The sequence below is a fragment of the Pseudomonas syringae CC1557 genome (assembly GCF_000452705.1).
Taxonomy (GTDB): Bacteria; Pseudomonadota; Gammaproteobacteria; order Pseudomonadales; family Pseudomonadaceae; genus Aquipseudomonas; species Aquipseudomonas syringae_F.
In genome coordinates, this window is record NZ_CP007014.1 from 573,680 (window position 1) to 615,000 (window position 41,321).

Sequence of the window (41,321 nt, forward strand, 5' to 3'; positions counted from 1 at the left end):
TCCATGCCCGGCGTCAACGGCCTTGAAGCCATCCCGCGTATTCGTGCGCTGCCCCATCCCCCTGCGATTCTGGTGTTGTCGATGCACAACGAGGCGCAGATGGCGGCGCGCGCGCTGAAAGTCGGCGCGGCGGGTTATGCCACCAAGGACAGCGACCCGGCGTTGCTGTTGACGGCCATTCGGCGTGTGGCAGCAGGCGGACGTTATATCGACCCTGATCTGGCCGATCGGATGGTGTTCGAGGTCGGCCTCACCGATAACCGTCCTTTGCATTCGTTGTTATCGGAGCGCGAGTTCTCGGTATTCGAACGGCTGGCCCAAGGCGCCAACGTCAACGATATCGCCCAGCAACTGGCCCTGAGCAGCAAGACCATCAGCACCCACAAAGCCCGGCTAATGCAGAAAATGAAACTCAACTCCCTGGCCGACCTGGTCAAATATGCGATGGAACACAAGCTGGTCTGAGTCTGAAAACGACAATCCGGCTGACCCTCGTACCAACCCTTCACGACCCTTGCGACGCAGGGCTTCGCGACCTGCATTCCCACGCTGGAGCGTGCGGAACGAGAGGCGTGCTGAAGAATACGCTAGTGCCCATGCTCCGCGTGGGCATGCCGTTCAGGACGCTCCGCGTCCCTTTGCGATGCAGGGCGGTACAGCATCTGTTCTCAGGTCAGAGAAAGAGAGCTGCTGGCCGACATATCCAATCGCGCCATCGCTGTAGGGCAATCCCTACCCTCTGCCTTCCATCTGGCCTAGGCAATTCTCTCCCGGCCCCCGATTTGCGGGGCATTCGGGCTGCTCTAGTCTTGAGCCCACGCAGACAAAACAAAGGTGTGGGTAATGAGCGACGTCGATACAAGCGCTGGAGCGAGTGATGTTCTGGTCAGCTTTCGTGGTGTGCAGAAGAGCTACGACGGCGAAGCTCTGATCGTCAAAGACCTCAACCTGGACATTCGCAAAGGCGAGTTCCTGACCCTGCTCGGGCCTTCCGGCTCCGGCAAGACCACCAGTCTGATGATGCTGGCCGGTTTCGAAACGCCGACAGCAGGCAAAATCCTCCTCGGTGGCCGCGCCATCAACAACGTGCCGCCGCACAAACGCGATATTGGCATGGTGTTCCAGAACTACGCATTGTTTCCGCACATGACGGTCGCCGAGAACCTCGCATTCCCGCTGACGGTACGCGGCATGAGCAAGACCGACGTCGGCGAAAAGGTCAAAAAGGCGTTGGGTATGGTCCAGCTCGACAGCTTCGCGCATCGCTATCCGGCACAGTTGTCCGGTGGTCAGCAGCAGCGCGTGGCCCTGGCTCGGGCGCTGGTGTTCGAACCGCAACTGGTGCTGATGGACGAGCCGCTTGGCGCACTCGACAAGCAACTGCGCGAGCACATGCAGATGGAGATCAAGCATCTGCACCAGCGCCTCGGTGTGACCGTGGTCTATGTGACCCACGATCAGGGTGAAGCCCTGACCATGTCGGACCGGGTTGCTGTGTTCCATCAGGGCGAAATCCAGCAGATCGCGCCGCCGCGCAGTCTGTACGAAGAGCCGAAGAACACCTTCGTCGCCAACTTCATCGGTGAAAACAACCGTCTCAACGGGCGTCTGGTCAGCCAGGACGGTGATCGTTGTGTCGTCGAGCTGGAACGCGGCGAGAAGGTGCATGCGTTGGCCATCAATGTCGGCCAGTTGGGCGGCCCGGTCACCCTGTCCATTCGCCCTGAGCGTATCAACCTCAATGGCCGCAGCGAGAGTTGTGCCAATCGTTTCTCCGGTCGTGTGGCCGAGTTCATCTACCTGGGCGACCACGTTCGCGTGCGTCTGGAAGTCGCCGGCAAAACCGATTTCTTCGTTAAACAGCCGATTGCCGAACTGGACCCGTCACTGAGCGTGGGTGACGTGGTGCCGATCGGCTGGCAAGTCGAGCACGTTCGCGCGCTCGACCCCTTGCAGGAAGTGCATTGATCTACCGATAAAAGCAATAACAGAGGCGAACCGATCGCCCATCCCAATCGCTTACCAACACTGCTCGTGGAGAAAAGAACACATGTTGAAATCCTTGAAGTTCACCGCTATCACGTTGGGCCTGATGTGCGCGGCGCAAGCCATGGCCGCGACTGATCTGACCGTCATATCGTTCGGCGGCGCCAACAAGGCTGCCCAGGAAAAAGCGTTTTACGCACCGTGGGAAAAGGCTGGCAACGGCAAGATCATCGCCGGTGAGTACAACGGTGAGATGGCCAAGGTCAAAACCATGGTCGATACCAAGAGCGTTTCCTGGGACCTGGTAGAAGTCGAATCGCCGGAGCTGGCGCGTGGCTGCGACGAAGACATGTTCGAAGAGCTTGATCCGAAACTGCTGGGCAATGCCGCCGACTACGTGCCTGGCGCTATCAGCACCTGTGGCGCAGGCTTCTTCGTCTGGTCCACTGTGCTGGCCTATAACGCTGACAAGGTCAGCACCGCGCCGGCTGGCTGGGCCGATTTCTGGGACACCAAAAAATTCCCTGGCAAGCGCGGCCTGCGCAAAGGTGCCAAGTACACCCTGGAATTCGCCTTGATGGCCGACGGCGTAGCGCCGAAAGACGTCTACAAGGTACTGGCCAGCAAAGACGGTCAGGACCGCGCGTTCAAGAAACTCGATGAACTCAAGCCAAACATCCAATGGTGGGAAGCAGGCGCACAGCCGCCGCAGTACCTCGCTTCCGGCGACGTGGTGATGAGCTCCGCCTATAACGGCCGTATCGCTGCCGTGCAGAAAGAAAGCAACCTCAAGGTGGTCTGGACCGGCGGCGTGTATGACTTCGACGCCTGGGCGATTCCAAAGGGTTCGAAAAACGCCGATGCCGCGAAGAAGTTCATCGCCTTCATGCTGAGCCCCGAGCAGCAGAAGACCTACTCGCAGAACATCGCCTACGGCCCGGCCAACACCCAAGCGGTCAAGCTGCTGGACAAGGAAACCTTGCAGAACATGCCGACCACACCTGAAAACATCAAGGATCAGGTGCAGATGGATGTAGCGTTCTGGACCGACAACGGCGAATCGCTGGAGCAGCGTTTCACTGCCTGGGCTGCCAAGTAATCGTTTGCGTTGAGTCAGATCCGGGCGCTCCCTGAGGCAGGGAGCGCCCCCTTGTTGAAAGATTCCGGAGTTCGCTATGGCCATCGCCGTGCCCTTGACTGAAGGCGCCAGCCTCACCTTGAAGCAACGTCTCGCTCGCGCCGAGCGGGTTAACCGCTGGAAGGCTCAGGCACTGATCGCGCCGTTGGTGATTTTCCTGTTGTTGGTGTTTCTGGTGCCCATCGCTGCGCTGCTTTACAAGAGCGTCGGCAACCCCGAAGTCGTGACTGCGCTGCCGACCACCGTGGTCGAAGTACAGAAATGGGACGGTAAAGGGCTGCCGCCCGAGTCGGTCTACAAGGCAATGAGCCTGGACCTTGCTGAAACGCGCAAGAATTCCACACTGGGCGATCTGTCCAAGCGGCTGAACATCGAGCTGGCCGGCTACCGCAGCCTGCTGAGCAAAACCGCTCGCGCGCTGCCGTTCAAGACCGAACCGGCCTCCTATAAGGAAGCACTTGAAGCGCTGGATGAGCGTTGGGGCGACCCTGCCTATTGGCAGGCGGTGCGCCGCAATACCAGCAGCGTCACGCCGTATTACCTGCTGGCAGCCGTTGACCACCGTATTGACGACCTCGGTGAAGTGGCCCCCGCGACCCCGGATCAGGCGATCTATCTGGACATCTTCGCCCGTACCTTCTGGATGGGGCTGGTGATCACCGCCATCTGCCTGGTGCTGGCGTATCCGCTGGCCTACCTGTTGGCCAACCTGCCTGCACGGCAGAGCAACCTGTTGATGATTCTGGTACTGCTGCCGTTCTGGACGTCGATTCTGGTGCGTGTTGCTGCCTGGATCGTGCTGTTGCAGTCGAGCGGTCTGATCAACAGCGCGCTGCTGGCGATGGGCATTATCGACAAACCGTTGGAGCTGGTTTTCAACCGGGTCGGGGTGTACATCTCGATGGTGCACATCATGTTGCCGTTCATGATTCTGCCGATCTACAGCGTCATGAAGAACATCTCCCCGACCTACATGCGCGCTGCGATTTCGCTGGGCTGTCATCCGTTTGCCAGTTTCTGGCGGGTGTACTTTCCGCAGACTTACGCCGGGATCGGTGCTGGCTGCCTGTTGGTATTCATTTTGTCTATCGGCTACTACATCACCCCAGCCTTGCTGGGCAGCCCGAACGATCAGATGGTCAGCTATTTCGTCGCGTTCTACACCAACACCAGCATCAACTGGGGCATGGCAACCGCGCTCGGCGGGCTGCTGCTGTTGGCGACCATCGTGCTGTACCTGATTTATAGCTGGCTGGTCGGCGCCAGCCGTCTGCGTCTGAGCTGAGGAGCGTCATCATGTTGAATCCCTACACGTCGCCGATCGAGCGCATCTGGTATTACGCCCTGCGCATCCTCTGCACCCTGGTGCTGCTGTTTCTGGTGCTGCCGGTGCTGGTCATCGTGCCGCTGTCGTTCAACTCGGGCAGCTTTCTGGTCTATCCGCTGCAAGGTTTCTCGTTGCAGTGGTATCAGGACTTCTTCAACTCCGCCGAGTGGATGCGCGCACTGAAGAACAGCATGATTGTCGCCCCGGCCGCCACCTTGCTGGCGATGGGCTTCGGCACGCTGGCAGCGATTGGCCTGACCCGTGGCAACTTCCCTGGCAAGGCGCTGGTCATGGCTCTGGTGATTTCGCCGATGGTGGTGCCGGTGGTGATCGTCGGTGTTGCCAGCTACCTGTTCTTCGCGCCACTGGGGCTGGGCAACAGCTACACGTCGTTGATTCTGGTCCACGCGGTGCTGGGCGTGCCGTTCGTGATTATTACCGTGTCGGCGACCTTGCAGGGTTTCAACCACAACCTGGTGCGCGCCGCTGCGAGCCTGGGTGCCTCGCCGCTGACCGCGTTCCGGCGCGTGACCCTGCCGTTGATTGCGCCGGGCGTTATTTCCGGCGCATTGTTCGCCTTCGCGACCTCGTTCGACGAAGTCGTCGTGACGCTGTTCCTCGCTGGCCCGGAACAGGCAACCTTGCCTCGGCAGATGTTCAGCGGTATCCGCGAAAACCTCAGCCCGACCATCGCCGCCGCGGCGACCCTGTTGATCGGCTTCTCGGTGGTCTTGCTGCTGGTGTTGGAGTGGTTACGCGGACGCAGTGAAAAACTTCGAACGGCTCAGTAACCGAACACAGCAAGGTTCGAGCTGCCAGCCAGGGCGAATCCATTGGCGTGCAGCTTGAGGCTTACCGCTCCATGCGAAGCTTGGCGTACAATCCGCGCACCGTGATTCTGCTCAAACAGGTGCGTCATGCAGCCCTTCGTTATTGCCCCATCGATCCTTTCCGCTGATTTCGCCCGTCTGGGTGAGGAAGTCGACAATGTGCTGTCCAGCGGCGCTGACTTTGTCCACTTCGATGTCATGGACAACCACTACGTCCCGAACCTGACCATTGGTCCGATGGTGTGCAGCGCGCTGCGCAAGTACGGCGTGACCGCGCCCATCGATGTGCATCTGATGGTCAGCCCGGTGGATCGCATCATTGGCGATTTCATCGAGGCCGGTGCCACGTACATCACCTTTCACCCGGAAGCGACCCAGCACATCGACCGCTCGCTGCAGTTGATCCGCGAAGGCGGTTGCAAGGCCGGTCTGGTGTTCAACCCGGCCACGCCGCTGAACCTGCTGGAGTACGTGATGGACAAGGTCGACATGATCCTGCTCATGAGCGTCAACCCCGGTTTCGGCGGGCAGAAATTCATTCCCGGCACGCTCAACAAGCTGCGTGAGGCGCGGGCACTGATCGAGGCCTCCGGACGCGATATCCGTCTGGAAATCGACGGCGGCGTCAACGTCAACAACATCCGCGAAATTGCGGCGGCAGGGGCTGATACCTTCGTGGCTGGCTCGGCGATCTTCAACGCGCCGGACTATCGCGAAGTGATCGAGAAAATGCGCACAGAGCTGGCGTCAGCCCGCGCATGAGCGGCCTTGAAACGCTGTTCGCAGGCAAGCTGCCAAAGCTGATCATGTTTGATCTGGATGGCACTCTGGTGGATTCGGTTCCTGATCTGGCCGTCGCGGTGGACAAGACGCTGAGCGAGCTTGGGCGTCCCCCCGCCGGTCTTGAGGCGGTCCGCACCTGGATCGGCAATGGTGCGCCGGTGCTGGTACGCCGGGCGCTGGCCAATGATCTCGATCACAGTGGCGTCGATGACGCGCTGGCCGCTCAGGCGCTGGAGATTTTCATGCGCGCCTATGCCGAAAAGCATGAGTTCACGGCGGTCTATCCCGGCGTACGTGACACCCTGAAGTGGTTGCAGAAGATGGGCGTCGAGATGGCGCTCATCACCAACAAGCCGGAGCGTTTCGTGGCGCCTTTGCTTGATGAGATGAAGCTGGGGCGTTTCTTCCGCTGGATCATCGGCGGCGACACCATGCCGCAGAAAAAGCCTGACCCGGCCGCGCTGTTCTTCGTGATGAAAATGGCCGGTATCCCCGCCTCCCAATCGCTGTTTGTCGGCGACTCGCGCAGTGACGTACAAGCCGCCAAAGCGGCCGGTGTGGCCTGCGTGGCGCTGAGTTACGGCTACAACCACGGCAGGCCGATTGCCGAGGAAAACCCGGCGCTGGTGATCGACGATCTGCGCAGGCTGATTCCCGGTTGCCTGGATCGGGACGCTGAGATACTGTTGCCCGACGTCAAACGTCCCTCCTTAAGAGAATCCATCGTGGTGGTCACTCGCAAACTCTGGATGAAAGTCATCAAGGCCCTGGCCCGCTGGCGTTGGCGCGCCTGACTTGATTCTGGCCGGCCTGCCGGCACGTTTGCTCAACTGACCGTTTTATCCTCAAACCACGAGGTTGCTCATGAACCGTGAAGAATTCCTGCGTTTGGCCGCCGACGGCTATAACCGTATCCCGCTTGCCCGCGAAACCCTGGCTGACTTCGATACGCCGCTGTCGATCTATCTCAAACTTGCCGATCAACCGAATTCCTATCTGCTGGAGTCGGTGCAGGGCGGCGAGAAATGGGGTCGTTATTCGATCATCGGTCTGCCATGCCGCACCGTTATGCGTGTGCACGGTCATCACGTCAGCGTGACCCACGATGGCCTCGAAATTGAAAGCCTGGATGTCGACGACCCGCTGGATTTTGTCGAGACCTTCAAGGCGCGTTACAACGTACCGACGATTGCCGGTCTGCCGCGTTTCAATGGCGGGCTGGTGGGCTACTTTGGCTATGACTGTGTGCGTTATGTCGAGAAACGTCTGGCCAACTGCCCGAACCCTGACCCGTTGGGCGTGCCGGATATCCTGCTGATGGTGTCCGATGCGGTGGTGGTATTCGACAACCTGGCGGGCAAGATGCACGCCATTGTGCTGGTTGATCCGGCGCAACAGGATGCCTACGACAGTGGCGTCGCGCTGCTCGATGAACTGATGAACAAACTGCGCCGGCCGATCACGCCGCGTCGCGGTCTGGATCTGGACAGGCCTCCTGCTGCCGACCCGGTGTTTCGCTCCAGCTTCACGCAGGGTGACTATGAAGCCGCGGTCGACACGATCAAGCAGTACATCCTCGCAGGCGACGTGATGCAGGTCGTGCCGTCACAGCGTATGTCCATCGATTTCTCGGCTGCACCTATCGATTTGTACCGGGCATTGCGCTGCTTCAACCCGACGCCTTACATGTACTTCTTCAACTTCGGCGACTTCCATGTCGTCGGCAGTTCGCCGGAAGTGCTGGTGCGGGTCGAGGATAACCTGATCACTGTGCGACCAATCGCCGGTACGCGGCCACGCGGCGCCACTGAAGAGGCAGATCTTGCGCTGGAAGAGGACCTGCTGTCCGATCACAAGGAAATCGCCGAGCACTTGATGCTGATCGATCTGGGGCGTAACGACACGGGTCGGGTGTCCGAGATCGGCACCGTCAAGCTGACCGAGAAGATGGTCATCGAGCGTTATTCCAACGTGATGCACATTGTGTCCAACGTGACTGGCCAGCTGAAAAGCGGGCTGACGGCGATGGACGCGCTGCGCGCGATTCTGCCCGCTGGCACCTTGTCCGGCGCACCGAAAATCCGTGCGATGGAAATCATCGACGAGCTGGAACCGGTCAAACGTGGCGTCTACGGCGGTGCGGTGGGGTACATGGCCTGGAACGGCAACATGGACACCGCGATTGCGATCCGTACTGCGGTGATCAAGAACGGCGAGCTGCACGTACAGGCTGGCGGCGGTATCGTCGCGGACTCGGTGCCAGCACTGGAATGGGAAGAAACCCTGAACAAACGCCGCGCCATGTTCCGCGCCGTAGCCTTGGCCTCGCAGACCGCCGAGGATTAAGTCGGCCTGGTGCTCTGCGTCCGAAAGCGGACGCGGAGCGTCGCACGATGCTGCTCTGGAGCCCCCGTTCTTCCTCACGCTCCAGCGGCCTGTCTAGAAACTCAGGCTCAACGCAACATTCACTCCTTGCTGGGTCATGTCGTCGTTCTTGCGCCAGTTGTAATTGCCGCGCAATGTAAGGTCCTGAGTCAGCTTCTGACTGACGCCCAGCGTGGCCCGGTTCAGGTCGCGTTGCGGCGTGTAGCCTTCCAGTGTGAAACCCACTGACTGGACGCTGTTGAGCGCCATGGTCACGTCCTGCTGATCGGTCTCGAACTCTCTTTCCCGTGCGACTTCTCCCCACACTTGCGTGCTCGGTGTCACCTGGAACTTGCCCTGCACACCAACACCTGCACGCCGGGATTTGCGAGTCTGATCACTGAAGGTCAACGCTGTAGATCGGTCGCCTTTTTCTGAATAGCCATCGACATCGATATGGGCATAGTCGGCGCTGACGAACGGCGACAAGTGCCAGCGACTGGCCGGGCCCGCGATGTCGAAACCGACTCGCCCGCTGACAGCCCACATTTCGCCGTCGGTATCGCCTTTCTCCTGACCTTCGCTGACGCCCAGCGCGAACTTGCGCTCGGCATTTTCGTAGTCCAGCTTGCCGCCCGACACCGCCAGATCACCCCACCAGTGATTGGCCTGATACTGCAGGAACGCAGTGGCGATGTAGCTGTTGAGTGTGTAGTCCGAGTCCCTGGGGCCTGCTTCAAGATTCTGGCGATACGCCCCGGCGACAATCCCTGTGCGCCAGTTTTCGGCAAACCGGTAGCTGCCGCCAATGGTCAGGTTATAGCCTCTTCCGTCAGCATCAGCCGAGCTGTCCTGCGCGTCGAAGTCCATTTTCTGACCGCCAGCCGAAAGCATGCTCTGCCACTGCCCGATGCCTTGCCAGTTACCCCAGTCACTGAGCCATTGCGCACGAATTTCGTCCTGATGCATACGCAACGTGCTGTTGGCCATTTCCGGCAGCAGGGTGATTTCCCACGGTGCCGACAGCAATGAATAAGCATAGTCAGCCAGTAGCCGCTGGCCGGCTTCGGTCGGGTGCACACGGTCATTGAAGAACAGTCGGTTCGGATTCGGCGTGGCGCTGGACTTGCCGTTGGTGGTGCTTTCTCGGCAACTGTCTCCGCTGAAGCAGGTGCTGACCAGATTCTCGTTGGGGTCGAAACCAAAGCGGGCCGGTTCAGCCAGCGTTTCAGAGATCAACAATGGCACATTGAGCGGGATGATCTGCGCATTGATCTGCGCCAGACGGCTGACCAGTTGCTGATTGAAGGCCGCGCTGAGGGCCGAGGTCGCTGACGCCAGCGGTGTGCCGCTCAAGGCTGGCGTTTTACCAATGTCTGGCAGCAGCCAGACCATGATGTAGCGCGCCCCCGCCTGTTGCAGAGCTTGCGCGCTGTCAGCCAATTGGTTGGCCGCTTGGCCTGCGCTGCTGGCACTCAACACGCGACCTTGAAGGAAGTCGTTGCCGCCACCGGTCAGGTAATAGAGTGCGTTGGGGTCGGCACGAAAACTGTTGGCGGGCAGATAGCCGGTGCGGCTGCGCAACAGCGTGCCGCTGTTTGGGTCGACGACCGTGGATTGCGAGTTGATCGAATCAAGAATCTGGTCCGTTCGATAGCCACCGACAGCCCAGTTGTTGCCATCCGCCGCGCCGAGTGCGGCATTCACTGGCGATGTGGACGCCGCCAGATCTCCCGCTGGAGCATGCAGCATGCGGCCGATCAAGGTGGATGAGTTCAGATTGAACACTTCGCCGCTGCCGTCCTGATAGGTCGGGCCTACCCGATTGGTAAAGCGCAACGTGGAGCCCGCCGGCCCCGCAGTGTCCGGAAACTGCCCGGCGTCTGCCAGGCTGTCGCCGAACACCACCATTGTTGAGTAGGGTGCCGCAGCGGCGCTGCCACAGGCCAGCGACAGCAGACAGGCCAGGAATGGCCAGCGCCTTGATGTATTGGTCATGAACGTATCCTGCTTGTTTTTGTTTTGTAGCGGGAACGTAGCAAGATTTCTCATGGCTGCAAAGGTCGCTGAAACCAATAACCGAGCGGCGGTTCTTTTTTGAGCTCACGCTGCCCTGCTGGTCACAATACCGCTCAGGTAATTGGCCAGGTCGTGCAGGTAGACAAACGGGTGGCCCTGCCGAGTTCCGCCTGTGCGGTTGACCTTCAAGTCAATGCGGCCCGCATTGATCTTGCGCAGCAGGTTTCGGTCATTCGACAGGTGCGAAAAATAACGCTCCCTGACGGCGCTCAGCGAAGGGCACGGCGTGGCGAATTCTTTGCGAAGTTGATCCAGTATTTCGTTCATTCCATGACTCCCTATGGTTTGCATGTCGGTACTCCCGAAGTGGGGCCCAGACAAACAATACGATATGTAGTGCAGATTGACAATACAGTTTGTATTTTAACTACGATTTGTATTGTTCTCTTTACAGGGAGTCGATGTACCAGGACACGTGCGCAGTGCCATTTTCAGGGTTACGGCTCACGCTGATGCCCTCGGCTTCGCTAATCTGATCGACGATATGCTCCCAATGGGCCACTGACTCGCCAGGCTCTCTGATCAGCAGCACTTGATGTTCGATCTGGGCCTTGTCACTGGCGATAGCGTCTTGAATACGTTGCGCCAGAGCCAGGTAAGCGTCGTGTTGCGAGTTGCCGGGGGACTGATTAAGCATGCGTTAACTCCTTTTTACTGTATGTGCATACAGTAATTGAGGGGTGTTTCTCACGCAAGCTACAAATTTTTCCTATTTCAACGTAGGACGGCGCCTGAGCAAGGCCTACAAAAAAGCCCCGATTATCGGGGCTTGAGCAGATCATTCGGGCGTCAGAGGCGCATCGTCATTTGCCTGATGACCCCGATCAGCTTGCAGTCTTCGGTGACCGGCAATGTCGGATAGGCGGGGTTCAACGGCTTGAGAAAGTAGCGTCCTGCGTCTTCAACGAGCTTCTTGAACGTAGCTTCGTTGCTCTCGGGAAGCTTGGCGATGACCAGCTTGCCGGGCGTTGGCTCCAGCCCCGTGTCGACCAGGATCAACATGCCTTCGGGAATGCTCTGTCCGGCAGGCGCAGTCATCGAGTCGCCACGCACCAACAGCCAGAAGGCACGGCCCTTGGCTTTATAGTCGCTGATCTCGAAGGTGTCGGAGTAACCGGCAGGGTAAGGCTCGACGGCCTCGTTCCAGCCTCCGGCTTCGACCCAGCTGATGACTGGATAGCGATAGAAACGCGAGGGCTGCACCGCAGGCGCCACGTTATCCAGTGTGGATTCGTGCCATGGAATCGATGTCGCGAGGATCGGCAGGCCCAGCTCGGTCAAAAATCGATTGATCACCTCGATCTTTGGCTCGCGCTTGCCGTTCAGCCAATGCCCCACCGCGCCGGGTGTAACGCCCATACGCTCAGCCATTTCTTCCTGGCTGATTTCCTGGGTTTCCATGACCTGTCTTGCGACTTCATACCATTTTCTGTTCATGCGTCGAATCATACAGGCTGTAGGGTGATCGGCAATATACATATTGTAAAAGCCGGTTGTCTCTAAAAAATACAAATTGTATTGTCTGTCGTTCCAGCTTTGCCGGGTTTATCGCTCGCGAGGCATTTCAGCAGATTGGCACAGGACACAGACAATGATCGAGAAAGTAGAAGTCGTCATGCAGCACTGGGGCGAGCAACGCATGCGTGTGGGGCTGGGCGGTGGGTTGAGCAGCCCGATGGCCGGCATCATGGAGTGGGGCGCCTACATTCCGCGTCGCACACCCGGTTCGCGGGCGCTGATCGGCAATGGCAGCGGCATGGACTATATAAGCAGCGAAGTCGAAGCCGCCATTGCGCAGATGGCACGCAGTCCTGCCAAGAGTCGCGGACCTGAACTGGCTCAGCTGGCGACCCTGCGCTACGTCGAAGCCTTGCCTGTGCGTGAACAGATGCGCCTGGTCGGTATCAACGAAGGCGCAGACCGCACCTATCGCAACTGGATCAACAAGCTTCATCAGCAAGTACTCGCGATCCTGTCTGAGCGCAGCGCTTCCAGAAGCCATAAGGATGACGTTTTCAGGGCTGGATAAGCGCGTATGAAAACGGTCTCCGATACCGTTTATCCGGGGCGATCGCACAGCTGTGGTCGAACTCATGTTGAACTCCGGTCAAACTCGACCCACCCCGAAACTGCCCCTTCCCAGCCTTTCCGGAGGGGGGTAAAAAGGTCCCACGATATGCGATTTGCGCCTCAGGGCTGCAGCCGGATACGGACTTTTCAAGGGCACCAACCGCTCAATCTTGACTCACCTCAAACCCCGCCTCGGCAGGGTTTTTCAGCAAATAATCAAGCACATTTTCTGGCCGCCTCTGTGCGGCTTTTTTTATTCCAGGAGTAATGATGGACCCAACCGACCTAGGCCCAGGCACAGCTACCTGGCTGGGCGGCACGGGCACGATTCTGCTTGGCGGCTTTTTGTGGCTGCGCAAGTTTCTTTCCAGAGATGCAACAGACCGGGCGATGGACAACGCGGACATCGGCACGGTCCGGCGCCTCAATGAACTGCTCGACTCCGAGCGACAGGCTCGCAAGGAGGCTGAAGCGCGGGCTGATCAGTTTGCCAAGGAGCGCAACGAGCTCGCCGCAGCGGTTGGCCGGATGGAAGGCAAGATTGAAGCCCTCACCAGTCACATCGTTCAGCTCACCGACAAGGTCACCACGCAAAGCGCCGAAATCGCCCGGCTGCGATCCCAACTCGGAGGTGCAAACGATGCACAGATGCGCAATTGATTTCATCGCTCGCCATTGGTGGCGGCGCCTGGAGGTATGGCTGATTTCCGTGCTGCTAGTCGCTGGCTGCCTGATGCTCGGCTTTCAGGCAGGGCAGTGGTCGGCGAATGCCGAGCATACGCAGCAACTGGCCGAGGTTCGCGACGCCTACGACGCAGCAATGGGCAAGCGGGATCGCCGCCTGGACAGGCTGGCCGAAACCACGACTCAGGCAGCAGACAAGGTCGAAACCGCTGCATCGATAGCCAGCCAGGCTGCGCATGCGGTCAGTCGCGCGGCGGACAAGGCGGATGAAGTTCTGTGCCAGGCGAACCAGTAGGCATTCCTTACGCCAGATCAACACCTATTAAACGCGGAAACCCTCATGAAGATAACCCCGATAGTTGCCCATTTGCAGGCGACCTGCCCGACTTTTGCCGGTCGGATCAGCGCCGGCATCGACTGGGCTGCGGTTGCCCTTGGCGATCAGCTTGCGCACCCCTCGGCCTATGTCATCGCCAGTGGTGATCTGGCCACGGCCAATGATCTGCAGAACGTCATTCGCCAGAACATCACCGACCAGATCGACATCGTGGTGGTGCTGGAAGGCGACGACAAGCGCGGGCAGCAGGCCAGCGATCAACTGCATGCTGTTCGCGCCGAACTGTGGCGCGCACTGGTGGGCTGGAACGCTGGCCACGATTACGACGCAATGCAATACACAGGCGGTGCGCTGGTGCAGATCAGTGGCGCGCGCGTGACGTATCGCTTCGGCTTTGCCGCGCAGTTTCAGTTGGGTCGCAACACTTCGGATCAGCCCGCCGAAACCTGGCACGAAGCGTATCTGGACGGTTTGCCCGGTTTCACTGGCGCCACCATCGACATGGATTGCGTCGATCCCGCAGACCCGAATCTGAAATTCCCCGGCCCTGATGGCCGTCTCGAAGCGAAGTTCACAGCAGAGGTAACACCATGAACCAACGCATCACCGTAGTACCGGCCGAAGGCCGCACTGTGCCGGACCCGGAGGCGGGCGATTTGCTGCCCGTCGAAGGTCGGCAGGTCACCTTCAATGCCTGGTGGCAGCGTCGTCAGAACGACGGCGATATCACCGTTCAAACCGAGCAATCCCCTACCACCTATCAGGCCTTCACAGCCTAACCAAGAGGAAGCCCAACAATGGCTATCAGCTTTAACAACATTCCATCCGATGTTCGCGTGCCGCTGTTTTATGCGGAGATGGACAACTCGGCTGCCAACAGTGCGTCGGCGAGCATGCGTCGCCTGATCGTTGCGCAGGTCAACGACGATGTGTCCGGACCTGAACTCGGCTCCCTGGTGCTGGTGCCCAGCGTGGCACTGGCGAAAAACATTGGTGGGCAGGGCTCCATGCTGGCCGCTATGTATGAAACCTGGCGCAAGGCCGATCCGACCGGTGAAGTCTGGTGCTTGCCGCTGCTCAACACCGAAGGCGTCAAGGCCGCTGCAACCGTCACCCTGACGGGCGCCTCGACCGAGCCTGGCCTGCTGAATCTGTATGTTGGCGGTACCCGTGTGCAGGCGACTGTCGTCAACGGTGCAACCGCTGCGCAAGCCGCGACTGCGCTGTCGGTGAAGATCAACGCCACGCCTGACCTGCCGATCACTGCGGCTGTCGATGCCGGCGTGCTGACTCTTTCCTGCAAATGGAGCGGGGCAAGCGGCAATGACATCCAGCTGGAATTCAATCGCCAAGGCAAGACCAATGGCGAAGTCATTCCTGCTGGCCTGACGGCGGCAGTCACGGCCATGACTGGTGGCGTGGGTACGCCTGATCAGCTCAAGGCACTGGCTGCACTTGGCGACGAACCGTTCGAGTTCATCTGCATGCCCTGGACCGACACCTCCACACTGGATGCCTGGAAAGCGGCAATGGACGACAGCACCGGTCGCTGGAGCTGGGCCCGTCAGTTGTACGGCCATGTGTACAGCGCCAAGCGCGGCACGGTCGGTACGCTTGTGGCCGCAGGTCAACTGCGTAACGATCAGCACATCACCCTTCAGGGCGTGGAAACCGGTGTTCCGCAGCCGGTCTGGCTGCAAGCCGCCGCACTGGCTGCGCGCACGGCGGTGTTCATTTCTGCCGACGCCAGCCGTCCGACCCAGAGCGGCACTATGCCTGGCCTGGACCCGGCGCCAGCCAGTCAGCGTTTCACGCTGACCGAGCGGGAGTCGCTGCTGCGTTACGGCATTGCCACGGCGTACTACGAAGGCGGTTATGTGCGCATCCAGCGCTCGATCACCACCTATCAGAAGAACGCTTACGGCCAGGCTGACAACTCCTATCTGGACAGCGAAACCATGCACCAGTCGGCGTTCATCATTCGTCGTCTGCAAGGGATCATCACCAGCAAGTACGGTCGTCACAAGCTGGCCAGCGATGGCACGCGTTTCGGTGCCGGTCAGCCGATCATCACGCCGAGCACCATTCGTGGCGAGTTGATTGCGCAGTACGCCCGCCTTGAAGAGGAAGGTCACGTGGAGAACGCTGAAGTGTTCGCCCAGCACCTGATCGTCGAGCGTGACGGCAATGATCCGAGCCGCGTGAACGTGATGTTCCCGCCTGATTACATCAACGGCCTGCGCGTGTTCGCGCTGCTCAACCAGTTCCGCTTGCAGTACGACGAAGCGGCATAAGCCTAACCAACCCTTTCAAGCCCGCCTCGTGCGGGTTTTTTCATTCTGGAGATAAACAACATGGGTCAGAAAGTTGCGGGTACCTGCTACATCAAAGTGGATGGCACCCAATTGACTATCAGCGGCGGCGGCGAAGCGCCTTTGATGAACATCAAGCGCGATACCGTCGTGCCGGGCTACTACAAGGAAGTCGACAAAGCCGCGTGGTTGAAACTCACCGCCGTTCATACCGCAGATCTGCCGCTCAAGCTGCTCACCACCGGTGTGGACATGACCATCACCTGTGAATTCAAGAACGGCAAGACCTACGTCCTGTCCGGCGCCTACCTGGTCGATGAGCCAATCAGCAAAGCTGACGACGGCACCATCGAGCTGAAATTCGACGGCAATCAGGGGAGCTGGCAATGAGTGAAGTCATCGACCTGGCGAGCCCGATCGAGGCGCATGGGGAAACCCTTTCGCAGGTGACGTTTCGACGTCCTACGGCGCAGGAAGCACGGGCCATCAAGGCCCTGCCGTACAAGATCGACAAGAACGAAGACGTGTCGCTGGATCTGGACGTGGCGGCGAAGTACATCGCCGTCTGCGCCGGCATCCCGCCATCGTCGGTCAATCAGATGGATCTGTGCGACATCAACACGTTGAGCTGGAAGGTCGCGAGTTTTTTCATGGCAGCGGCATCAGCGACCTTGAAGGCCTGATCGCCGTCGTTTACGACCTCGCGTACTTCTGGAAGACCGATCCCGAACTGATGATGTCCAGGGAGCTGGACGTCATCACCGAGTCGATCTTGCAGGCGCAACGCATCAACCAGATCCTGCAGGGGGAGTGATGGCAGACACTATCAGAACGCTGATTACCGGCGTCGACCAGCTGTCTCCAACGCTGGCAACTATCCGCAACAATGTTGATGGCTTCCGGACCAGGCTTGAAAGCTCAGGTCTGGGAGATATCGACGTTGCTGGTGTGATCAAGGGCAATGCTTTTACAGAGCCCTTGATTGCCGGGGTAAAGGCGGCGATCGGTTTCGAGAGCAGCATGGCCGGCGTGAAACGGTCAGTGACGTTTGAAACACCGCAGCAGTTCCAGCAGATGAGTTCCGACGTTCTGGACCTCAGTGAACGGCTGCCGGAAAGCGCCAATGGCATTGCGGCGATTGTCGCCGCCGGTGCCAAGGCCAATGTGCCGCGTGAAGAGCTGACTGGCTTTGCCAGTGATGCCGTGAAAATGGGTGTCGCATTCGATCAAACGGCGGCCGAGTCGGGCGACATGATGGCCTCGTGGCGATCTTCGTTCCAGATGACTCAACCGCAAGTCGCGGCGCTGTCCGAGAAGATCAACGTACTCGGCGGCAACAATCTGGAAAAGAAAATCGCCACCATGGTCACTGCCATGGGCCCGCTCGGGCCGGTGGCAGGCCTGGCTTCCGGGCAACTGGCGGCAATGGGCGCTACATTGGCCAGCGTCGACGTACCGGCCGATGTGGCCGCCAGCGGCATGAAGCGATTCATGCAGTCGTTGACCGAGGGCGGCGCAGCCAAAGCCGGGGCATTCGAGGCGTTGCAACTCGACGTCAATCAACTGACCCAAGGCATGCAAAGCGACCCGTCCGGGACCATTGAAAAGGTCCTGACGGCGGTCTCCAGTGTTGACCCCGGCAAACAGTCGGAGGTCATCACGCAACTGTTCGGCGCCGAATCGCTGGGTGCGATCACACCGCTGTTGGCCAACCTCGATGTGCTCAGGTCCAACCTGGCCAAGGTCGGGGAGGGCGTGCAGAACAGCGGTTCTATAGAGAAGGAGTTCGCGGACAACTCCCAGACCACGGCCACGGCCATCAAAGAGATGACCAACCGTGTCGATCGTCTGGGCATCAATATCGGCAGCATGTTTCTGCCGGCGATGAACGAAGCAATGGCCGTGATCGGGCCGATGATTTCTCAGGTCGCCGCACTGGCGGCCGAACACCCTGGCGTGATCAAGGGCGTCGTGGGCGCTGCGATTGCTTTCGGCGTATTGCAAGTCGCGGTGATGGCTGCAACGGGCGCGGCCCGGGTGTTGAGCCTGGTGATGGGCATGTCACCGCTGGGCCTTATTGTGCGTGGCCTGGCGCTGGCGGCAGGTTTTCTGATCGCCAACTGGTCGACCGTCGCACCTTACTTCCAGACGATCTGGGAGGCGATTCGTGGGCCGGTCATGGCGCTGTGGGACGTACTCCAGGCGGTATTCGCCTGGACGCCCATTGGCATGATCGCAGCCAACTGGCAGCCGCTGTCCGAGTTCTTTGCGGCGCTGTGGGACGTGATCAAAGCGCTGGCCACGCCGTTTTTCGATTTCCTGCAGACGCTGTTCGCGTGGTCGCCGCTGGGCATGATCGTGGCGAACTGGCAGCCGTTGTCCGAGTACTTCGCCGGCTTGTGGGAAACCGTCAAGACCGAGGCGCAGCCGTTTACCGATGTACTGGCAACGCTGTTCAGTTTTTCGCCGCTGGGCATGGTGATCGAGAAATGGGCGCCGATCAAAACCTGGTTCGCGGATTTGTGGGCGGACATCAAGCCGTTCGTCGAACCGATCATGAGCTGGTTTGGCGGTGACACTAATAAGTCGCTGCTGCAACGGGCGACCGAAAAGGTCAATCAGTTCGCTGAAGAGCAACGAGAGCGCAACGCCGGGCCTGGCGGCGGGACCGGAGCGTTTCTGGCGGCGGATGCGGTTGAGGCCAGCCGTTCTAAACAGCAACAGCTCAACCTGGCGACCGGTGTGCCGCCGACCAGTCAGTTGCTTGGCGCGCCGAACCTGCCTGCTCCCGGCAGCCTGTTGTTGCAACAGGGTACTGCGGGAGCGGGCTCGCGGCTTGAAGGCGAGCTCAACATTCGCTTTGAAAACGCGCCTGCGGGTATGCGTCCGGGCCCCGTACAAACCAACCAGCCGGGTTTGACGATATCGCCAAACGTCGGTTATCGAACCCTCGGCGCAGGAGCCGAATCATGAGTACATGGCGTGACAGCCTGCTGCCCGCGTCTTTCCGGGGCATCGGTTTTTTCATTGAAAAAGCCGTTGTTCCGGTGGGCCGCAAGGGGCAGTTGCATGAATTTCCACAACGCGACGAGCCGTACTTCGAGTCACTGGGCAAGCAGTCGCAAGTTCACACGCTGACGGCCTTTATTGTCGGTCGCGACTGTTTCGAACAGCGGGACAAGTTGCTGCAGGCGCTGGAAGAAGAAGGCGCTGGCGAACTGGTGCATCCGTGGCTGGGCCGCATGCAGGTTCAGGTTGGGGAATGCAGCATCACGCACAACCTGGCGGAAGGCGGGATTGTACGGCTGGAGCTGAAGTTCTACCCGGCCAACCCGCTCAAGTTTCCGGTGTCCACGCTCAACACCCGACGGCTGTTATTGGGGGCATCCGAGAGTCTGCTCGACTCGGCACTCAGGCGTTACCGCCTGGTGATGGCGACTGTGGATGCTGTGCGTATCAACATTCAGGCGCTGCGCAGTGCGTTGTCTGGCGTATTTGCCACTATCCAGCGGCAGTTTGCACCGTTCATGACGATCTATTCGGATGTCACCGCACTGGTGCATTCGCTGGTCAACGCGCCGCTGACCGTCAGCACGCTGTTTACCACTTTCTTCGCCAGTTTCGACGGCGACAGTCGCCGCTCAAGAAGAGCAAACGGCACCAGCAGTAGCGGCGGGGCCAGCACAGGAAAGGGTTCCGGCAGTTCGAACGGTAGCGGTTCAGGGAGTGGTTCTGCTAGCGGTAATAGTGGCAGCGGCACCTCAACCGGCTCGGGGTCGGGATCCAGCGCGTTTACCAGCACGGCAGCCCGGTCCAGCAGCAACGGTGGGGTGTCCTCTGTTGAAACGGTTGATTACCGGTCGGTCATTTCCGAAGCCACGCAACAGGCGGAGGCGGTGTCCAGTATCAATCTGGTCAATCAGAGCAGCGGGCAGGATACCGGCGTGACAGCTCAGGCCACTGCCAACCTGGTTCAGGATGCGCTGTTGGTCAAGGTGGCGAGAATCGTCGCGAGCATGCCGGTGGCAACGACGGTCACGCCGCTCACGGTGGTGCCTTCGCTGGATCAACAGATCACCCAAGCGCTGCAACGCGTAGACGTGCCGGTTGCCGATGATGTGATCGAACTGCGGGACACGCTGAGTTCAGCCATCTGGGAGGCGTCGCTGAAAGCCGACCCTGAGCATTACCTGGCGCTGAACGCATTGCGTCAGGCCTTGGTCCGCCATCTCAACGCGGTGGCGGCATCGGGTGTACGTCTAGTGGACATGAAGGTGTCCGAACCGCTGCCGGCGCTGGTGCTCGCCTATCGCCGATTCGGGGACGCCAGCCGGGCGCTGGAAATCGTCCAGCGCAACCGGCTTGCCCATCCGGGTTTCGTGCCACCCGGCACGCTGAAGATCGCTCAGGAGTGACCCATGATCGACCCTAACGTTGTCACCCTGACGGTGGACAAACATGACTATGCCGGTTGGAAAACGGTGGAAATCTCTGCCGGAATCGAGCGGCAGGCACGCAGCTTCGACGTGAGTATTACCTGGCAGTGGCCGGGCACTGAAGTGCTGCACCCGATCACGCCTGGGGCAGCCTGCGAAGTGCGTATCGGCGGCGAATTGATCCTGACCGGCTGGGTGTTTGCCGCCCCGATCAGCTATGACGGCACGCAGGTCACACTGAAGATTTCCGGTCGCTCGAAAACCGCCGACCTTATTGACTGCTCGGCCATCAACAAGCCGAGTCAGTGGAAAGGCGTCGGGGTGCTGAAGATCGTTGAGGCGCTGGCGGCGCCCTATAAGTTAGCGGTGATCAGCGAAATACCGGAAACCTCGAAAATGGCCGATCACACCATCGAGCCTGCCGAAACCGTGTTCAAGTCCATCGACCGGCTGTTGACCCTGTTCCGGATTTTTTCCACTGATGACGAGTACGGCAACGTAGTGCTGGCCAGGCCGGGCAGTCGAGGGCAGACCGCAGATGCGCTCGAACTCGGCAAGAACGTGTTGAGCGCTGTCATCGCGCGGGATTTTTCCGGGCTTTTCTCCGAGTACCGGGTCATTGGTCAACAGACCGGTAATGACACGACATTCGGTAAGGAGTCGTCGGAGGTCTCAGCCAAAGTCACTGATACCCGGTATGACGATCCCGCGCATGAAAAGCGCCTTCGCGTACTCATCGTTCATGAGGACGCCCCGATCACGCCCAAACTTGCCCTGAGTCGCGCCAATTGGGAGCGCGGTCAGCGGGCGGGCAAAGCGCTGCTCACCACTTATAAGGTACAGGGCTGGCGGCAGTCCAACGGTGCGCTATGGCGGCACAACACCATGGTGCAGGTGGTGGATCCGGTGATCGGTTTTACCGGCAGGAACATGCTGATTTCAGCCGTGACCTACTCGCTGAGTGATCAAGGTACGACCACCACCCTGGTGGTCGGTCCGCCTGAAGGTTTTCAGGCCGAGCCCGGTGACCCCGGCAGGCGCAGCAAGGTGCAGGTCAATCAGGATGCTTACTCCTGGTTGCTGCCTATCGACGAGGAAACAACCGCATGAGCTTACTCAACCGCATGCTGGTGCGCGGCACGGTGGTGCTCGCCAGGGCCAGCAGCAAAATGCAGGCGCTGCAAATGCGCCTCACCGCCGGGGAGGTCAAGGACGATATGGAACACTTCGAACCCTACGGCTTCACCAGCAACCCATTGGCTGGCGCCGAAGGCATCGCTGCCTTCATCGGCGGCGATCGTTCTCACGGTCTGTTGCTGGTGGTGGCCGACCGTCGCTATCGCCTTAAAGGGCTGGAATCGGGCGAGGTGGCGATCTACACCGACGAGGGTGACAAGGTCCACCTCAAGCGTGGCAAGGTCATCGACATCGAAACCGGCACCCTGAACATCAAGGCAGCAGTGGCCGTGAATTTCGACACGCCGCAGATCACCCAGACCGGAAAGATTGTCTCCCAGGGCGACCAGCTTGCCGGAGGCATCAGCCAGATCAGCCATCTGCACGGCAACGTGCAGGGCGGTAACGGCCAGAGCGGGCCGCCCGTTGGAGGTGCCGGATGATCATTGAAGGCTCTTTGCGGGCTTCCTTGCTGCGCTCGGTGGTGATCAGTCTGTTCACTTGGCGCCGCGCCGAAACTGACGATCCGTTCGACGATGACGAACGCTTTGGCTGGTGGGGCGACACCTATCCGGCACAGGTCAATGACCGCATCGGCTCCAGGCTATGGCTGCTGCGTCGGGTCAGGCTGACCGCACAGACCCAGCGCGACGCCGAGTTCTACGCTCGCGAAGCGCTCGGCTGGCTGATCGACGATGGTCAGGTCAAGCACATCAACATCCTTACCGAACAGGTTCAGAGCAATCGCTTGAACCTGGGCGTCGAGCTGGTCGTTTCGGACGGCCAGATCGTGCGCTTCAACCCCTCAGAACAGTGGCAGGTGATTTATGCCGTTTGAAACGCCTACGTTACCGGCGCTGATCAACCGAACCCAGGTCGACCTCGCCGACGAAGCGCTGCGCCAGTCCGATGCTCGGGTACTGTCGCGCGCGCACAGCGGTGCGGCCTATGGGCTGTACGGCTATCAGGACTGGATCGCCGACCAGATTCTGCCGGACACCGCCGACGAGGACACCCTCGAACGGCAAGCCATCCTGCGCTTGCGCCAGCCACGCAAGGTTGCGCAGGCCTCGAGTGGCACGGTGCGCTTTACCGCTGCGGCCGGTGCGGTGCTGGATGTAGACACCGTGCTGCAATTCAGTGACGGACGCTTCTACCGAGTGACCAAAGGTGTCACCACGGTTGCGGGCAACAACACAACCACGGTCGAAGCGGTGGACGCAGGCATTCTCGGTAACGCCGATGCCGGTCTGGTGATGACCGCCGTGCAGCCCGTCGAAGGCATCGACAGTACGTTCATCGTGACCGGGGACGGCCTGGTCGGTGGCATCGCGCAGGAAAGCATCGAGTCGCTAAGGGCTCGTGTGGTGCGCTCCTATCGGGTCATCCCCCATGGCGGCAATCAGGATGATTACGTGACCTGGGCGCTGGAACTGCCAGGAGTGACACGCGCCTGGTGCGTGCGTCGCTACTTGGGGCCTGGCACGGTCGCGGTGTTCTTCATGCGTGACGATGACGCCGATCCGATTCCCGATGCCGGGCAACTGGCCGACATGGCCGCCTATATCGAGCCGCTGCGGCCGGTTACCGCCGATGTGTATGTGTTGGCGCCGGTGCAAAAGCCGGTGGTTTACACGATAAGGCTTACACCCGATACCTCTGCCGTGCGGGCGGCGGTCGAAGCGCAACTGCTGGACCTGCACAACCGCGAGGGTGGGCTGGGTGAAACCCTGCTGCTGACGCACATCGCCGAGGCCATCAGCCGCGCGGCAGGCGAAACTGATCATGTACTGGTTTCACCAGTCGCCAACGTCGCAGCGGCCGCCAATCAGTTACTCACGTTCGGGGGCATCCAATGGTCGTCATAAGAACCGCCGAGCATTACGCCGGGCAACTGCAAGCGCTGTTACCTCCCGGGCCCGCCTGGGACCCGGAGCGGGTGCCGGAACTGCAACAAGTCATCACCGGCCTGTCCCGCGAGTTCTCACGCATCGATGGTCGCGCGTTCGACCTGCTTAACGAGATGGACCCCGCCACTGTCAGCGAACTGGTGCCGGACTGGGAGCGGGTCATGAACCTGCCCGACCCATGCCTCGGGCTCAAACCCCTGTTTGCCGACCGGCGTCTGTCAGTGCGCCAGCGGCTGGTGGCTGTGGGAGGGCAGAACGCAGCGTTCTACATCGACATTGCCGTCAGTCAGGGCTACCCCGATGCCACTGTGACCGAACACCGAACGCCCCGTATGGGGCGTTCGCGTTTTGGTCAGGCGCACTTTGGCACCTGGAACGCGCAATTCATGTGGACCCTGAACACCGGCGGGCGTCAGCGGCTGGGACGACGCTTCGGGGCCAGCTACTGGGGCGAGCGCTTCGGGGTCAACCCCGGCCTCGCCATCGAGTGTTTGATCCGTCGAGCGGCACCGGCGCACAGCGTCGAATTCGTTAACTTCAACTGAGGAATACAATGTGGATTATCCCAAGAGTGTGCCAAGCGTAGGCTTGGTCAGCGGCAAATTTGTAGATGAAAACCCGACTACCGGCACCCCCGGCTCGCTGATCCCGGCGGCATGGGGAAACTCGGTGACGCAGGAGATTTTGAATGCAATGGCCGCTGGTGGCGAACAGCCGGACGAAAACAGAACAGACCAGCTTTCTGCGGCTATTACGCAGATTGGTTTGCAGGCCAGGCAGGCCTATCGTGGTGCCGGTGTCGGGTATACAGCATCCCAGACGCTTCTACCGGGGGTGGCGGGGAACTGGCACAGGATCAACGTCGCCGGCATCACGCTCACATTGCCTTCCACTGCCAGTGTAGGTATCGGTAAATCCGTGACCTTTCATAACGCATCAACCGGAGCAGCAACCATCAAGGCCAGTGGTGCCGAGGTTATTTCCCTATTAGGTTCTGGTAGTAATACGTTAAAGCTAAACGCGGCGGAATGGGTAGAGCTTGTCTTTAACACTGACGCGATTTACATCACCAAGCGCGGCAAAATAACAGAGGTAGAGGAGGTCGACTCTCAACAAGTCTTCTCGTTCAATGCTGATACAGCTTTTACAAGAGACCAGATGGATTTGCTGCTACTGGATGCTACTGGCGGCAATCGTGTGTTCACACTGCCCTCCTCAAATGCCGCACTAGGCGTAAAGGATGTCATCGTTCGCAGGATAGACGGCAGTGGCAACAGGCTGACCGTTAATGCATCTGCCGGGGAAAAGATCAGGTTTCATACCCATTTGAATGCAGCGGGTTATTCCTTTCTGGTTCTGATGGGGGCTGGGGACTGGTGGCATCTGCGCAGCGATGGTGCCGGGAGTTGGTGGCCGGTAGGACGCTACGACAACACCCCGTTGGGACGACCCGTCTTCGAAACAACGACGTTGTTCAGCCCAGGAGGATACGGAGCGTTGAATGGTGGGCTTCTTAACCGCGCTGACTGGCCGTGGCTTTGGGACCATGCGCAAAAGTCCGGGATGGTTTACACCGAAGCAGCTCGGACCGGCAAGGAAGGTGGATGGACCAGTGGTGACGGTGCGCTGACCTTCCGAGGACCCGAAGGTAGGGGCGAGTTCTTGCGGGTACTGGATGAGTCACGTGGCGTCGATACTTCGCGTGTCGCCGGCTCTTGGCAGGACGGTACCTGGCTGAGGACGGTGGCTCAGGAGTGGAGCGGGTCTGATGTCAGCACCGGCACCTACCCATTGGGGAACGCTCATGCTCAAGCAGATGGACGCATGAGTTCCACTGGTCCCGGAGGAGCGTTGCCGGCTGGAGCTTTAATTCCGGCTGGAAACATAGCTTATCTCCCTGAGACAACAGACAACGGAATAATGGGTGCTGTCGAGGTTAACGCAAATTTAATCAACAACTGGATTCGTTTCCGTAGCCGCAACATTGCCTATCCCGGCCGTATTAAACTGATCTGAGGACATTATGCCTACTTACTTGATAGATGATGCCGGGGCCCTTATCGGTCCTGTTGAATTACCGGTTATCCCTGGGCTGGGCGAGCAAACTCCCAGCAATGCGGTAAGTTTGCCGGAGCTGCTGAACCCGCCGATCACAGGCTTTGCCTGGACGATGTTCAATAATGAGCTGCAACAGGTCACGGATAGTCGTGGCCCTATGTATCGAACAAACGACGGCTCTGTAGAGGAATGGGCCAGTCTGGGTGCGCCTCCTGAAAGGCTCACTACCAAACAATGGCCTGGTAAATACTACGTTTGGAGAGAGGGTGACTGGGCTCTTGATACTGAAGCTCAAAAGGCCGCGTTGGCTTCCGCTGCTCTGCTGGTTCGCGACCAGCGTTTGCAGGAGGCAACCACACGTATTGCCCCATTGCAGTATGCCGTGGATCTGGGAGATGCCACCGAGGTCGAGACGGCAAGTTTGCTTGAATGGAAACGCTACAGCGTCAAACTGAACCGGATTGAGCAAAGTCCTGATTACCCTATCCAGATCGAATGGCCGTCCTCCCCCTCGGATGCAACTGCCCTTTAGACATGACCGCGAGCGCGGTTTTTTTGCCCGTTGCCTACTGAATAGCTAGCCCCTGTAAGGCGCAAGTACAGACGAACTGCCCCGCACTGACGGGGCATTGTTTTATCGCCATCCAGTCCGCTTTTAAACAGGAGAGCTTTATCGACTCATGGGGTGGGCCAGTCCTGCAAGCCCCTGAGGAGGATCAATGCCCCTCGACTAGCAACAACGACTGAACATCATCCCTGACGGGCGCGCAATGCAGCTCAAACGACACAGGAGGTCCACTGACGCCCGCAAGCGTCAATCATTCATAAACCCATACTCTCTCAATAGAAAATTAAAGGTATTCATATGTCCACAGTAATAAGCGCTCGCGATCCACGTTGGTCCGATATGACACACACATACATTAACCTGTGGGTGTTGTTTGCGGAGTTTAAAGACACTTACGGTGAGGTGCCTTTTAGTGCGTCTCCCTATGACTCCGCTGCTCACGGAGTCGATCTGTTTAACCGTGCCCTCGCCGGTGAGTTTGGCCCGGTTCTCGAGCCGACCGAGGAGTCGGTCGTGCAGCTGGTGACGAGTCAGCGAAATAACCTATCAAGTAACGCTACCGCTCAAATCCACTCTTTGCTGGACGAACTGGATATTCTTCAAGACGCCATAGCAATGAATCTGGCGACCGAAGCGCAAGTGAAATCCGTGCCAGCAATAAACGCTGAGCTCTACGCGTTCCGTCTTTATCGCGTGCGGCTTTCCCAAATTGACACATTGCCAAGTTACCCAAGGAAGTTCGACTGGCCAGTGGCGCCTGCGCAGCCTTTTGTGTATGTGCCACCTTCTGAGTAGTGGGCCATTTGGCAGGGCGTGCGCAAAAACGAATTGCACTCGACGCCGGCTCTAAAGCTGGCGTTACTGTTTATGCTTTCGATATCGCCACGACCTGCTGATATGACTGCTGCTAACGACCCAGGTAATGACGCCCCGCAATAGGGGGCGTTTTTACCCGTAATGCGAGTTGCTCTCGAGTCACGAGAGCTTCGTCGATTGGGGACGCTGACGAGCGTCATAAGCAAGGCAGGAGTAACCATGCCTATCAATCACCAACAACTGCTACAAATCCTCCCCAACGCCGGCCTCCAAGCCGGCGTTTTTGTTCCTGCGCTCAACATCGCCATGACTCGCTACTCCATCAACACCCGGCTGCGCATCGCCGGGTTCATCGCCCAGGTCGGGCATGAATCCGGGCAGCTTCGTTATGTGCGCGAACTGGGTAGCGACAGCTACCTGGCGAAGTACGACACCGGGCAGTTGGCGCTGCGTCTGGGCAATACGCCAGAGGCAGACGGCGACGGTCAGCTTTACCGCGGCCGTGGGCTGATTCAGGTGACGGGGCGAGCGAATTATGAGGCGTGCGGGGAGGCGCTCGGGCTGGACTTGCTTGGCCAGCCGCAACTGCTCGAACAGCCAGACCACGCCGCCATGTCGGCGGCGTGGTTCTGGGATCGGGCCAACCTCAATGTGCTCGCTGACAAGGGAGACTTTTTGATGATCACCCGGCGTATCAACGGCGGCACGAATGGCCTTGCCGATAGACAGGCGCTCTATCAGCGTGCCTTGGAGGTGCTGCCATGAAAGCGCTGGATGTGCGCTTCCTGGTCCTGGCGTTCGTGCTGGGGTCGGGGTTGGGCGTATGGGTTGCCTGGAAGTCGCAGGCGGCCCGCTATGGCCTGCAACTGTCCACACAACAGCTGACCTGGCAGCGCGAACGCGAGCAGGCGGCACTCGCGGTTATCGATTGGCAGAACGCCGAACAGTCGCGAAGGCGGGCGCTGGAAGTTCGCCTGCGCGATAGCGACACAACCATTCACAAGGAGTTGAGCGATGCACAAACCTCTCAAGCCCGTTTGCGTGACCGTCTGGCTACTGCTGATCTGCGGTTGTCAGTCCTCCTCGCCAGCCCTGCCGGTGGCAATGGAATGCCAGTCGCCGCCGATACCAGCGGCGTGGTTCATGGAAGCCCGCGAGGCGAACTTGACCCAGCGGCTGCTGGACGAATTGTCGCCATCACCGATTACGGCGATCAAGGATTGATCGCCTTGAAGGCCTGCCAAGCCTATGTGCGCGAGATTGCGCATTGATGTTCCTTTCGGCGTCCCACCCTCGGCCATCGTGCCCCCGCCTCAATCCCGCCTCCGCAAGGAGGCGCGGTCCTCTTTTCAGCCTTTGCCCGGCTATCAATCGGTCCCGCCCGGTACTTTCATATTGCACCGGCCCATTCGGTACGCTAATGTCCCGAAACGTACCGATGAGACCCCTTCCGTGACAATTGTCAGCAAACTCTTGATGCGCGTAATCAAGGCTCACGCCCGCTGGCGTTGGCGCGCCTGACTATTTCCTTGCCGGCCCTGCCGGACCCGTACCTGTATGCCTTCGATGTGTGATGCTTTTTGCCCTGGTCACCTCAAGCCTTGTGGCTGAAGAGGGGACGCATGAGTGACGCAGAATCCGGAAGGCTTGAATCAAGTCAGTCAATCAAAAGGTTGATAGCAAAATGTTGCTGATGATCGATAACTACGACTCCTTTACCTACAACGTCGTGCAGTACCTCGGTGAGCTGGGGGCAGACGTCAAAGTCATTCGTAACGACGAACTGACCATCGCCCAGATCGAAGCCCTGAACCCCGAGCGCATCGTGGTCTCGCCTGGCCCGTGCACACCCAATGAAGCCGGCGTCTCGCTTGAGGTGATCAATCACTTCGCGGGCAAACTGCCGATTCTGGGTGTCTGCCTGGGGCACCAGTCCATTGGTCAGGCGTTCGGCGGTGATGTGGTGCGTGCGCGTGAGGTGATGCATGGCAAAACCAGCCCTGTCGTCCACGAAGACGGCGGTGTCTTTGAGGGCCTGAATCATCCGTTGGTGGTAACCCGCTACCACTCGCTGGTGGTCAAACGCGATACGCTGCCCGAGTGCCTGGAAGTGACAGCATGGACTGCGCTGGAAGACGGCTCGGTCGACGAGATCATGGGCTTGCGCCACAAGACATTGAACGTCGAGGGCGTGCAGTTTCACCCCGAGTCGATCCTGACTGAGCAGGGTCACGAGTTGTTCGCCAACTTCCTCAAACAGAGCGGCGGCCAGCGTCAGGGCTAAGGACTTTTTATGAATACCCCGATGAATATCAAAAGCGCGCTGAACCGCGTGGTCAACCAGTTGGACCTGACCACTGCCGAGATGAGCGACGTGATGCGCGAAATAATGACCGGCCAATGCACCGAAGCGCAGATCGGCTCTTTTCTGATGGGCATGCGCATGAAGAGCGAAACCATCGACGAAATCGTCGGTGCGGTGTCGGTCATGCGCGAACTGGCGGACAAGGTCGAACTGAAGACGCTCGACGGTGTTGTCGATATCGTCGGCACCGGTGGTGACGGCGCGAACATCTTCAACGTGTCCACGGCGTCGGCTTTTGTCATTGCCGCCGCTGGCTGTACGGTGGCCAAGCACGGCAACCGCGCAGTGTCCGGCAAGAGCGGCAGTGCCGACTTGCTGGAGGCCGCAGGTGTGTACCTGAACCTGACGCCTGTTCAGGTGGCCCGCTGCATCGACAGTGTCGGCATTGGTTTCATGTTTGCCCAGTCTCATCACACTGCAATGAAACATACGGCCGGGCCACGCCGTGAGTTGGGGCTGCGGACGTTGTTCAACATGCTTGGCCCGCTGACCAACCCGGCTGGTGTTCGCCATCAGATCGTCGGTGTGTTCAATCAGGCGTTGTGCCGTCCGCTGGCTGAAGTGCTGCTGCGTCTGGGCAGCAAGCATGTGCTGGTGGTGCATTCCCAGGACGGGCTGGACGAGTTCAGCCTGGCCGCGCCGACCTTCGTTGCCGAGCTGAAGAACGGCGAAGTGACTGAGTACTGGGTAAATCCGGAAGAGTTGGGTATCAAGAGCCAGAGTCTGTACGGCCTCGCTGTGGAAAGCCCTGCGCAGTCGCTGGAATTGATTCGCGACGCGTTGGGACGGCGCAAGACCGAGAGCGGGCAGAAGGCTGCGGATATGATCGTGCTCAATGCTGGAGCCGCGCTTTATGCGGCCGATCTTGCTACCAGCTTGAAAGAAGGCGTAGCGCTGGCACACGATGCACTGCATACCGGCCTTGCGCGGGAAAAACTGGAAGAGTTGGGTGCCTTCACGGCGGTATTCAAGCAGGAGAACGAAACATGAGTGTGCCAACCGTACTGGAAAAGATCCTGGCTCGAAAGACCGAAGAAGTCGCAGCCCGTCGTGCGATCGTGAGCCTGGCCGAGCTGGAACAGCAGGCTGCCAAGGCAGACGCGCCGCGTGGTTTCTCCAACGCAATGATCAGTCAGGTCAAGCTGAAACAGCCTGCCGTTATTGCCGAGATCAAGAAGGCGTCGCCGAGCAAAGGCGTCATCCGGGAAAACTTCCTGCCGGCCGAAATCGCCAGAAGTTATCAGGCGGGCGGCGCGACCTGTCTTTCCGTGCTGACCGATGTCGATTTCTTTCAAGGCTCCGATGCTTACCTGCAAGAAGCGCGTGCAGCGTGCAATCTGCCGGTGATTCGCAAGGATTTCATGATCGACCCGTATCAGGTGGTCGAAGCGCGTGCCTTGGGCGCGGACTGTATTTTGTTGATTGTGTCGGCGCTGGATGACGTGCGCATGGCCGAACTGGCCGCCGTCGCCAAAAGTGTTGGCCTTGATGTGCTGGTCGAGGTACATGACGGCGACGAGCTGGATCGCGCGCTGAAAACGCTCGATACCAGGCTGGTGGGGATTAACAATCGTAATCTCCACACCTTCGACGTGAGCCTCGAAACCACGCTGGACCTGCTGCCGCGTATTCCGCGTGACCGTATCGTGATTACTGAAAGCGGCATCCTCAATCGGGCCGATGTCGAGTTGATGGAAATCAGTGATGTGTATGCATTTCTGGTAGGTGAAGCCTTCATGCGTGCTGAAAAGCCGGGTGCAGAATTGCAGCGTTTGTTCTTCCCGGAGCGCAAGCCCGCGATGAGCGTTTCCTCGACTGACTGATGTTTTGAACCGAGCACACGCTGAGGTCCGGCATGCAAGACCCGATTATCGATATCTGTGTCGAACAAGGCCTGCAGGCCGAGCAGGATCTGTTGGCGTCAGTCTGTGCCGGTGTTGCAGAGCATGGGCTGCTGCTGTGGCGACCCAATGACCGGGCGCTGGTCATGCCGCGGCGCATGAGCCGCTTGCCGGGCTTTGTCGAAGCCAGTGAAACCCTTGCGGACAATGGATGGCCTGTGCTGTTGCGGGAAACCGGTGGTGAACCCGTACCGCAATCTCACGCTACCGTGAATATCGCGTTGGTCTACGCGCAGCCGAAAACAGACGCTGATCGGGACCGGATCGAAACCGCTTACCTGCGTTTGTGTCAGCCGATTCTGGATCTGCTGGTCGAGCTGGGTGGGCAGGCGTCGTTGGGCGAGGTGGCCGGCGCATTCTGCGACGGTCGCTTCAACGTAAATATCGATGGCCGAAAGATGGTCGGAACTGCCCAGCGCTGGCGTCAGAGTCAGGGTGGAACGCGTGCGGTAGTGCTGGCACATGGTGCCTTGTTGCTGGATGACGAGCGTGTGCAGATGGTGGCGGCAGTCAATCGATTCAATGAACTGTGCGAACTTGAACAACGTGTGCGAGCCGACAGCCACATTGCCCTTCATGAAGCTTTTCCCGGTGTAGAGGTTCTGGCGCGTCTGGCGCAGGCCTACCGGCATCTGCTTTGCGAACTCTGAATACCCGGTTTCAGCGTGTGCCGAAGACCACCATGGTCTTGCCTTTGACGTTAACCAGGCTTTGCTCTTCCAGAGCCTTGAGTACGCGACCAACCATTTCTCTTGAACAGCCCACGATACGGCCGATCTCCTGACGGGTGATCTTGATCTGCATGCCGTCCGGGTGAGTCATGGCGTCAGGTTGCTTGCACAGGTCCAACAGCGTGCGAGCCACGCGCCCGGTAACATCCAGAAACGCGAGATCGCCTACCTTGCGCGTGGTGTTGCGCAGGCGTTCGGCCATCTGACTGCCCAGCGCGTACAGAATGTCCGGTTCCTGCCGGGCCACTTCGCGAAACGTGTCGTAGGGGATTTCGGCGACTTCGCATTCGGTTTTGGCCCGTACCCACGCGCTGCGAATGGACTCTTGCCCCGGCAGTTGGAAAAGGCCCAGCTCGCCGAAGAAGTCGCCACTGTTCAGGTAAGCGACGATCATCTCCCGTCGTTCGTCATCTTCGATCAGCACCGTGACCGACCCCTTGAGGATGATGAACAACGAGGCCGAGCGCTCACCCGCATTGATGATGTTGCTTTTTGCGGCGCAACGGCGACGTTCTGCATGCGGAAGCAGCTTCTCTAGGATGCTCGTTTTGGGTGTAAACGGTATTGCGACCATGCGCTACTTCCGAAATAAAGACTATGGCCAAATGGCATACCTATAGGTATCGGCTGCGCGTGCGTTCTCCGCAGCTTTTCGACGTCTACGGGGTGCGATTTGCGAATATTCCTACACGTTTGCCTCAAATCGTATTTCTGCTGGCGCCTCAGGCCATCCCTTGGCCCTGTGCTAAGCTGGCGACCCTTTTTTACAGTGGAGTCTTGGCGATGAAGGCACGCATCCAATGGGCTGGCGAAGCCATGTTCCTCGGCGAATCCGGCAGTGGCCATGTGGTGGTAATGGACGGCCCGCTGGAAAGTGGTGGTCGCAACCTGGGCGTGCGTCCGATGGAAATGGTGCTGATCGGCCTGGGCGGCTGCAGCAACTATGACGTGGTCAGTATTCTCAAGAAGTCGCGTCAGCCGATTGAAAGCTGTGAAGCCTTTCTTGAGGCCGAACGCGCAGACGAAGATCCGAAAGTGTTCACAAAGATTCATCTGCACTTCGTCGTCAAAGGCCGTGGCCTCAAGGAGGCGCAGGTCAAACGCGCTATCGAACTGTCCGCAGAGAAGTATTGCTCGGCGTCGATTATGCTCGGAAACGCCGGCGTGAAAATCACCCACGATTATGAAATTGTCGAACTGGGGTTAGCGTCAGACATCCAACGATCATAAAAACGGCGCACACTCTGGCAGACGGCTTCGGACGTCTGCATAATGCGCCACTTTTTAAGGGCGCAGCGTGCATTGGTTTTCTGCTGGCAGCCCGAACAGACAACCAAAATCGCCAACGCGAAGAGGTGTTAACCGTCCTACGCAGATGAGCCGGGCTCACCTGACGGGCATGCTTGATCACGCGGCTGGCGCCGCACCCATATAGAGAGTTTTTAACGGTGAAAAGCAAACTCAAGCTCCACGGGTTCAATAACCTGACAAAGACCTTGAGCTTCAACATTTATGACATCTGCTATGCGGAAACCCCGCAGGACCAGCAGGCGTACGTCGAGTACATCAATAGTGTGTACGACGCAGAACGCCTGACGCGGATTCTGACTGATGTTGTCGATATCATTGGTGCCAACATCCTGAACATTGCGCGTCAGGATTACGATCCACAAGGTGCCAGTGTGACCATTCTGATCTCCGAGCAGCCGGTAACGCCTACCGAAAGCCAGATCGAAGAGTCGCCAGGTCCACTGCCGGAAACTATCCTGGCCCATCTGGACAAGAGCCACATCACGGTCCATACCTATCCGGAAATTCACCCGGTAGACGGTATTGCCACGTTCCGGGTAGACATCGACGTGTCGACCTGTGGCGTCATTTCACCGCTGAAGGCGCTGAACTACCTAATTCACAAGTTCGAGTCGGACATCGTGACTGTCGATTATCGCGTGCGCGGTTTCACCCGTGACGTGGAAGGCAAAAAGCACTTCATCGATCACGAAATCAACTCGATTCAGAATTACCTGTCCGAAGACACGCGCAACGGTTACCAGATGACCGACGTCAACGTGTATCAGGAAAACCTGTTCCACACCAAGATGCTGCTCAAGCAGTTCGAACTGGATAACTACCTGTTTGGCGACGCGACCAGCAACCTGTCTGCGGAACAGCGTGAGCAAGTGACCGCGAAGGTCAAACACGAAATGCTGGAGATCTTCTACGGTCGTAACGTAGCGGTTTAAACCCGGTTTTCGGATATAAAAAAGGCGCCTCTTGCAGGCGCCTTTTCATTTACCGTGTCACACGCGATAAGTGGACCTGGTCATGACCTTGGCCAACAGGCTCATGCCGAACTTGACCGGTGCCGGGAAGCGAAAGCCGCCCGCTTCAAGTGCAGACTCGGCATGATGTTCTTCATCGCTGAGCATCTGTTGCAGAATCGCCCGCGATTTGCCGTCTTCGGTCGGCAGTTGTTCCAGGTGCTCGCTCAGGTGTTTGCAGACCTGATCTTCTGTTGCGGCAACAAACCCGAGGCTGACCCGGTCACTGATGATCCCGGCCACTGCGCCCATCCCGAAGGAAAGACCGTAGAACAGCGGGTTCAGCACGCTGGTGTGGCTGCCAAGTTGATGAATGCGCTGTTCGCACCAGACCAGGTGATCGATTTCTTCTTCGGCCGCATGCTCCATCGCCTTGCGTACCTTGGGCAGCTTCGCGGTTAGCGCCTGACCCTGATACAGCGCCTGGGCGCAGACTTCGCCGGTATGGTTGATGCGCATCAGGCCTGCGACATGGCGGGCGTCGGCCTCGCTCATCGTGTGATCGGGCTGGACAACTGCCGGGGACGGACGCCGTGCGTGTGCGCTCGACGGCAGCAGGGTGCGCATTGCGCTGTCGGCTTGCAGTAACAGACGGTCGATGGGGGAATATTGACGTTCGGTAGCCATGGGCACCTCCGTAAGAACCATGCGGGCAGTTTACCCGAATTGGCGCAGGGCGGCTGGACCTGTATCAGCCGGCCGACGATCTTCAGGATCAGCCAGCCGGGGGAGTTTCGCGAAGATTTGCGATCAGCCCGGAGGCCAGTTCATCTGACGTTGACCCAGCACATGCATGTGAATGTGATAAACGGTCTGCCCGCCCAGCTCATTGCAGTTCATGACCACACGGAAGCCTTCTTCGCAGCCCAGCTCAAGTGCCAGACGTTGCGCCGTGAACAGGATGTGGCCTGCCAGGCCTTTGTCCTCTTCGGTCAGGTCATTCAAGGTACGAATAGGCTTTTTCGGGATAACCAGAAAATGCACGGGTGCCTGTGGGGCGATATCGTGGAAGGCCAGTACCTGATCATCTTCGTAGATGATCTTTGCCGGGATTTCCCGATTGATGATCTTGGTGAACAAAGTATCCACAGCTGTTTGCTCCTTGTCGGTTGATGGGGGCGCAGGTTACTGCCGTGAGCCTGAGTGTACTGAGCGAAACATGGCCCGCCCAGCCCTGCCTCTGTCAGCGCGGGCAGAACTTCTTGTTGATATAACCGCTTATCTGGCGTGCCAGCCAGCGCGAAACGAAGCGCGGGCTGAGTGTCCAGAACCTGTTGCTGAAGCCGGGAATGATAACCGCGCGATTTTTTGCCAGCGCCCGGACCGTGTACAGCGCCACTTCTTCAGGGCTCATCAGATTATCGACGTTCACCTGTAATTGCGCGGTACGGAAGAAAGCCGTCCGGGTTGGCCCAGGGCACAATACCGAGACGTTGACGCCAGCTTTTTTCACTTCCTCGCGCAGACCTTCGGAAAAATGCAGTACATATGCCTTGCTGGCGTAATAGGTACTCATCCAGGGGCCCGGCTGGAAAGCCGCTACCGAAGCGACATTGAGTATCTGTCCGCCGCCCTGGATCGCCATCAGGTTACCGACGGTGTGACACAAACGTGTGAGCGCCAGGATATTCAAGTCGATCAGGTCCTGCTCGACGCCCCAGTCCTGCGCCAAAAATGGCCCGCACGTGCCGATGCCTGCGGCGTTGACCAGCAGGTCGATCTGGTGGGCACCGTCTTCCAGCTCCAGCAGAAAACCCGAGAGTCGCAGCGGTTCACCCAGGTCGCACGCACGAATCAGTACCTCGACGCCAAAGCGCTGAGTGAATTCCAGTGCGGTCGTTTCCAGCAAGTCACGCTGGCGGGCAACCAGAATAAGGTTGCGACCACGCCGCGCCAGCGCCTCGGCGATGGCCAGGCCTATGCCGCTGGAAGCGCCAGTGATCAGGGCGTAACGGGTCATGCATTTCTCCATTGAGCCTGTGCGCCCGGCTGTTCGCCGGACGTCAGCAGTTTATTACTTGTCGTTCTGTTCGTTTGGCTCTTTATTGACATCATCAGGAGCGCTCAAGGCACTGTCTTCCTGATCATCGTAAGGCAGGGTCTGTTCGTACTCGTCGGTTTTAAGCGCCAGCTCCTCTTTGGCCAGGGTTGCAATGCCGTAATAGATGCTGGCTACGGTGATAACCGGGATCATGGCAATCCACACGACGGCCAGAAACTTTACGCCGCGCGTGTTGGGCGGTGGCGGCGGGCCAAACTGGTTCGGGCCTTTGGTGCCGGGCAGCACCATGATCAGGAACGGGAACAAGGTGCCCACGAACGGCACGAGGTTCAACAGCAAAAGCCAGCCTGACCAGCCCAGGTCATGCAGCCTCTGCACCCCGATCATAATTCCGATAGTGATGAACACCACCACCAGAACCGCGATCAGCAAGCCGCCGCCGACCAGCGATGCGTTCATGACGGCCAGGGCAAGTGATAGCAGAACTATGAGCGTGACACACTGGACCATGCTCCACGCCAGAAAGCGCAGACGTCCGATACGGCCATTGGTGGTGAAGACTTTGAGCGTGGAATGCCCGAACTCCTCGTGACCCACCTGCGCTTTGGGCGGCGCGTAAGGGGATGCGGGCTCAGGCGAGCGTTTATCGGCTGCCCAAGGGGTTGCTGGCGTGGCGACCTCATCCAGATTGAGACTGATGGCCTGGTCGGGTTCGATGTGTGCTTCGACGCCTGCCTCTTTCAGCGCAGTGATATAGCGCTCTGCTTCCGTGTGAACCAGCCCGCGCTTGAGGGTGACGGGTTTGCCGCTAAACAGCTTTTCAACCGCCGCAGCGTCGCTTTTGAAGAGCCCGGCTACGTTGGCTTTTGCCGTTTCAGGCTCGACGCCGTCACGCACCTGCCCTTCAAACATGATTTTGAAGAGGGTATCGGTCATACAGGGCTTCCTTGTCTTGAGTGAGAGCAGCAGGACACCTTATAGAGGCGTCCTTTCGTGAGGGCAGAGCGGCAGTCGGTCAGAACGGTTTTACGATAACCAGAATGACCACCGCAATCAGAATCAATACCGGGATTTCATTGAACCAGCGATAAAACACGTGGCTGCGGCCATTCTCGCCACGGGCGAAGCGTTTCATCTGCGCGCCGCAGACATGGTGGTAGCCGATCAGCAGGAACACCAGGGTCAGCTTCGCGTGCATCCAGCCCTGGCTGAAATAACCGCTGGGGTCGAAGCTGATCAGCCAGCCGCCGAAGACCAGCGTGGCGATCATTGCCGGTGTCATGATGCCGCGGTACAGTTTGCGCTCCATCACCATGAAGCGCTCGCGGCTGACGGTGTCCTCGCTCATCGAGTGGTAGACGAACAGTCTTGGTAGATAGAACAGGGCTGCAAACCAGCAGACCATCGAGATGACATGCAGTGCTTTGATCCATAAATAGAGCATTTTTGATTATTCCCAGGTTCACGGTGGCCGAATAGTAGTGTCTTGTGCGCCCTTACGTCACGTTGTCGGTTGTCGCAGAGGCCATAGGCTCCTATTATCGACCGCTTTCCAGTTGTTTCGTTGAGGGCAGGTTATGGTCAAGGTCGGTATCGTCGGCGGCACGGGTTACACCGGAGTCGAGCTGCTGCGTCTGTTGGCACAGCATCCGCAGGCAGAAGTGGTGGTAATTACCTCTCGCTCGGAGGCCGGTCTTCCAGTCGCCGACATGTATCCGAACCTGCGAGGCCATTACGACGGCCTGGCGTTCAGCGTCCCTGATGTCAAAACCCTGGGGGCCTGTGATGTGGTGTTTTTTGCCACGCCTCACGGTGTTGCCCATGCCCTGGCGGGTGAACTGCTTGCGGCGGGCACCAAGGTAATCGATCTGTCGGCCGATTTCCGTCTGCAGGACCCGGTCGAGTGGGCCAAATGGTACGGCCAGCCTCACGGTGCGCCGCAGTTGCTGCAGGACGCGGTCTACGGGCTGCCGGAAGTCAACCGCGAGCAGATAAAGAGCGCCCGCTTGATTGCCGTGCCGGGCTGCTACCCGACAGCCACGCAACTGGGCTTCTTGCCGTTGCTTGAAGCAGGCATTGCCGATAACACCCGTTTGATTGCCGACTGTAAGTCCGGTGTGAGCGGCGCAGGGCGTGGTCTGAGCATTGGCTCTCTTTACTCGGAAGCCAACGAAAGCTTCAAGGCGTACGCCGTAAAAGGTCACCGTCATCTGCCTGAAATCACTCAGGGGCTGCGTCGCGCAGCAGGTGGTGAGGTTGGTCTGACCTTCGTACCGCATCTGGTGCCGATGATCCGTGGCATTCATTCCACACTTTATGCAACGGTCACTGACCGCTCGGTGGATCTGCAAGCTCTGTTCGAGAAGCGCTACGCCGATGAGCCGTTCGTTGATGTAATGCCAGCCGGTAGCCACCCGGAAACCCGTAGTGTGCGTGGCGCCAACGTCTGCCGCATTGCCGTGCATCGTCCACAGGGCGGCGATCTGGTGGTCGTGCTCTCGGTTATCGACAACCTGGTGAAGGGCGCGTCCGGGCAGGCGGTGCAGAACATGAACATCCTGTTTGGTCTGGATGAGCGCGCAGGGTTGTCTCATGCGGGGATGATGCCCTGAGGGAAGCCGCTTATAGCTTCAGCGGCAGGCTTCAAGTCGCAAGGCAAGGGCGGACCGGCCATGCTCTTGTAGCTTGTAGCTGCCTCCCAGCAAATAGTTGACCGATTTTCTAGGAGAAGCGGATAATGCCGTCATTACGCATTACGACGGCTAATGCCGGGAGATATCTGACATGAGTGTTGAATCCTTTACGCCTACGGCTTTGGAATTCACCCCAAATGCAGCGCACAAGGTGAAAACCCTGGTCGACGAAGAGGGCAATGATCGCCTTAAGCTGCGTGTATTCGTTACAGGTGGTGGTTGCTCGGGTTTTCAGTACGGCTTCACTTTTGATGAGGACGTGGCAGACGACGATACAATCGTCGAGCGCGAGGGCGTTAGTCTGGTGGTCGATCCGATGAGCTTCCAGTATCTGGCGGGCGCTGAAGTGGATTATCAGGAAGGGCTTGAGGGCTCGCGATTCGTGATCAAGAACCCGAATGCTTCCACGACCTGTGGTTGTGGTTCTTCGTTTTCGATCTGATCGAACGCTGCTGTAAATACGCTGCTGTAAACAAAGACGCCGCTCATTCGAGCGGCGTTTTGCGTTCAGGTGTCAGGCTTCAAGCTGGGTAGATCGCGCCCAGAATCCGCAGGCCTTTGGCCCCGGTTACCGTGGGGCGGTTCGCCGGGACGCTTTCAAGGCAGCAATGCGCAAGCCATGCAAAGGCCATCGCTTCTACCCAGTCAGGGTCGACGCCAAATTTATCGGTGCTGCTGACTTGGGTGTCGGGCAACAGTTCGGCAAGACGACTCATCAGCGCAGTGTTGTGCGCGCCGCCGCCGCAGACCAGAAGATCCACGGTGCTCGACTGTGCCGATTGCAGCGACTCGGTGATGGTCAGCGCGGTCAGCTCCAGCAGAGTGGCCTGCACATCTTCCGGTGCCAACGTCTGAAACTGAAAGAGATGATGGCGAAGCCAGCCGAGGTTGAACACTTCCCGGCCAGTACTTTTCGGCCCCTTGGTCTGGAAGAACGGGTCGCTGAGCAGCGTGTTCAGCAGCTCCTTGTTGACCTGACCGCTCGCTGCCCAGTTGCCATTTTCGTCGTAGCTCTGAGTGCGTTTGGATTGTATCCAGGCGTCAAGCAGCACGTTGCCCGGGCCGCAATCAAAGCCTTCAACCGGACGATCCGATTCGATCAGACTCAGGTTGCTGAACCCGCCAATGTTAAGCACTGCGCGATGATTCTTGTTGTCATCGAACAGCGCTTCATGGAAGGCTGGCACCAGCGGTGCACCCTGGCCACCTGCTGCAATGTCACGACGGCGGAAGTCACTCACTACGGTGATTTCAGTCAGTTCGGCAAGCAGGGCAGGGTTGCCGATCTGGATACTGTAGCCACGAGCAGGCTCATGGCGAATTGTCTGGCCATGGCTGCCAATGGCGCGGATCTGTCCGGCTACCATGTTCTGCTCTTTCAGCAAGGTCAGAACACCCTCGGCGACCAGTCGGCACCACTTCTGCTCGGTAACGGCGGCGCGAGCCAGCTCATCTGCCCCACTGGAGCAAAGCGCCAGCAACTCTGCATGCAGGTCTTCCGGCATGGGGATGTAATGAGTTGCCAGGAGTATCGGTCGGTTATCCTGCTTCAACAGGGCGATATCGATCCCATCGAGGCTGCTGCCGGACATCACACCTATATAGAAGTAGGCCATGGATTACCTTTTATTAGAGGCCAGCGTGGTGGCCTTTTCCTGATCCATGCGCGCCATCAACGGTTGGCTTTGCTGCATGAACCGCTGTTTTTCGGATTTGGCGATCGGATCCGCCATCGGAAGCTTCTGACCCAACGGGTCTACGTGCACGCCATTGACCTGAAACTCATAGTGCAAATGCGGGCCCGTCGACAAGCCGGTAGTTCCAATATAGCCGATCACCTGGCCTTGCTTGACCGCACTGCCGGTTTGCACGCCTTTGGCGAAGCCTTGCATGTGACCATACAGCGTGCGGTAAGTGTCGCCGTGCTGGATGATTACCGTGTTGCCGTAGCCGCCACGACGCCCGGCCAACAACACTTTACCGTCGCCGGTGGCCTTGATCGGAGTGCCGCGTGGAGCAGCATAGTCGACACCTTTGTGCGCACGGATCTTGTTCAGGATCGGGTGCTTGCGCCCCATCGAGAACATCGAGCTGATACGGGCGAAGTCGACCGGTGTACGGATGAACGCCTTGCGCATGCTGTTGCCATCGGCGGTGTAGTAATTGGTAGTGCCTTGTTTGCTGGTGTAACGAACTGCCGTGTAGGTCTTGCCACGGTTGGTGAAACGGGCCGCCAGGATATTACCGGTGCCGACGCTCTTGCCGTTGACCACTTTCTGCTCATACACCACATCAAACTCGTCGCCCTTGCGAATGTCCTGAGCGAAGTCGATGTCGTAGCCAAAGATATTGGCCATGTCCATGGTCATGCTGTGGGTCAGGCCGGCGCGCTGGGCGGATTGCGACAGGGAGCTGTTGATAACTCCGTGTACAT

The 41,321-nt window shown here is 58.9% G+C and carries 48 protein-coding genes (2 of these 48 running past the window's edge); 36 read left to right on the forward strand and 12 right to left on the reverse strand.

Going from position 1 to position 41,321, the window contains the following annotated elements; all coding sequences use genetic code 11:
• From N018_RS02630 to trpE, 8 genes are all read left to right on the forward strand, one after another.
• Positions 1 to 465, forward strand: the 3' portion of a protein-coding gene (locus tag N018_RS02630) for a response regulator (protein ID WP_024644735.1). It extends 165 nt beyond the left edge of the window; only the last 465 of its 630 coding nucleotides appear in the window; the start codon falls outside the window, past its left edge; it ends in the stop codon at positions 463 to 465.
• Positions 466 to 843: 378 nt separating this feature from the next.
• Positions 844 to 1,968 carry an ABC transporter ATP-binding protein gene (locus N018_RS02635; protein WP_025388788.1) on the forward strand — a complete coding sequence of 375 codons (1,125 nt, stop codon included), beginning with the start codon at positions 844 to 846 and terminating at the stop codon, positions 1,966 to 1,968.
• An 82-nt stretch (positions 1,969 to 2,050) separates the two neighbouring features.
• The gene (locus N018_RS02640) at positions 2,051 to 3,085 is read left to right on the forward strand and encodes a polyamine ABC transporter substrate-binding protein (RefSeq protein WP_024645973.1); all 1,035 of its coding nucleotides are present in this window, start codon (positions 2,051 to 2,053) and stop codon (positions 3,083 to 3,085) included.
• A gap of 76 nt (positions 3,086 to 3,161) precedes the next feature.
• Positions 3,162 to 4,409, forward strand: coding sequence for an ABC transporter permease (locus N018_RS02645; protein WP_025388789.1), 1,248 nt, complete (start codon positions 3,162 to 3,164; stop codon positions 4,407 to 4,409).
• An 11-nt stretch (positions 4,410 to 4,420) separates the two neighbouring features.
• A complete protein-coding gene (locus N018_RS02650) occupies positions 4,421 to 5,242 on the forward strand; it encodes an ABC transporter permease (protein WP_024672805.1) in 822 nt (273 codons plus the stop codon).
• Positions 5,243 to 5,368: 126 nt separating this feature from the next.
• Positions 5,369 to 6,043 (forward strand): ribulose-phosphate 3-epimerase, encoded by a 675-nt coding sequence (rpe, locus tag N018_RS02655; protein ID WP_024645970.1) that lies wholly within the window; start codon positions 5,369 to 5,371, stop codon positions 6,041 to 6,043.
• Positions 6,040 to 6,858: a phosphoglycolate phosphatase gene (locus tag N018_RS02660; RefSeq protein ID WP_025388790.1), complete on the forward strand. Its 819-nt coding sequence runs from the start codon at positions 6,040 to 6,042 to the stop codon at positions 6,856 to 6,858. The genes rpe and N018_RS02660 overlap by 4 nt, the downstream gene beginning before the upstream one ends.
• Positions 6,859 to 6,928: 70 nt before the next feature.
• Positions 6,929 to 8,410: an anthranilate synthase component I gene (gene trpE / locus N018_RS02665; protein WP_025388791.1), complete on the forward strand. Its 1,482-nt coding sequence runs from the start codon at positions 6,929 to 6,931 to the stop codon at positions 8,408 to 8,410.
• Positions 8,411 to 8,503: 93 nt separating this feature from the next.
• Here the strand turns inward: trpE and estP are convergent, their stop codons facing one another.
• From estP to N018_RS02685, 4 genes are all read right to left on the reverse strand, one after another.
• Entirely contained in the window at positions 8,504 to 10,426 is a 1,923-nt protein-coding gene (gene estP, locus N018_RS02670; protein ID WP_025388792.1) for an esterase EstP, read from the reverse strand.
• 105 nt (positions 10,427 to 10,531) lie between these two features.
• Positions 10,532 to 10,774: a pyocin activator PrtN family protein gene (locus N018_RS02675; protein WP_024645966.1), complete on the reverse strand. Its 243-nt coding sequence runs from the start codon at positions 10,772 to 10,774 to the stop codon at positions 10,532 to 10,534.
• 121 nt (positions 10,775 to 10,895) lie between these two features.
• Complete coding sequence (locus N018_RS02680) at positions 10,896 to 11,144, reverse strand: DUF1654 domain-containing protein (protein WP_024645965.1); 249 nt, start codon at positions 11,142 to 11,144, stop codon at positions 10,896 to 10,898.
• 152 nt (positions 11,145 to 11,296) lie between these two features.
• A complete protein-coding gene (locus tag N018_RS02685; protein ID WP_024645964.1) occupies positions 11,297 to 11,908 on the reverse strand; it encodes a LexA family protein in 612 nt (203 codons plus the stop codon).
• 190 nt (positions 11,909 to 12,098) lie between these two features.
• On the opposite strand from N018_RS02685, the gene N018_RS02690 reads away from it, so the two are divergent.
• The 24 genes from N018_RS02690 (at position 12,099) to N018_RS02805 (ending at position 31,790) form a co-directional block, all read left to right on the forward strand.
• Entirely contained in the window at positions 12,099 to 12,536 is a 438-nt protein-coding gene (locus N018_RS02690) for a hypothetical protein (RefSeq protein ID WP_025388793.1), read from the forward strand.
• 311 nt (positions 12,537 to 12,847) lie between these two features.
• Positions 12,848 to 13,237, forward strand: a complete 390-nt coding sequence (locus tag N018_RS02695) for a hypothetical protein (RefSeq protein WP_003411734.1) — start codon at positions 12,848 to 12,850, stop codon at positions 13,235 to 13,237.
• A complete protein-coding gene (locus N018_RS02700; protein WP_024645962.1) occupies positions 13,218 to 13,556 on the forward strand; it encodes a hypothetical protein in 339 nt (112 codons plus the stop codon). The genes N018_RS02695 and N018_RS02700 overlap by 20 nt, the downstream gene beginning before the upstream one ends.
• A 45-nt stretch (positions 13,557 to 13,601) precedes the next feature.
• The gene (locus N018_RS02705) at positions 13,602 to 14,192 is read left to right on the forward strand and encodes a phage tail terminator protein (protein ID WP_025388794.1); all 591 of its coding nucleotides are present in this window, start codon (positions 13,602 to 13,604) and stop codon (positions 14,190 to 14,192) included.
• Positions 14,189 to 14,377, forward strand: a complete 189-nt coding sequence (locus N018_RS02710; RefSeq protein ID WP_024645960.1) for a DUF2635 domain-containing protein — start codon at positions 14,189 to 14,191, stop codon at positions 14,375 to 14,377. The genes N018_RS02705 and N018_RS02710 overlap by 4 nt, the downstream gene beginning before the upstream one ends.
• Positions 14,378 to 14,395: 18 nt before the next feature.
• Positions 14,396 to 15,892: a phage tail sheath subtilisin-like domain-containing protein gene (locus N018_RS02715; protein WP_024645959.1), complete on the forward strand. Its 1,497-nt coding sequence runs from the start codon at positions 14,396 to 14,398 to the stop codon at positions 15,890 to 15,892.
• Between the two features lie 60 nt (positions 15,893 to 15,952).
• Positions 15,953 to 16,300, forward strand: coding sequence for a phage tail tube protein (locus tag N018_RS02720; protein WP_024645958.1), 348 nt, complete (start codon positions 15,953 to 15,955; stop codon positions 16,298 to 16,300).
• Positions 16,297 to 16,593 (forward strand): phage tail assembly protein, encoded by a 297-nt coding sequence (locus N018_RS02725; RefSeq protein WP_024645957.1) that lies wholly within the window; start codon positions 16,297 to 16,299, stop codon positions 16,591 to 16,593. The genes N018_RS02720 and N018_RS02725 overlap by 4 nt, the downstream gene beginning before the upstream one ends.
• Before the next feature lie 130 nt (positions 16,594 to 16,723).
• Entirely contained in the window at positions 16,724 to 18,883 is a 2,160-nt protein-coding gene (locus tag N018_RS02730) for a phage tail tape measure protein (protein WP_025388795.1), read from the forward strand.
• Positions 18,880 to 20,325, forward strand: a complete 1,446-nt coding sequence (locus N018_RS02735; protein ID WP_025388796.1) for a DNA circularization protein — start codon at positions 18,880 to 18,882, stop codon at positions 20,323 to 20,325. Before N018_RS02730 ends, N018_RS02735 begins: the two co-directional genes overlap by 4 nt.
• Before the next feature lie 3 nt (positions 20,326 to 20,328).
• Positions 20,329 to 21,456, forward strand: a complete 1,128-nt coding sequence (locus tag N018_RS02740) for a phage baseplate assembly protein (RefSeq protein WP_025388797.1) — start codon at positions 20,329 to 20,331, stop codon at positions 21,454 to 21,456.
• Complete coding sequence (locus N018_RS02745) at positions 21,453 to 21,965, forward strand: phage baseplate assembly protein V (protein ID WP_025388798.1); 513 nt, start codon at positions 21,453 to 21,455, stop codon at positions 21,963 to 21,965. The genes N018_RS02740 and N018_RS02745 overlap by 4 nt, the downstream gene beginning before the upstream one ends.
• Positions 21,962 to 22,360: a phage GP46 family protein gene (locus N018_RS02750; protein ID WP_025388799.1), complete on the forward strand. Its 399-nt coding sequence runs from the start codon at positions 21,962 to 21,964 to the stop codon at positions 22,358 to 22,360. The genes N018_RS02745 and N018_RS02750 overlap by 4 nt, the downstream gene beginning before the upstream one ends.
• Positions 22,350 to 23,390 carry a baseplate J/gp47 family protein gene (locus N018_RS02755; RefSeq protein WP_025388800.1) on the forward strand — a complete coding sequence of 347 codons (1,041 nt, stop codon included), beginning with the start codon at positions 22,350 to 22,352 and terminating at the stop codon, positions 23,388 to 23,390. Before N018_RS02750 ends, N018_RS02755 begins: the two co-directional genes overlap by 11 nt.
• The gene (locus N018_RS02760) at positions 23,378 to 23,977 is read left to right on the forward strand and encodes a YmfQ family protein (RefSeq protein ID WP_025388801.1); all 600 of its coding nucleotides are present in this window, start codon (positions 23,378 to 23,380) and stop codon (positions 23,975 to 23,977) included. Before N018_RS02755 ends, N018_RS02760 begins: the two co-directional genes overlap by 13 nt.
• Before the next feature lie 10 nt (positions 23,978 to 23,987).
• Positions 23,988 to 25,448, forward strand: a complete 1,461-nt coding sequence (locus tag N018_RS02765) for a hypothetical protein (RefSeq protein ID WP_024645949.1) — start codon at positions 23,988 to 23,990, stop codon at positions 25,446 to 25,448.
• 7 nt (positions 25,449 to 25,455) lie between these two features.
• Positions 25,456 to 26,022 (forward strand): tail fiber assembly protein, encoded by a 567-nt coding sequence (locus N018_RS02770; protein ID WP_024645948.1) that lies wholly within the window; start codon positions 25,456 to 25,458, stop codon positions 26,020 to 26,022.
• Between the two features lie 333 nt (positions 26,023 to 26,355).
• The gene (locus N018_RS02775; protein WP_024645947.1) at positions 26,356 to 26,853 is read left to right on the forward strand and encodes a tail fiber assembly protein; all 498 of its coding nucleotides are present in this window, start codon (positions 26,356 to 26,358) and stop codon (positions 26,851 to 26,853) included.
• Between the two features lie 240 nt (positions 26,854 to 27,093).
• Positions 27,094 to 27,639 (forward strand): glycoside hydrolase family 19 protein, encoded by a 546-nt coding sequence (locus N018_RS02780; RefSeq protein ID WP_025388802.1) that lies wholly within the window; start codon positions 27,094 to 27,096, stop codon positions 27,637 to 27,639.
• Positions 27,636 to 28,145, forward strand: coding sequence for a lysis system i-spanin subunit Rz (locus N018_RS02785; protein ID WP_025388803.1), 510 nt, complete (start codon positions 27,636 to 27,638; stop codon positions 28,143 to 28,145). Before N018_RS02780 ends, N018_RS02785 begins: the two co-directional genes overlap by 4 nt.
• 413 nt (positions 28,146 to 28,558) lie before the next feature.
• The gene (locus N018_RS02790) at positions 28,559 to 29,158 is read left to right on the forward strand and encodes an aminodeoxychorismate/anthranilate synthase component II (RefSeq protein ID WP_024645944.1); all 600 of its coding nucleotides are present in this window, start codon (positions 28,559 to 28,561) and stop codon (positions 29,156 to 29,158) included.
• A 21-nt stretch (positions 29,159 to 29,179) separates the two neighbouring features.
• On the forward strand, positions 29,180 to 30,229 hold the full coding sequence (trpD, locus tag N018_RS02795; protein ID WP_024645943.1) for an anthranilate phosphoribosyltransferase: 1,050 nt from the start codon (positions 29,180 to 29,182) through the stop codon (positions 30,227 to 30,229).
• Entirely contained in the window at positions 30,226 to 31,062 is an 837-nt protein-coding gene (gene trpC / locus N018_RS02800; RefSeq protein WP_024645942.1) for an indole-3-glycerol phosphate synthase TrpC, read from the forward strand. Before trpD ends, trpC begins: the two co-directional genes overlap by 4 nt.
• A 32-nt stretch (positions 31,063 to 31,094) precedes the next feature.
• Entirely contained in the window at positions 31,095 to 31,790 is a 696-nt protein-coding gene (locus N018_RS02805) for a lipoate--protein ligase family protein (protein ID WP_025388804.1), read from the forward strand.
• Between the two features lie 10 nt (positions 31,791 to 31,800).
• Here N018_RS02805 and crp read toward each other — a convergent pair whose 3' ends face one another.
• Complete coding sequence (crp, locus tag N018_RS02810) at positions 31,801 to 32,445, reverse strand: cAMP-activated global transcriptional regulator CRP (RefSeq protein ID WP_024645940.1); 645 nt, start codon at positions 32,443 to 32,445, stop codon at positions 31,801 to 31,803.
• A 209-nt stretch (positions 32,446 to 32,654) separates the two neighbouring features.
• Here crp and N018_RS02815 point away from each other — a divergent pair, with 209 nt between their 5' ends.
• Both N018_RS02815 and speD read left to right on the forward strand, forming a co-directional pair.
• On the forward strand, positions 32,655 to 33,101 hold the full coding sequence (locus N018_RS02815) for an OsmC family protein (protein ID WP_025388805.1): 447 nt from the start codon (positions 32,655 to 32,657) through the stop codon (positions 33,099 to 33,101).
• Positions 33,102 to 33,319: 218 nt separating this feature from the next.
• Positions 33,320 to 34,114 carry an adenosylmethionine decarboxylase gene (gene speD, locus N018_RS02820; RefSeq protein ID WP_002551946.1) on the forward strand — a complete coding sequence of 265 codons (795 nt, stop codon included), beginning with the start codon at positions 33,320 to 33,322 and terminating at the stop codon, positions 34,112 to 34,114.
• A 57-nt stretch (positions 34,115 to 34,171) separates the two neighbouring features.
• Here speD and coq7 read toward each other — a convergent pair whose 3' ends face one another.
• The 5 genes from coq7 to hemJ form a co-directional block, all read right to left on the reverse strand.
• The gene (gene coq7, locus N018_RS02825) at positions 34,172 to 34,819 is read right to left on the reverse strand and encodes a 2-polyprenyl-3-methyl-6-methoxy-1,4-benzoquinone monooxygenase (RefSeq protein WP_024645938.1); all 648 of its coding nucleotides are present in this window, start codon (positions 34,817 to 34,819) and stop codon (positions 34,172 to 34,174) included.
• A gap of 123 nt (positions 34,820 to 34,942) precedes the next feature.
• Positions 34,943 to 35,281, reverse strand: a complete 339-nt coding sequence (locus N018_RS02830) for a histidine triad nucleotide-binding protein (RefSeq protein WP_003316306.1) — start codon at positions 35,279 to 35,281, stop codon at positions 34,943 to 34,945.
• 94 nt (positions 35,282 to 35,375) lie between these two features.
• Positions 35,376 to 36,152, reverse strand: coding sequence for an SDR family NAD(P)-dependent oxidoreductase (locus N018_RS02835; protein ID WP_025388806.1), 777 nt, complete (start codon positions 36,150 to 36,152; stop codon positions 35,376 to 35,378).
• 54 nt (positions 36,153 to 36,206) lie between these two features.
• Complete coding sequence (locus N018_RS02840; RefSeq protein ID WP_025388807.1) at positions 36,207 to 37,130, reverse strand: DUF805 domain-containing protein; 924 nt, start codon at positions 37,128 to 37,130, stop codon at positions 36,207 to 36,209.
• 79 nt (positions 37,131 to 37,209) lie between these two features.
• Positions 37,210 to 37,638 carry a protoporphyrinogen oxidase HemJ gene (gene hemJ / locus N018_RS02845; protein WP_024645935.1) on the reverse strand — a complete coding sequence of 143 codons (429 nt, stop codon included), beginning with the start codon at positions 37,636 to 37,638 and terminating at the stop codon, positions 37,210 to 37,212.
• 133 nt (positions 37,639 to 37,771) lie between these two features.
• Between hemJ and argC the strand changes: the two genes are divergently transcribed.
• The gene (gene argC / locus N018_RS02850; protein WP_024645934.1) at positions 37,772 to 38,806 is read left to right on the forward strand and encodes an N-acetyl-gamma-glutamyl-phosphate reductase; all 1,035 of its coding nucleotides are present in this window, start codon (positions 37,772 to 37,774) and stop codon (positions 38,804 to 38,806) included.
• 172 nt (positions 38,807 to 38,978) lie between these two features.
• Positions 38,979 to 39,329, forward strand: a complete 351-nt coding sequence (gene erpA, locus N018_RS02855; RefSeq protein WP_002551953.1) for an iron-sulfur cluster insertion protein ErpA — start codon at positions 38,979 to 38,981, stop codon at positions 39,327 to 39,329.
• 79 nt (positions 39,330 to 39,408) lie between these two features.
• Here the strand turns inward: erpA and N018_RS02860 are convergent, their stop codons facing one another.
• Positions 39,409 to 40,503, reverse strand: coding sequence for an anhydro-N-acetylmuramic acid kinase (locus tag N018_RS02860; protein ID WP_024645933.1), 1,095 nt, complete (start codon positions 40,501 to 40,503; stop codon positions 39,409 to 39,411).
• A gap of 3 nt (positions 40,504 to 40,506) precedes the next feature.
• Positions 40,507 to 41,321 carry the 3' portion of a peptidoglycan DD-metalloendopeptidase family protein gene (locus N018_RS02865; RefSeq protein ID WP_025388808.1) on the reverse strand. 607 nt of this gene lie beyond the right edge of the window, so only the last 815 of its 1,422 coding nucleotides appear in the window; the start codon falls outside the window, past its right edge; it ends in the stop codon at positions 40,507 to 40,509.

Excerpts from the sequence above, each read along its gene's own strand:
- N018_RS02635 (WP_025388788.1), top strand. The coding sequence starts at position 844 with ATGAGCGACGTCGATACAAGCGCTGGAGCGAGTGATGTTCTGGTCAGC.
- N018_RS02640 (WP_024645973.1), top strand. The coding sequence starts at position 2,051 with ATGTTGAAATCCTTGAAGTTCACCGCTATCACGTTGGGCCTGATGTGC.
- N018_RS02645 (WP_025388789.1), top strand. The coding sequence starts at position 3,162 with ATGGCCATCGCCGTGCCCTTGACTGAAGGCGCCAGCCTCACCTTGAAG.
- N018_RS02650 (WP_024672805.1), top strand. The coding sequence starts at position 4,421 with ATGTTGAATCCCTACACGTCGCCGATCGAGCGCATCTGGTATTACGCC.
- rpe (WP_024645970.1), top strand. The coding sequence starts at position 5,369 with ATGCAGCCCTTCGTTATTGCCCCATCGATCCTTTCCGCTGATTTCGCC.
- N018_RS02660 (WP_025388790.1), top strand. The coding sequence starts at position 6,040 with ATGAGCGGCCTTGAAACGCTGTTCGCAGGCAAGCTGCCAAAGCTGATC.
- trpE (WP_025388791.1), top strand. The coding sequence starts at position 6,929 with ATGAACCGTGAAGAATTCCTGCGTTTGGCCGCCGACGGCTATAACCGT.
- estP (WP_025388792.1), bottom strand. The coding sequence starts at position 10,426 with ATGACCAATACATCAAGGCGCTGGCCATTCCTGGCCTGTCTGCTGTCG.
- N018_RS02675 (WP_024645966.1), bottom strand. The coding sequence starts at position 10,774 with ATGAACGAAATACTGGATCAACTTCGCAAAGAATTCGCCACGCCGTGC.
- N018_RS02680 (WP_024645965.1), bottom strand. The coding sequence starts at position 11,144 with ATGCTTAATCAGTCCCCCGGCAACTCGCAACACGACGCTTACCTGGCT.
- N018_RS02685 (WP_024645964.1), bottom strand. The coding sequence starts at position 11,908 with ATGGAAACCCAGGAAATCAGCCAGGAAGAAATGGCTGAGCGTATGGGC.
- N018_RS02690 (WP_025388793.1), top strand. The coding sequence starts at position 12,099 with ATGATCGAGAAAGTAGAAGTCGTCATGCAGCACTGGGGCGAGCAACGC.
- N018_RS02695 (WP_003411734.1), top strand. The coding sequence starts at position 12,848 with ATGGACCCAACCGACCTAGGCCCAGGCACAGCTACCTGGCTGGGCGGC.
- N018_RS02700 (WP_024645962.1), top strand. The coding sequence starts at position 13,218 with ATGCACAGATGCGCAATTGATTTCATCGCTCGCCATTGGTGGCGGCGC.
- N018_RS02705 (WP_025388794.1), top strand. The coding sequence starts at position 13,602 with ATGAAGATAACCCCGATAGTTGCCCATTTGCAGGCGACCTGCCCGACT.
- N018_RS02710 (WP_024645960.1), top strand. The coding sequence starts at position 14,189 with ATGAACCAACGCATCACCGTAGTACCGGCCGAAGGCCGCACTGTGCCG.
- N018_RS02715 (WP_024645959.1), top strand. The coding sequence starts at position 14,396 with ATGGCTATCAGCTTTAACAACATTCCATCCGATGTTCGCGTGCCGCTG.
- N018_RS02720 (WP_024645958.1), top strand. The coding sequence starts at position 15,953 with ATGGGTCAGAAAGTTGCGGGTACCTGCTACATCAAAGTGGATGGCACC.
- N018_RS02725 (WP_024645957.1), top strand. The coding sequence starts at position 16,297 with ATGAGTGAAGTCATCGACCTGGCGAGCCCGATCGAGGCGCATGGGGAA.
- N018_RS02730 (WP_025388795.1), top strand. The coding sequence starts at position 16,724 with ATGGCAGACACTATCAGAACGCTGATTACCGGCGTCGACCAGCTGTCT.
- N018_RS02735 (WP_025388796.1), top strand. The coding sequence starts at position 18,880 with ATGAGTACATGGCGTGACAGCCTGCTGCCCGCGTCTTTCCGGGGCATC.
- N018_RS02740 (WP_025388797.1), top strand. The coding sequence starts at position 20,329 with ATGATCGACCCTAACGTTGTCACCCTGACGGTGGACAAACATGACTAT.
- N018_RS02745 (WP_025388798.1), top strand. The coding sequence starts at position 21,453 with ATGAGCTTACTCAACCGCATGCTGGTGCGCGGCACGGTGGTGCTCGCC.
- N018_RS02750 (WP_025388799.1), top strand. The coding sequence starts at position 21,962 with ATGATCATTGAAGGCTCTTTGCGGGCTTCCTTGCTGCGCTCGGTGGTG.
- N018_RS02755 (WP_025388800.1), top strand. The coding sequence starts at position 22,350 with ATGCCGTTTGAAACGCCTACGTTACCGGCGCTGATCAACCGAACCCAG.
- N018_RS02760 (WP_025388801.1), top strand. The coding sequence starts at position 23,378 with ATGGTCGTCATAAGAACCGCCGAGCATTACGCCGGGCAACTGCAAGCG.
- N018_RS02770 (WP_024645948.1), top strand. The coding sequence starts at position 25,456 with ATGCCTACTTACTTGATAGATGATGCCGGGGCCCTTATCGGTCCTGTT.
- N018_RS02775 (WP_024645947.1), top strand. The coding sequence starts at position 26,356 with ATGTCCACAGTAATAAGCGCTCGCGATCCACGTTGGTCCGATATGACA.
- N018_RS02780 (WP_025388802.1), top strand. The coding sequence starts at position 27,094 with ATGCCTATCAATCACCAACAACTGCTACAAATCCTCCCCAACGCCGGC.
- N018_RS02785 (WP_025388803.1), top strand. The coding sequence starts at position 27,636 with ATGAAAGCGCTGGATGTGCGCTTCCTGGTCCTGGCGTTCGTGCTGGGG.
- N018_RS02790 (WP_024645944.1), top strand. The coding sequence starts at position 28,559 with ATGTTGCTGATGATCGATAACTACGACTCCTTTACCTACAACGTCGTG.
- trpD (WP_024645943.1), top strand. The coding sequence starts at position 29,180 with ATGAATATCAAAAGCGCGCTGAACCGCGTGGTCAACCAGTTGGACCTG.
- trpC (WP_024645942.1), top strand. The coding sequence starts at position 30,226 with ATGAGTGTGCCAACCGTACTGGAAAAGATCCTGGCTCGAAAGACCGAA.
- N018_RS02805 (WP_025388804.1), top strand. The coding sequence starts at position 31,095 with ATGCAAGACCCGATTATCGATATCTGTGTCGAACAAGGCCTGCAGGCC.
- crp (WP_024645940.1), bottom strand. The coding sequence starts at position 32,445 with ATGGTCGCAATACCGTTTACACCCAAAACGAGCATCCTAGAGAAGCTG.
- N018_RS02815 (WP_025388805.1), top strand. The coding sequence starts at position 32,655 with ATGAAGGCACGCATCCAATGGGCTGGCGAAGCCATGTTCCTCGGCGAA.
- coq7 (WP_024645938.1), bottom strand. The coding sequence starts at position 34,819 with ATGGCTACCGAACGTCAATATTCCCCCATCGACCGTCTGTTACTGCAA.
- N018_RS02835 (WP_025388806.1), bottom strand. The coding sequence starts at position 36,152 with ATGACCCGTTACGCCCTGATCACTGGCGCTTCCAGCGGCATAGGCCTG.
- N018_RS02840 (WP_025388807.1), bottom strand. The coding sequence starts at position 37,130 with ATGACCGATACCCTCTTCAAAATCATGTTTGAAGGGCAGGTGCGTGAC.
- hemJ (WP_024645935.1), bottom strand. The coding sequence starts at position 37,638 with ATGCTCTATTTATGGATCAAAGCACTGCATGTCATCTCGATGGTCTGC.
- argC (WP_024645934.1), top strand. The coding sequence starts at position 37,772 with ATGGTCAAGGTCGGTATCGTCGGCGGCACGGGTTACACCGGAGTCGAG.
- erpA (WP_002551953.1), top strand. The coding sequence starts at position 38,979 with ATGAGTGTTGAATCCTTTACGCCTACGGCTTTGGAATTCACCCCAAAT.
- N018_RS02860 (WP_024645933.1), bottom strand. The coding sequence starts at position 40,503 with ATGGCCTACTTCTATATAGGTGTGATGTCCGGCAGCAGCCTCGATGGG.